Here is a 57,671-nt window from a genome sequence, read left to right on the forward strand (position 1 = left end):
CATTGCGCATCATCACCGGGGCGCATCGTGGGTACTTATTGCCCAGTGACCCGTGCTCGTACGATTGCCCACCCGATACGTCGGCGTGGGAATCCGTCGTCGCATCCCGGCGCGAAGACCGACCGGGGATACGGGAAGTGTTGCTCAATTCCGCCTCGGACATGCTCCCGCTCAACGGAACCGGCCAAGGCGAGAACGATCCCGGCATCATGCTCGCGCTCGTTCGCTTCGGCGACATGCCCTGCGTCCTTCTCGGACAGGACCGGCGCGGACAGACTGCTCACTCCCCACTCGGCCCCGGCGCTCTGCGGGAGGCTCGGCGAGGTATGCGGCTGGCCGCAGAACTCGACCTGCCGCTGGTGACGATCATCGACACAGCGGGCGCGGCACTGTCGAAGGAGGCCGAAGAAGGTGGACTGGCGGGCGAGATCGCTCGGTGCATAGCCGACATGATTTCACTCGAGGTCCCCACCATTTCCCTCCTGCTCGGGCAGGGCACGGGCGGCGGCGCCCTGGCACTGATTCCGGCCGATCGAGTGCTGGCGGCCCGCCACGGTTGGCTCTCGCCCTTACCTCCCGAAGGTGCGAGCGCGATCATGTTCCACGACGTCACGCACGCGCCAGACATGGCAGCCAGTCAAGGGATCAGGTCCTTCGATCTGCTCGCGGGCGGCATCGTCGATCGGGTCATCCCCGAATTTCCCGATGCCGCGGACGAATCCGCCGCCTTCTGCACTCGCGTCGGAGCGGTACTGCACTACGAGCTGAGCGTGCTCAGTGCTACCGATGCGACTGAACGGCTCAACACCCGCACCGAACGCATCGACCGTATCGGCCTGGTCGAAGCCAGTACCTTCGTCTGATCGATCAGTACCCAGAACACCGGAAAGGCCGGATATCCTCCGCGGAGGATGTCCGGCCTTCGTCGATCGAGCACACTCAGCCAAGCGTCACGTGAGTTGCTTGGCGGGTTCCTCCCGATCGCCGCCGGGAGTCTTCGAATCCGGCTTGTTCGGTTCCGGATTCTTCGCATTCAGTTCCGGGTTCTTCGAACCGATGAACTGGCACAGGTGGTACATCCCGATCACGACGATGGTGCCGAGCGCGATGCCGCTGAGCGAGAACGTGTCACTGAACTTCAGAGCCGTGTCGCCGATACCGATGATGAGGCCGGCCGCGATCGGCATGAGGTTGAGCGGATTGCCGAAGTCGACGCCGTTCTCCTTCCAGATCTTGGCGCCGAGCAGACCGATCATGCCGTAGAGCACCACGGTGATTCCGCCGAGAACACCGCCGGGCGTCGCCGAGATGACGGCACCGAACTTGGGGGAGAAGCCGAGCATCATGGCGACGATGCCGGCAACCGCGTAGGCGGCGGTGGAGTACACACGGGTCGCTGCCATGACACCGATGTTCTCGGCGTACGTCGTGGTGGGCGAACCGCCGACGCTGCTGGCGATAGCGGTGGCGAAACCGTCACCGGCGAGCGCACGTCCCATGTACGGGTCGAGGTCGTCCCCGGTCATCTCGGCCACGGCCTTGACGTGGCCCGCGTTCTCCGCGATCAACGCGATGACACCCGGAAGGACCAGGATGATGAACGTGAGGCTGAACGACGGAGCGTGGATGCCGACGATTCCGTTGGCCTCGTCCGAGAACGGAGGAAGCCCGAACCACGACGCCGACTGCACCGAATCCCAGTTGACGCGGAAGTGCTCGGTGATCTGACCGGTGCCTGCGTCGTAGGAGGTGATCGTCCCCGAGACCCGGTCGAGGATCCAGGAGAGGACGTAGCCGAAGATCAGGGCCAGGAAGATGGCGATGCGCGCCATGAAGCCGCGTAGCGCGATACTCATGACGATCAGGGCCACCATGACGATCAGAGCCACCCACTGGTCCTGCGGCCAGTACAGCCCCGCGACGACGGGTGCCAGGTTGAATCCGATCAACATCACCACCGCGCCGGTCACCACTGGCGGAAGAACCTTGAACACGACCCGGCCGCCGAGGAAGTGGATCGCGATACCGATGGCCGCCAGGACCAGTCCGGACACCAGGATCGCGCCGGTCACCTCTGCGGACGTTCCGCCCTGGGCGCGAATGGCGGCGATACCACCGACAAAAGCCGCCGACGTACCGAGGTAGCTGGGGATGCGTCCCTTGACCACCAGCAGGAAGAAGAGCGTACAAAAGCCCGACATCATCACGGCAAGTTGAGGATTGAGCCCCATGATGATCGGGAAGACGAACGTCGCGCCGAACATCGACACCACGTGCTGGCTGCCCAGCCCGATGGTTCTTCCCCAGCTGAGCCGCTCGCCGGGAGCGACCACTTCACCCGGTCTGATGTTCTTTCCATCTCCGTGCAACGTCCAAATCGGCATGATGGGACCTTTCGTGCAGAGGAAGGTGTCCGAACGCTGAGTGTGCTCCAGCTCACAAAACACCGTGACTGGAGTGAAACGCTATTACAGCGCGGGGGTATCGACGTGATGACAATCTGCCAGAACCCACGGACCCGGATTGGCAATATTAGTGATTGATGCCGCGCATCGCGGTTATCTTCAGTGCTAGAGACAGATCCAGCCGGAGTTCGGGTTGCGCCGTGAAGGGTCCCAGCATTTTCTCCAGCTTAACGACCCTGTAACGCAGTGTGTTGTAATGGAAGTGGAGCTTGCGCGCTGTCTCGGCGATGTTGATGTTGGTCGCGAGCAAGACTTCCAATGTCTTGCGCATGTCCTGCGCTTCGGCAGTTTCCTCCGTCAGTTCCCGCAGTGTCTCGCGGGCGAACGTCTCGAGCTCGTTTTCGTCCTCGACCAGACTGAGCAGTCTGTACACACCGAGATCGTCGAACTGAGTCACCGTCCACGGACCGGAGATCCGGCGTCCGACGGTCAGTGCGGTGCGCGCCTGACTGTAGAGCGCCGGAACGGCGTCGATCGCCGCTGTCGGCCGGGACACCCCGACACTGAACGGCCTTCTCCCGCCGCCACCTTCACCGCGAACGACCGTGACGAGGTCCCGCACCAATGCCATCGTGTCGGTGCCGACGCCCATCACGATCACCGTCTCGCCCGTCAGCGCGGTCACCGCCGCACCGGGATCACGGTGGGCGATCGCCCCGGAGAACGCCATCGCCTGGCGATCGACGACGGGCAGCCGAGCGGGCGCCGCCGAGGCCGGTTCGTCGATCGGGTCCGGCTCGATCGAGACGATCACCAGCGGGCGGTCGAAGTCCCAACCGAATGTCTTGGCATGGGAGACAACGTGATCGTGGTCCCCGGCCCGACCGAGGAGCAGGTCGTGAACGAAGTTGGCGCGATGGCGTTCCTCCACCGACGCCACGGCTTGTTCGCGGGTGATGACCAACGCACACACCGACGCGGCCCGCTCGACCAGGTACTGGTCGTAACTCGTCATCACGCGCTCACCGGTGAACAACGCGAGACGCCCGTGGTCGATGTGATTGGCGGAAATCGCGGACACCGCGATGAATTGACCGTCGAACTCGTGCAGACCCAATCCGCCCTCGACGGTGTCGGTCCGCAGACGACCGGTGGAATCGACGGCGGGACAGGCAGACAGATGCTTGCGCTCCGCGGCGTCCCCGGCGCGGCAGATCTCGCGTCCGTCCGAGGTGGTGATCAGGGCGGCGCCCTTCATCTCCCGTGCGATGACTTCGGTCAATTGCGGGAGGCCGCCGCCGCCCATCACGACGTCGACCAGCAGCCGTCGCAAGCGCTCGGCCCCGAACATGGCGTCGATCTGGGCCGACTCCGTCTGCTCACGGTCTCTCGCCGCAGGGTGATCACACGCACCGTGAAAAACCAGGAGCGGGAAGCCGGCGCTTTCGGCCGCGTCGACCAGCTCCGGCGCGAGAGTGTCCCCGTCTGCGCCGAATTGGACGGCAAGTGCCGCAACACCTCGCGTCGACAACCGTCCGACAAATGCTTTGAAGGTTTCGGTGACCCTGGCGAGGGTTTCCGGCGTGGTGATCAGCAACTGTCCGTGCCGCAGCCACGGTCCGATGTCCGGAACCGCCATGAATCCCACCCGGGCTACCGTCGGGTCTTCGCAGCCGCCGGCGACCTTTCGAACACCAGGAAGGAGCTGGGTTCGAAGAAGTTCGGAGAGAACAGCATTCACCTCGGATGCCGGTACGGCCGGGTTTGCCACTTGGCAGGCACCTCGATTTCATTCGGATCACGGAAGATGGTTCACGAAAGAAACGATCCTATCCCCACCGAACACAAGATGTCCGAATTCAGCGCAGTCGACTCAGGCCGTTCGATGCAGGGCGGTCGGATTCTCCTGAGGTGGCGGGTGGATCGGCCCCTGCAGATCCCGCAGTTCCAAACCGGAGGCATTGCGAAGGGTCTTGGTCATCTCGGCGAGGATCGACACTGCAGTCTCCTCCGGTGTCCTCGCGCCGAGATCCAACCCGATCGGTGAGTGCAGACGCCCCAACTCGGCGTCGGTGACGCCTCGCTCCTTCAACAGCGCCACCCGACGCTCATGCGTCGCACGACTTCCCATCGCGCCGACGTACGCAGCCGGCGAACGCAGCGCGATCTCGAGCAGGGGGATGTCGAACTTCTCGTCGTGCGTGAGCACGGCCAGGACGGCTTTGTTGTCGATCGGTGCGGTTTCGAGGAACTTGTGTGGCCACATGACGACCAGATCGTGGGCGTCGGGGAAACGCGCCCGTGTCGCGAAGACCGGCCGTGCGTCCACGACGGTCACTCGGTAACCCGCAAAGGCGCCCAATGTACACATCGATGCCGCGAAGTCGATGGCCCCGAACACGTACATCCGCGGTAGTGGCGCGAAGATCTCGACCAGCAGGTCGTGCTGCGAATCGATGAGAGTTCCCGCCGGCGCGACAAAAGCGACGGACTCACCGGTGTCCATCGTGCGCAGCAGGATGGACACCTCGTCCTCCGTGGCATCCAGATCTCCGCTGCGTCGGCCGTGCTCGACGACGAGGTGCCGTGCCGGTGCTCCCGGACGCACTTCGGTGACCACGACGACGGGCGTATCGGCCTCGATCCGTTCACAAACCTGACCGAACTCGACGAAATCGGCTCCGACGGCCTGGACGAACACTTCGATGGTTCCGCCGCAGGTCAGCCCTACCCCGATGGCGTCGTCGTCGGAGACGCTGAAGACCTCGACGCGACTGGTGCCGTCGGCGAGAACCTCCTGGGCGATCTCGTACAGTGCACTCTCGATACACCCGCCCGAGACGCTGCCGACCACCTCGCCGGAGCGTGAGACGGCCATCGAAGCACCGGGCATGCGCGGTGAGGATCGCCAGGTACGGACAACCGTCGCCAGTGCAAAATCCTCGCCGCGGGCGTGCCACTGCGCCAGCTGAGTGGAAATGTCGCGCATCGCCTCGCCTCCCGCTTGCATCGCCGTCCGTAGAGAGTTCACGGTATCGGCCCACCGCAATCCTGCCTGTCACACAATGCGCCTAAATCCGGGCCCTGCAGTTGTGCAATGTCGCCGTCGCATCACCTTGCGCTCTCGACCAGTGTTGTCACCGAGCCCAGCCGAAAGCAGGCCTGACCTTCATTCTTCCCCTCTCCGACGATCACTGCAGCGGCAATTCACGCAGATGGTGCGACGGATCGAGTGGGCGACATTGCACACCACAGAACCGAGGTTTCTCCCATGGACCAATTGCTCAGCGGTATCAAAGTTCTCGACCTCACCCGTGCTCTCGCGGGGCCTCTGTGCACGTCGCTGCTCTCGGACTTCGGCGCCGACGTGGTCAAGGTCGAAACCCGTGGCTCCGGCGACAGTTCGCGTCAGTGGCCGCCGTTCGACGGCGATCGAAGCCTCTACTTCGCTTCCGTGAACCGCGGCAAACGGTCGATCGCCATCGACATGCGCAGTGACCGCGGGCGGAAACTGCTTCGCAGCCTGGCCCTCGACGCAGATGTGCTGGTCGAGAACTTCCGTCCGGGAGTACTGGCCGACATGGGGCTCGATCCCGACTCGCTCGAGCAGGAGAATCCAGGGCTCGTCGTGATGAGCATCAGTGGTTTCGGCCCGGTGGGCCCGGACCAGTTCGCGCCCGGACTCGATCAGGTGGCCCAGGGCATGTCCGGGCTGATGTCGGTCACCGGTGCCGGGGAACAGACCCCGATGCGGGTCGGTATCCCCATCATCGACACGGTCTCGGGCATCTACGCGGCACTGGGAATCACGGCGGCACTGGCTTCGCGCGGACGCGACGGTCGTGGGCACCGCGTGCAGACCTCGTTGCTGGAATCCGCGATCTCGATCATGACCTTCCAGGCGCAGGACTACCTGAGCACCGGGCGGGTTTCGACGCCGAACGGCAATACGCACCCGACGATCACGCCGTACGGCGCTTTCGACACTGCCGACTTCCCGATCAACATTGCCACCGGCTCGGACAAGCACTGGATCGCACTGTGCTCGGTACTCGGCGACCCCGAGCTCGCCTTCCGTACCGAATATGCCACGGGTAAAGAACGTTTGGTGCACCGAGACCAACTGACCAAAGAACTCGAGGACCTACTGACCACGAAGGGCGCAGCGCAATGGATCTCCGAGATCCGCGGTGCCGGAATCCCCTGCGGCCCCATCCATTCGATCGATCAGGTGTTCTCCGACCCGCAGGTCGAGGCATTGCAGATGGTCGAGCAGACCCAGAGCGCCGACGGAACGTCGATTCCCGTTGTCCGCGGACCGTTCTGGGTGGACGGCAAGACCCTTCCCGTCAGGAATGCGCCACCCATGACTCTCGGCGGTGACGCCGACGACGTACTCACCGACTTCGGCCTGCGCCCGGAGGAGATCGAGGATCTTCGCGCAAATTCGGTGATCTGACCGCACACTAGTAACAGAGCAGACGCTCTGTTACTGTGCGTTCATGCCTCGGCCACGCGTCCACGACCTCGACACCCTGCTCGACGCTGCCGAAAAACTTGCCGCCACTGCCGGGCCGAGCGCTGTCACGGTCCGGGCAGTCTCCGACGCCACCGGTGTATCCAACGGGGCGATCTATCACGCATTCGGCTCTCGCAGTGGACTGGTCGGTAGCGCGTGGCTGCGTGCTGCGCGACGATTTCTCGCGCTTCAACAATCGAGAGTGGACGACGCTCTCGCGGACCCGTCGCCGACTTCGGCGGTTTCCGCCGTCGTCGCGGCCGCCGAAGTTCCGGCCGTCTTCGCGCTCGACTACCCACAATCCGCGTTGCTGCTGTTGACGATCCAGCGCGACGAACTGCTCGGCACCGACGTCCCTGCCGACATCGCCGAGCAACTCACACAACTCGACCGGTCTCTGGTCGAGTTGTTCATCCGGTTGTCGACCGCGCTCTGGGGCCGCAAGGACGGCAGAGCCGTCGAGGCAATCGAGGCCTGTGTTGTCGGCCTGCCTACCGGATTACTCATTCATCCCGCCAAACGCGCCGACGGTTGGCGAGTCCCCGACGCCGCAGCACGCGCGCGGTTGGATGCCGCCGTTCGAGCGGTTCTGCATCTCGACCCACCACTGCCCAAGCCACGCAACAGGAAAGGCCAATCATGACCGCAACTCTGCGCTTCGAAGACAAGATCGCCGTTCTCGATCTCGGCGAGGACGAGAATCGATTCTCGCCGGAGTGGCTCGATTCCGTCGACAAGCTACTCGACCAGGCTTTGAGCGAAAGCGCACATGCCCTGGTCACCACGGCGACGGGCAAGTTCTACTCCAACGGACTCGACCTCGACTGGCTGGGCGCGAACGGCGACAAGGCGAAGTGGTATGTGCAGCAGGTGCAGTCGCTGTTCGCCCGGATGCTGACGTTCCCGATGCCCACCGTCGCGGCGATCAACGGCCACGCCTTCGGAGCCGGCGCCATGCTCGGCATCGCGCACGATTACCGCGTCATGCGCGATGATCGCGGCTACTACTGCTTCCCGGAGGTGGACATCAACATCCCCTTCACCGAAGGAATGGCAGCTCTCATCCAGGCCAAACTCAGCCCGGCGTCGGCAATCGTCGCCATGACCACGGGGCGGCGATACGGCGGAAGTGACGCATTCGCAGCCGGTTTGGTGGACTTCACCGCATCCGTCGACGCTTTGACCGCCAAGGCCATCGAAATGGTTGCACCGATCGGCCCGAAGAATGCGGGCACACTGGGGGCAATCAAGTCGACGATGTTCGCTTCAGTGGTCACCGCTCTGAACACCGACGGCTAGAAGCGACGGACTGTGTTCTCGCAGAGCCGCTTCCAGATCGTCGGCAACACTCTCGGGATCGCGGCCTTCGGTGCTCAGAACCACGTCGACTCCACTGAGCGTCGGCATCGAACCGGCCAGCAGTTGTGACGCCTCCACCAACTCGTCCAACCCGGCCCAGCCGGTCGGTTCACGCTCGATGATTCTGGTACGCAATGTATCCGGATCGGCCTCGAGGCGCGCCAGCAGGTGCCCCTCGGCGCCGGTCGCGGCCAGCAGGGCATGCCCGTAGTCGTCGTCTTCGACGGTCGCCGTGAGGAACAGGAGTTCGTACCCCGCTTCCCGGTACGACGCGGACAGCATCCCGACGTGTGCGATTGCCCGTTCGGTCCCCAGCGGCGGATAGCACCGCTCGAGTTCGTCCACCTCGATCATCGCGTTGCTCACCCCGGCCTCGCCGAGTCGATCGTGAAGCGCGGTCAGCACGGAACTCTTCCCCGCGCCCGGCGGGCCTGTCAGCAGCAGTACGAACACGTCCTCCACTATTGCAGAGCCTTGTGCAGGCGCGGGGCGGCGAGAAGGCTGAAGAAGACAGATTGACGTGTACAACAGCCCTGATCGGAGCACAGCGATGACCACCACGATCACCGAAATCGCGCCGGACATCTACCGACTGTCGACCTTCGTGGACGAAGCGAACCTCACGATGAACCAGTTTCTCGTCGACGGCGAGGAACCCTTGCTCTTCCACACCGGGCAGCGAGCGTTGTTCACCTCGGCTTCCGACGCACTCTCCACGCTGATCGACATCGACCGTCTGAAATGGATCACGTTCGGTCACGTCGAGGCCGACGAATGCGGGTCCATGAACTCCTGGCTTGCGGCGGCCCCCGAAGCGCAAGTTGCACACGGTGCGATGGGGTGCTTCGTCCAGGTCAACGATCTGGCCGATCGGGCGCCACTTCCCTTGCAGGACGGCGACGTACTCGAAACCGGCAGCCGCCGAGTCCGGCACATCGACACCCCACACGTCCCACACGGTTGGGACGCGGGTCTGATGTTCGAGGAGACGACGTCGACGCTGTTCTGCGGAGATCTCTTCACCGCGTTCGGGCACCACCCCGCGACCACCGAGCACGAAATCGTCGGTCCCGCTTTGGAAGCCGAGGACTTGGGCCACGCCACCTGCCTCACCCCGGATCTCGAACCCACGATCCGTGCCCTGGCCGACCTCGAGCCGCGGATTCTGGCGACCATGCATGCACCGACGTACTACGGCGATTGCGTCACCACTCTTCACGACCTTGCCGACTCGTACGCAACACGTTTCGCAGCCGAAACCGAAAGATGGAAGTCAGACTAGAGCTTGCGCATTCGACGTGATTCGCGCCGCCACGGACAGCGCAATATGCTCGTGGAACGGCCGGGCCACCACTTGCACTCCGACCGGTAAACCGTTGCGGGAGAGTCCTACCGGAACCACGACCGACGGAAGGCCGAGCACACTGATCGCCCGGCAACTCGCGAGCGCGTCCATCCACGTGAGTTTGCGACCGCCCACCTCGAAGCTCTCCACACCGAGCGGCGGAGCGAGCACCGACGCAACCGGCAGAATCAGGACGTCGCCCATCTCGTCGAGGAAGTCGGCGATCAACATCGCACGATCCGCCCACAGCGCTTCCACCTCGGCGGAACTGCGATCACGGCCTGCCGCAAGCATGGCGGTGATGTCCGCGTCGAAAGAGTGCGCTGAACCTGCGGCGAGAGAGTGGATGTCCGCGTGGGTCTCGACCGATCGCAACGCGCCGAAAAGCGCGTTGGCCCGCGGCAGAGCCAGACCGTCGTACTCGCTCGCGTCCAGGCTGATCGCCACCGTCCGAACCGCTGACCGGATTTCTTCGTCGACGGGAATCGTTCCCTCGCCGGTGGCCCAGCGGATGTCGAGGTCGTCGACGTCGACCGAATCAGGCTCGCTCCACGAGAAATGCGGCATCGACAGGACGCGCAACGCAAGCGCCGCATCACCGAGGTTGCGGGCCAGTGGGCCGATGGTCTGGATCGTGCCGTGCATCGTCGCAGGATTGGCGAGTACCCGTCCATCCGAAAGCACGCCGGGGTATTGCCCTTCAGGGTCGATACGGCCGAGCGTCGGGCGAACCGAAGTGAGGCCGGTGCAGTGGGCGGGCCAACGCACCGAGCCACCAAAATCCGTACCGAGTCCGAGCACGCTCATTCCGGCAGCAACCGACGCGGACTCGCCGCCACTCGATCCGCCGGGGGACCGGACGACGCCGTCCGGTCGCACCGGACTGGCCGTGGTTCCGAACAGTTCGTTTCGAGTCAGGCCGCACGCGCCGAATTCCGGGGTGTTGGTCTTGCCGATCAGAATTGCACCGGCAGCCTTGAATGCCGCGACGGCCGGGGCGTCGGCGGTCGGGATGTTGTCCGCCAGAGTGCGAGAACCGGCAGTGGTGCGCACGCCGGCAGTGGCGATCAGGTCCTTGACCGTGAACGGAACCCCGGCAAGGGGGCCGAGTGTCTCACCGAGAAGGCGTCGTTCGTCCAGGGCATCCGCGGCCGTGCGAGCCTCCTCGGCGCACACGGTGACCAGTGCGTTGAGTTCGTCATTGCATTCGTCGACCCGTGCAAGGTGGTCTTCGACGACGGTCCGCGCCGACGCCTGACCCGACCGCACGGCCTCGGCGATGGATCGGGCATTACGGCCCACCCAGCTCTCACGACTCATCGCACGCCTCTCCTTGCCAGTATCCTCTGCCGAGCCTAAGGACAACGAGCAACCCGAGAAACGACCACAATGCACATACCGACGGCGCCGGCGATGTGAGGTTTTGCCACAACGTTGGCGGCCCCGGAGGGATCGGTCAGGTGCTGGTACCTACAAACCCTGCCTGATGAATGCAGCAAGCTTCTCGATCTGTTGCTCGTTTCGTTTGTAATGCCGCCACTGACCGATTCGTGTGGTGGTCACCAGATCCGCGGCCTGGAGTGCGGCCATGTACTGAGACGCCGTCGATTGCGACACCTTCGCCCTCGCTTGTATGTGCTTGAGGCACACTCCGACCTCCTCAGCAGGCTCGAGCTGAGGGGGAAAGCTCCCGGGGTCTTTCAACCACTGCAGGATTTGCACACGCATCGGGTTGGCCAGCGCCTTGAACGCCGTTTCCCACTCGGTTGTTGCGTCTTCCATGTTCGTGAGCATACCGCTAGATCGCGAAATGCCGATATGTGTGGTTCACTCCCTATATCGCAACATCGCGATATACCAATGGGAGGCTGAAATGGTGCAGCACGACAAAGTGGCACTCGTGATCGGAGCCCGAGGCGTGATCGGTGGGAACTTGATCGATCACCTCGAGTCGACCGGAGAATGGAAGATCATCGGACTCTCGCGGCGAGGCGGTACGGACACCGACCGGGTCGAACACATCGCAGTCGACCTGCTCGATCCTTACCGGACTGCAGCAGCACTGAGCGGACTGGGCGACGTCACTCACGTCTTCTACGCCGCCTATCAAGACCGCCCGACATGGGCCGAGCTGGTTCCGCCCAACTTGGCGATGCTGGTCAACACTCTCGACGCCATCGAGCCCGTTGCGGGCGGACTCGAGCACGTCAGCCTGATGCAGGGCTACAAGGTTTACGGGGCACACCTCGGACCGTTCAAAACTCCGGCCCGCGAGAGCGATCCACCGCACATGCCACCCGAGTTCAACGTCGACCAACAGCAGTTCCTCGAACGCAGGCAGCTCGGCAAGTCGTGGACATGGTCGGCGATCAGACCCTCGGTCGTCTCCGGATTCGCACTGGGTAACCCGATGAACCTCGCGATGGTCATCGCCGTCTACGCGACCATCTCGAAGAAACTGGGTGTCCCACTCCGATTCCCCGGCAAGCCCGGCGCGTACACCAGCTTGATCGAGATGACCGACGCCGGACTCCTGGCCGAAGCGACGGTCTGGGCCGCGACCAACCCCGAGTGCGCAAATCAGGCGTTCAACATCAACAACGGCGACCTGTTCCGCTGGCAGGAGATGTGGCCGAAGATCGCAGCCTTCTTCGACATGGACGTCGCACCTCCGCTCCCGATGTCCCTCGATGTCGCAATGGCGGACAAGGAGTCGGTGTGGGATGAACTCGTCGAGGAACACCAACTTGCTCGGACCCCGTATTCCGATGTCTCGTCCTGGGGGTTCGGTGACTTCGTATTCGGATGGGACTACGACTTTTTCGCTGACGGATCGAAAGCTCGGCGGTTCGGATTTCACCGCCACGTCGACACCGAAGCGATGTTCCTCGACATCTTCGCCAATCTGCAGGCTCGGAAGATAATTCCCTGACTGGAAACACGGTCGCTTCGGATACTCTTGTCGGGATCAGAAACTCGCGTCGAGCATCGTTATTCGACTGAGGTGCCGTCGGCCCTCATGGAGGTTCCTTCCGTCTCTGGCGCCGAAAAGATTTCGAACCAATCGTTTCGGGCGCCGGCTATTGCATTCGACAACGCATTCTCAGAGGCTCGTTGCCCGCTCACTGCGGGCGAACTCACGGCGACGCTCGCGTCGGGCCTTCTGCTCGACGGGATCTGCCACCGGTGCTGACATCTGCAGCTTCTGCGTGTACGGGTGCGCCGGCCGGTCTGAGACCTGCTCCGCGTCACCTACTTCGACTATCTCACCGTTGAGCATCACCGCGATTCGGTGACTGACTGCGCGAACGACAGCGAGATCGTGAGTGATGAACAGGTAGGCAATCCCCTTTTCTTCCTGAATCTCGACGAGCAAATCCAAGACCTTTGCCTGGGTCGACAAGTCCAGCGCACTGGTGGGTTCGTCGCAGATCAGCACGCTCGGAGACAGGGCGAGTGCACGTGCGATCGCGATTCGCTGCCGCTGTCCACCGGAGAACTCGCGGGCGGTACGGGCGCCCGCGTCTGCCGGAAGATGCACCTGGTCCAGCAACGACCGCACCATTTCCCGGCCTGCCTTCTGCCCGCTCGCAAGCAAAGGTTCAGCGAGGATGTCCTCGATTGTCATCGACGGGTTGAGCGACGAATAGGGGTTCTGGAACACCACCTGGATGGAATTGGCGATGGAGCGTCGTTCCTTGCGGCCCAAACGGCTGATGTCTCGGCTGCCCATGTGGATGGTCCCACCACTGACCGGAGCCAGTCCCAGGATCGCGCGGCCCAGAGTTGTCTTCCCTGAACCGGATTCACCGACCAATCCGACCGTCTCGCCCGCATGTAGGTCGAGCGAGACGTTCTTGATCACGTGAGCTTCCGGCGATCGGAAAGTTCGACCCGGGTAGCGGACATCGAGATCCCTGATCGACAACAACGGGGTAGATACGGTCGAGTCGCTCACGGCGCCACCTCGACTGACGTGGCCTCGAACGGGATCCGACTGGCGAACGGGTCAGGCATGGAGTCCAACAGCATTCGGGTGTATTCGTGCTCCGGTTCAGCGAACAATGTACGTACGTCACTGCTTTCCACTATGCGACCCTCCTTCATCACGCTCACACGATCACAAATATCTGCCACGACCCCGAAATTGTGCGTCACCAGAAGAACTCCGAAATCGCGCTCGTTCTGCAGATCACGAAGAAGGTCGAGGACGTCGGCTTGAACGGTGACATCCAGTGCCGTTGTCGGCTCGTCCGCCACGATGAGCTCAGGTTCACCGGCGAGGGCGCCGGCGATCAGCACACGTTGAGCCATACCACCGGAGATCTGGTGCGGATACAGATCGAACATCCGACGTGGATCGTTGATTCCCACGCGTGCAAGGAGATCGAGCAACCGTGCGTGCGCATCGTGTTTGCTGATGTCGGCGACAGCACGCAGGCCGTAGGTGAGTTGTTGCCCAACCGTGAAGGTGGGGTCCAGGTTGGTCATGGGCTCTTGCGGGATGTACGCGATACGCCGGCCACGCGCCTTCTTCATCGCATTCGAATCATTGAGAATGTCCTGCCCACGGAAGAACACGGATCCACCGACCACTGCGGCTTCCGGAGGAAGGATACCCAGAATCGAGTAGGCGATCTGAGACTTACCCGAGCCCGATTCACCGACCAGACCGTGTATTTCGCCGCTCCTCACCTCGAGATCGACTCCGTGAACCACAACACCGACCGTCTCACTCGACGAGGGGTACCCCAGTTCGAGTCCCTGGATCCGCAGCAGGACGTCGGACTTCGGCTTCGTGTCGGTAGGGAGCGCGGTTGACCGCTCACGGGTGCCCTCGCGCTCGGCCCGGATCTCTTTCACCTTCGACGCCGACAGAGCTGGATGGCGGGTGCCCGACGTTTCGAGTGTGTCGCGCAGTGTATTTCCGAGGATCACCAACGAGAGTGTGGTTGCACCGATGAGCAGGGCCGGCCAGACGACGGCGGTGCCGTTGTTGTAGATGTTCGCGAACGCTTCGTTGAGCATTCCACCCCAAGACGGTGTGTTGCTGTCTCCCAATCCGAGAAACTCCAGCCCCGCCTGAACCGAGATACCTGTCGCCAGAACGAATGAGCTCTGCACGATCAGTGGCCCACGGATCGAACGCAGGACATGCCGCGAAATTATCCTCCCGTCGGACAAGCCCGCGACTCTGGCGGCGTCGACGTACAACTCACTTCGGATACTCAGGACAAGGGAGCGGACCAGTCGGAAGAAATTGGGGGCAATGAGCACGCCCAGAATCGCCATGGAGACAGTGATGTTCGGCCCCACGACGGTGTAGAGCGAGATGAGAAGAATGAGTCCCGGAAATGCCAGCACGATGTTCGAAACCCAGTCGAGAACATCGTCGATCCGACCACCCCAGTAGCCTGCCACCAGGCCCGTCACGATGCCGATGCCAGCCGAGACGGCGAGAACCACGAGGCATGCCATCAAAGTGCCGGTCGTTGCGTACATCAAGCGGGAGAGAATGTCTCGACCCGAGCGGTCACCACCGAGCAGGAATTCCGTGTCGAACGGTGCCGCATTCGTCAGTTCGAGTTTGGCGAGATTGGGGTCGAACGGGGCAAGCAAGGGTGCGGCAACCCCGAAGATCACGATGGCGATGAAGACAACAAGCGAGCCCGCCGCCATCGGGTTCTTCAGAAGCCGTCGCCAAACCGACTTGTTTGTCGGCGCCGTCGATGCCGGACCGGCCGACATGATCGAGTCAGTGCTCACGAAATCCTCACCTTCGGGTTGATCCAGCCGTTGAGCAGATCGGCGCAGACATTGACGACGATGACCACCAGCACGCTGAAAACGACACAACCCATGACGGCAGGAAGATCGCCGGTGATCGCCGCAGTCTGCGTCAACTGCCCCACGCCGGGCAAAACAAAGATTCTTTCGATCAGGACCGCTCCACCAACAAGTCCGATGGTCTGGAGAGAGAGAACTGTCAGTCCCGGACTGGCAGCATTTCGCAGTGCATGGCGAAGAACGATCGCCCGCTCGGATACGCCGCGCGAGCGAAGCGTGCGGATGTAGTCCTGCGAGAGAGTGTCGATGAGGGCGCCGCGAAACTGTTGCGCCGAACCTGCCACCAGGCCGACGAGTATCGCGGTCACGGGGAGCACCAGTGATGCAGCCCATTCGCCTGCATTCTCCTCGATCGGCACGTAACCGGTCGCGGGGAAGAGCGGGATCGCAATGGCGAAAGCAAAGACAAGAGCGATCGCAACGAGGAAGTTCGGGAGCGCGAGACCGCCGATCGAAAGGAACTGCAGGCCTTTGTCGACCCACCCGCCGAACACCGCCGCACAAACGCCGACGACAACGCTCAGGACCGCAGTCAGCAAGATAGCGAGCACGACCAGCGAGATCGTCACCGGTATACGCGTCGTCAACATGCTACTGACGCTCTCGCCGGTGGCGAAGCTGGCACCGAGGTCCCCGGACAGCAAACCTTTGAGCCATTCCAGATATTGAAGTACCACCGAACGATCGAGACCGAGTTGAGCCACGCGTGCGGCAACTTGTTCATCGGTTGCGGTCTCGCCCAGAGACTGACGCACACTGGCAGCTCCGTTGGAGAACACCATCATGAAGGTCAAAGCTGTTACTGCCAAGAAGAGTACGAGAGCGAAAAACAGTTTCCGCCCAAGGAAGTTCAACATATGGTGCCTCGGAATTCGTGATTTCGGAGTGCGGTCTGCCCAGCGTGATGCTTGTACGGGTGTATCCCGTGCGTGGCCGCCACTCTGCGGCGACCACGCACGGGCCGACTCACTTGAAGGTGTACAGATAGGGTGCGGAGTTTCCGGTCATCTTCTCTGCGGAGACGCCACCCTTGAACGCCCAGAAGCTTTCCGGGAAGGCCAGGACGCTGAACCAGGCCTGATCCGTTACGAACTCGTTGATCGACTGCACGATCTCTTTCTGCTTGTCCTCGGGGGCAACCTGCAGGTCGGCGATGAGTTGCGTGAGCTTCGGATCCTGAGTCTTGAAGACGTTCCAGATCGCGTTCGGAGCCAGTGAAGCATCAACGTCGGCTACTGGAGTGCCCGAGGGCAGTCCGAAGGGGATCACCGGGTAAATCCCCTTGAGGAACTTGTCGAGATACTGTGTCGCCGAGACGCTTTCGATATTCACATCGATACCGATCAGACCCAGCTGCTGCTTGATGATCGGGGAGAGCATGTCGGTACGTCCGGGGATCTCCGGGATCGTCAGATCGAAGCCGCCTGAGTATCCCGCCTCGTTCATGAGCTTCTTGGCGGCCTCAACGTCATAGGCCGATGCTGCAAGCAGGTCCGCTTTGTACGCGTCGCTGTTCGTGTTGAAGATCTGGTTGTTGACGACGCCGTGTCCTTGGTAGATAGCCTTGACGATCGCGTCACGGTCGAAGACCTTGTTCATGGCCTGGCGCACCCGGACATCCCCGAGCGCCGGAACTTGCTTGCCGTCGCGGTCCATGATGAACATGCCGTTCCAGTTGACGGCATTTCCCAGCAGCGTCAACCCTGCCGATTCAGCTTGGTCGGCATTCGCCGCCGAAACCGGGCCGGCATCGATCTGCCCGGATCGCAGAGCATTGAGACGCGCGGTCTCGTCTTCCATCACGCGGATGACGACGCGGTCGTACGGGTAAGCATCTGCATTCCAATAGTTCGGGTTGCGTTGGTAGACAAGCGAGGTTCCGCTGGTGCTCTCCTGGCTCACGAACGTGTACGGGCCACTTCCGACGGGATTGGTGGCGAGATCAGGCGATGCCAGTGACGCCGGGCTCGCCAGGATGCCGGGCGCCCACGTCAGGAACTGTGCAAGCAACGCGTTAGGGCGTTCTGTCGACAGTTCGACAGTTCGATCGTCGAGGGCTACCACCTGGACCCCGGCCAGGCGTACCGAGTCCGGTCCAGCGCTGTCCCGCATGTGTTCGAGTGAAGCCTTGGCAGCTGCGGCATCGACTGCAGCGCCGTCGGTGAACGTCATCCCGTCCCGCAACTTCAGGGTGAGAGCGGTGCGATCCTCGTTGTATGAGAACGATTCAGCGGCGTTCGGCTCGATAGAGCCGTCGGGTGCGTATTTGAGGAGAGTGTCGTAAACCGGCTGCCACAGGACCACGCCCGTTCCGGCGCTGACTTGCTGTGCCGGATCCCAGGATCGAGGTGCCACATCCACACCCAGTGTCAGTGTTCCTCCAGTCGAGTCCTTTTCGCTGCTTCCACCACCGCAGGCTGCGACCAACATCGACGTTGCGGCAAGCACCGCAACCCCTTGAACGAGCCGCTTCAGCCTGCGCCTCGGCGCAGGCCGCCGTGGTCCGGAATCATCCGCACGGGTTCTCGACAACAATGTCCACCTCCGATTGCCCGGCGCGAACCGGAACTTTTGAAACGATCAATGTTGCCGAACAATACGTGTTCTGAGACACATTTGGCAAGATCTTGAACGAAATTCCATATCCGCCGTTCAAGCTGCATATATGGACTCCAAAAGGGCGGAAATTTCTTGACAGAAGGCACTATGGAGCGTTTCAATTATCCGGAAAAGTCACTCGCTCACACATCTCTTCGGCACGATCTGCCGCCGGCACTGCGCAGGACAGGACTTCCGTTGAACCCCATAACCGTTCCACCACGCTTTCCACTGCAGTGGCGTGGCCACTGGATCTCGCACCCGAACGGCGCACAGACAGACATCGTCGTCGGTCCAATCCAGCCGCCACTACCACCGCATCCGTTTCATCGCGTGGAATTCGCCACCACAGTCGAACTGCCGACTCCAGTCACCCATGCCCCGTGCCGGGTCAGTGCAGATTCACGATACGTACTGACAGTGGGCGGTGCAGTCGTCGGACGTGGCCCTGTCAGATCACAGGCAGACCGCCTGCACTACGACGAATACGACCTCGCTGAATTCCTGGTGCCCGGACCGAACCGCATCGAACTCCTGGTCACTTACTACGGACAGCCCAATCCCTTCTGGGCACCCGCGCGTAGCGGGGCCGGCTTCGGCAATCAAGCAGTAGCGGTCTTCGAAGCCCGGATCGGTGACTTTTGGCTGGCGACCGACGAGTCCTGGACGGCACGCGAACTCGGCGAATGGAGTGCGCCGACCGATCTCGGCGCAGACGCACGACTGCCCCTAGAAGCATTCGACGCCACCGCGCCGCCACGTGAGGCCGTACCCGCACTCGTTCAGACGGTCAAGCACATGGGCGGGCTCGCCCGCTCGCAGCCACCGACGATGCCGTACGGACGCATGCTCCCCAGACCGATCGGCGCCCTCAGCGAGAAGAACGTCCACGCGAAGTCCATGTCGTCGGTCGATCAGCTCGAAACCGACGTGCTGACGGCCGGGGCCCCGATTCGGCGGATCGGTGAGATATTCGAGCGCCACCAGCAATACCGAACACAGAACTACACCCCTCGCGATGTACTGACAGTGAAACCGCACAGTCCGGTGATCATCGAAGTCGACATGGGCGAAATAGTCGCCGGTCGGGTCAACTACCTGGTCGACTCGGAACACTCGGTGACCGTGCGGGTAGCACTTCTCGAGAAGGCATTCGGCTACGAAAGCGACTCGGGCGAAGCACACGTGGCCGGCAGTATGATGCGGTCCGAACCGGGCAAATCGAAGTTCGAGGCGATCGAGGTGAACGGATTTCGATACGCGCTACTGCTCGTGGAATCGACAGAGCCGACACGATTCTCACTCGAGCAGTTCGACGTCGACGAATTTCTGTACGCACTCGCCGGTGACCACTTCTTCACCAGCGCGGACGCACAGATCAACGAGTTGTATCGGGCCGGACGTCGCACCGTCGAGTTGAACTCTCATGACGCCTTCATCGACTGTCCGACGCGCGAGCAGCGGGCATGGGCGGGCGACGCATACGTACATGCGATCACGCATTTGACGTGTTCGGACGACTGGCGGCTGGTACGGCGAAGCCTCGAACTCGGCGACTCACCCCGATCCGACGGTCTACTACCGATGGCCGCATCCGGCGATGTCGAATTCATCGACAACATCACGATTCCGGACTGGTCGCTCTATTGGATCCACGGCTTGTCCCTGTACTACCGCTACTCCGGCGACACCGCCTTCGTTCATGCTCGAATACCGAGCGTTCAACGCATTCTTCGCTGGTTCCTCGCCTACAAGATCGAGGACCGAAACCTGATCGGTCACCTGCCCGAGTGGGTACTCACCGACTGGTCGGCAGTGTTCCTCGACGGATGCAGTTCCATCGTGAACGGCTTACTCGGCCGCGCGCTGCTCGAGTTCGCCGAATTGAGCGAGGCAATCGGCAACAACGGCGATGCACGATGGGCCCGCGACGAATACGACTCGCTGTGTATCGGTTTCGAAACGTTCTGGGATGAGGAGCGCGGCGTCTACATCGACCATGTCGACGGAAAGAACGCACCGGATGCGTGTTCACAAATGGGTCAGGCTGCCGCTGTCGTCTCGGGATTTGCGCCGGCCGAACGCTATTCCGCACTGACGAAAGCACTTTCAGACGAGGATGCGACGGTATACCGCAACTGGATCGGTGGGGCCAGCGGTTACTCCAAGGAGCGACGTCTCATGCATCTGCAGGGCAGGCAGGAAATCGACTGGGACACAAGGACACAAATCACGCGAGCAGAACCGTTCGGCCAGGCGATGGTGCACGAGGCGTTAGGAAGGATGAACGCCATGGAGCCGCTTCTCACAAGCGTGCGCCATTGGAGTGAATTGCTGTGGGAGGGAAATTCGACCTTCGCAGAGTGCTGGGGATTCGGAACACCCTGCCACGGTTGGAGTTCCTCGCCGACTTCTGCGCTGATAACCAATATCCTGGGGATTCGCCCAGCCGAACCCGGATACCGATCGGCAGTCGTCGCCCCTCGCTACGATCTACTGCCCGCGCTCTCGGGAAGCTGCCCCACCCCGTTCGGTGCAATCCGTTTGAAGTGCACCGAGTCGACGATTACCGTGCACAGCCCGGTCCCCGTCTCCTTCCGACGGCCTGGCGGTGACGTCGAAAGACTCGCGGCCGGATCCCACGAGCTGGCGCCGTAGGTTCGGCAACTACTGCGGGGTGCTGCTGGCCGATGAGGGCAAGCAGCACCCCGCTTCTTTCGGCCGACTATCCGTCGAGCGAATTCCTTTTCTGCACACGAGCATCGCGTAGAGCGCCCCGTCGCACCTTGCCTGCGTCGTCTCGCAACGGAGTCTCACTGAACTCCACCGAGCGAGGCAACTTGTAAGGCGCCAGGCGGTCTTTCAGATGTGCGAGAAGGTCGTCCGCGCCAGTTTCGTCTGCAACCTGAACGATCGCGTGGACGACGTTGCCGAGGTCCTCGTCGGGCAGTCCGATCGCAGCGCACGTCAGCACCGCCGGGTGTTCGGCGAGCGCAGCTTCGATCTCGGCCGGGTAGACGTTGGCTCCACCCACCAAGATCATGTCGCTCGTGCGATCGGTGAGATAGAGGAACTTGTCATCGTCGAAATATCCCAGGTCGCCCAGGGATTCCCAATCGCCGTGAGTACGAGATTTCGCACCTACGTATCGATAGGTTTCAGGCGTGCCGGGCGCCCGACGCATCCACACCTCGCCGACCGTTCCACTCGGCAACTCGCGAAACTCTTCGTCCCGAATGGTCATTTCGCCAGACAGTACCGGCCCGACCGAACCCGGGTGAGTCAACCAGTTGACGCCGTCGATCATGCAGTTCGCCTGGGCTTCTGTGCCCGAATACAACTCGACGACCTTCTCCGGGCCTATCCAGTCGAGCCACCCACGTTTGACCACAGGCGGACAGGGTGCCCCGACATGCAACACGGTTTCGAGCGTCGAAACATCGGCCGCGCTGCGGATCTCGTCGGGAAGCCGCAGCATACGGCCCATCATCGTCGGGACGACGTAGAGCCAGGTGACGCCGAATCGGTCGATCGCGTGAAGGGTACGTTCAGCGTCGAATCGATCCATCAGCACCACGTGCTGCCCTTGCAACAAAGCCATCAGCGAGAACATGTTGGGCGCATTGTGGAACATCGGCGCCGTGTTGAGCATGACCCCGCCTACCCTGAGTCGCAGAGCATCGGCACGACCGAGCACCGCTTCAGCGCTCGCTTCCTGCCCCGACACGATCAATTTCGGGCTTCCCGTACTTCCGCCTGAGGTCGGAGCTTTCCACGCCGGGGAGATCATGTCCGGCAACGGCTCAGCTGATTCGCCCGACACGTCTGCGCTTGCGCTCATCCAAGCCCGTCCATCACCTGGCTCGAGCCCTACCACCAGCGACGGATTCGCGACTTCCAGTAGCCGGCTCAGCTCGTCGGCCGGCAGCCGGGCCGAGAGTGGTTGCGGAACAGCTCCGAGTTTCCATGCTGCGATGGATGATTCGATGTGACGCACACCGTTGGGCAGCGCAATGGATACCATCGAACCGGCAGTGACCCCCAGCGCTGCGAAGCGGCGTGCCAATTGATTCGTGCGGCGCTCCAGTTCACTGCGAGTGACGCTCTCGTGATCATCCGTCACAGCCAGTCGGTCCGGTGCCTCGAGTGCCAATGTCTGCAGTCGAGCAGGAAGTGATGTCGGTTCGTCGGTGCTCATGCCTCGCGCTTTCGAAGGTTGCATTATTTCGCAAGTGTGGTCAGTTCCGAGCTAGGTGAATCGCGATGTTTAATCGTTTCATTCGTTTCTTCGTGACAGTAGGCAGCGGCACCGGTCGAAGTCAAGGTTTGGCAGCCCCGATCGCCGGCGAGTCCTGACTCGCGCGAACGTGCGCAGGCCGTGTCGCAGAGTCGAAGCAGGTCCCAGCCCCACAATTACTTCCGATGCGCAGCAGGTGCACGTAGGATTTCCCGATACACGACCACACAGCGGTTCGGCGTTGCTGAATCATGCAGCCGCAAGGGCCTTGTAGGCTGGCTCAGTCCAGCGGACTGAACGCAATCGTTTCAATAGGAGTCTTGGTGACAGTGCACGACGGTCGGTCGTCTTCGAACCAGGTCATCGGCATGCGCGATGTCGCTGCGGCGGCAGGCGTCTCCATGGGCACGGTCTCCAATGTCCTCAACCGTCCGGAAATGGTCAGCGCCAAAACTAGGTCCCGGGTGCAGGCAGCCATGTCCGAGCTCGGCTTCGTCCGTAACGAATCTGCACGTCAGCTACGCGCGGGACACAGCAATACGCTTGCGTACGTCATGCTCGACGGCGCCAACCCCTTCTTCACCGACGTCGCCAAAGGCATCGAGGAAGCTGCCGAGGCCCATGACTTGTCGGTATTCCTCTGCAACAGCAACAACCGAGCCGAACGAGAACTGACTTACCTGAACAGGTTGGAACAACAACGAGTTCAAGGGGTACTCATCACGCCGATGGACCCGGAGGCCGCGATTCTCGACGAGTTACCCAAGCGCGGAACGCGTGTTGTCATCGTCGATCGACGTCGGGCGCGCCCGACTCACTGCTCGGTGACGGTCGACGACGTCGAGGGCGGCGGCCTGGCCGTCGAGCATTTGCTCGAAATGGGCCATACCAGCATCGCATTCGTCGGCGGACCGCCTTCGATCGGACAGATCCGCGATCGGCGGGAGGGCGCACTCAATGCCGTTGCGGAAGCCGGGCTCTCACCCGATCACCTGATCGAAATCGACACCGCCGGGCTGACAGTCTCAGAGGGAATCGGGGCAGGCGAGCGCATTCTCGGCCTCAGCGCGAAGAACCGCCCGACTGCGGTGTTCTGCGCCAACGACCTGTTGGCGCTCGGATTGCTTCAGCAATGTGTCGCCCTCGGAGTTCGAGTGCCGGACGATCTGGCCATCGTCGGCTACGACGACATCGAGTTCGCGGCAGCCGCAGCGGTGCCACTCACCTCGGTACGCCAGCCACGCAAACTCTTGGGCGAGACCGCGGCCAATCTCCTCTTTCGTGAGGTCGAGGACCCCGAACATACCCATGAGCAGGTACTTTTCTCTCCCGAACTAGTCGTCCGTCGCTCGTCACGATCCACGAACTGACACGGGCTTACTACAGCGCACTTTTGAGCGACTACTCCCTACTCAGACGCACCGGGGTTGACAGTTGTGGAGCCCATCACATAATTTGAATCGATTCAAACATTCTCGATTCAGTGGAGCGGCATGCCTACATTCAGTGAAATCTCGGAAGCGCTCGCGGACCAGTCCATCGAATTGCCTTCGTGGGCGTTCGGTAACTCCGGAACTCGATTCAAAGTGTTCGGTTCCACCGGCGCGCCTCGGGATCCCTACGAAAAACTCGCCGACGCGGCCAAGGTTCACGAACTGACCGGACTGGCACCGTCGGTCGCTCTGCACATTCCGTGGGATCTCGTCGACGACTTCGACAAGTTGGGTACCCACGCTGCCAACCTCGGAGTGCGACTGGGAACCGTCAATACCAACACATTTCAGGATGACGACTACAAGTTCGGCAGCCTCACACATGTCGACGAACGAGTACGTGCGAAGGCAATCGCACACATGCATCAGTGCATCGACATCATGGATGTCATCGGCAGTCGCGACCTGAAGATCTGGCTACCGGACGGCACCAACTATCCCGGCCAAGGCGACCTGCGTGATCGACAGGACCGACTTGCCGATTCGCTACGCCAGGTCTACGACCGTTTGTCCGAGCATCAGCGACTTGTGCTCGAATACAAGTTCTTCGAACCCGCCTTCTACGCCACCGACGTCCCGGACTGGGGCACCTCGTACGCTCACAGCGTCGCCCTCGGCGAGCGCGCTTTCGTCTGCCTCGACACCGGACACCATGCACCTGGTACCAACATCGAATTCATCGTTGCTCAGTTACTGCGCCTCGGCCGTCTCGGCTCCTTCGATTTCAATTCGCGGTTCTATGCGGACGACGACCTGATCGTCGGCGCTGCAGATCCATTTCAGTTGTTCCGCATCATGTTCGAGGTCATTCGTGGTGGTGGATACGGGCCCGACAGCGAAGTCGCATTCATGCTCGATCAGTGCCACAACGTCGAGGAAAAGATCCCCGGACAGATACGCTCGGTCCTCAACGTCCAGGAGATGACCACCCGGGCCTTACTCGTCGACCGTGCCGCCCTCACCGAGACGGAGAAACTCGGTGACGTGCTCGGCGCACACGAGATCTTCATGGATGCCTTCTACACCGACGTCCGTTCGGACCTGGCAGATTGGCGCGTATCTCGCGGTCTTCCCGCCGAACCCATGGAGGCATACCGCGAAAGCGGATATGCAGACCACATCAACTCCACCCGGACGGGTGGAATCCAAGCCGGTTGGGGAGCCTGAATCTCGCTATGACTGAATCGACGAACACCACTGTCGCGCAACTGCTTGCCCGTTCGAACAGGCTCGGATCGGATCCGAGGAACACGAACTACGCAGGTGGAAACACCTCGGCCAAGGGCCACGTCACGGATCCCGTCACCGGCGATACTGTCGAACTCCTGTGGGTGAAAGGGTCCGGTGGAGATCTCGGTACACTGACCGAAAACGGTTTGGCAACACTCCGGTTGGACCGGATGCGGTCTCTTGTCGACGTCTATCGCGGCGTCGACCACGAAGACGAGATGGTCGCCGCCTTCGACTACTGCTTGCACGGGAAGGGCGGCGCCGCTCCGTCGATCGACACCGCGATGCACGGTCTCGTCGGTGCCGCCCACGTCGATCATCTACATCCGGATTCCGGAATCGCCATTGCCACCGCCGCCGACGGGGAACAACTGACCAAGAACGTCTTCGGAGAGAAAGTCGTGTGGATTCCGTGGCGCCGACCGGGCTTTCAATTGGGCCTCGACATCGCCGAGGTTCACAAGACGCATCCTGAGGCGGTAGGCACCATCCTCGGCGGTCACGGAATCACCGCGTGGGGTGCATCCAGCGATGAAGCCGAAGCCAATTCTCGGTGGATCATCGAGACCGCTCAGCGGTATCTGGACGAGAACGGATCAGCCACACCGTTCGGCGAAACGGTCGACGGTTTCGCACCGCTGCCCGTCGACGAAAGGCGCGCGCGGGCCGCAGCGCTCGCCCCGCATCTGAGAAGGATCGCATCCCGCGACCGGCCCATGGTCGGGCACTTCAGCGATGCCGACGTCGTACTCGAATTCCTTGCCTCCGAAAAGCTTGCACCACTTGCAGAATTGGGAACCTCATGCCCTGATCACTTCCTGCGGACCAAGGTCAAGCCGCTCGTTCTCGAGCTCCCGACTTCGGCGACGATCGACCAGTACATCGCCCGTCTGACCGAGCTCCACGAGGCATATCGCAAGGATTATCTGGCCTACTACAACCGCCATGCGACCGCGGATACTCCTCCCGTCCGCGGAGCCGACCCGGCGATCATTCTCGTTCCCGGCGTCGGAATGTTCTCCTACGGCAAGGACAAACAAACTGCACGCGTCGCCGGTGAGTTCTACACCAACGCCGTCAACGTCATGCGGGGTGCCGAGTCCGTGTCCACCTACGCGCCTATCGACGAGAGCGAGAAGTTCCGGATCGAGTACTGGGCGTTGGAAGAGGCGAAGCTTCAACGGATGCCGGCACAACATTCGCATGCCTCCCGCATCGCGTTGGTGACAGGTGCTGCGAGTGGAATCGGACGAGCGATTGCGACTCGTCTGGCAGCCCAGGGCGCATGCGTGGTGATCGCCGATCTCGACGGCGAGAAGGCCAGAGCTGCTGCGGAGGCTATCGGCAACACGGACGTCGCGATCGGCGTGCAGGCCGACGTCACCGACAGCGCCCAAGTCCACGCTGCCGTGGACGCTGCACTCCTGGCCTTCGGTGGCCTGGATCTACTGGTGAACAATGCCGGACTGTCGATTTCGAAACCACTTCTCGACACCACCGAGCAGGATTGGGATCTGCAGCACGACGTGATGGCCAAAGGCAGCTTCCTCGTGGCGCAGGCCGGGGCGAAGGCGATGATCGATCAGGGCCTCGGCGGCGACATCGTCTATATCTCGTCGAAGAACTCGGTGTTCGCCGGGCCGAACAACATCGCATACAGCGCGGTCAAAGCCGATCAGGCCCACCAGGTTCGCTTGCTCGCTGCCGAACTCGGCGAGCACGGCATCAAAGTCAACGGCATCAATCCCGACGGAGTTGTGCGTGGATCCGGAATATTCGCCGGCGGCTGGGGCGCCAAGCGAGCTGCTGTCTACGGAGTCGACGAGGAGAAGCTGGGTGAGTTCTACGCGCAGCGAACCCTTCTCAAGCGTGAAGTCCTTCCGGAACACGTCGCCAACGCCGCCGCGATGATCACATCAGACGAGTTCAGTCACACCACCGGATTGCACATCCCGGTCGATGCCGGCGTCGCTGCCGCGTTTCTCCGGTAGACCGGTGCCGGCCAGAATCTTCGCAGCGATCGACATAGGGGCTTCGAGTGGTCGAGTGATCGCCGGCGTGATCGACGCAGGCACTACTACACTGCACGTCGTTCATCGTTTCGCCAACGGCGCGAGCGCGGTCGACGGGCACCTACGCTGGAGCCTCACTGATCTCTACGGTGAGGTGCTCGCCGGTCTGCGCGCTCTCGCTGCATCCTTTCCGAGTGTCGAGTCGATCGGAATCGACACCTGGGCCGTCGACTACGGCCTACTCGACGCGAACGGAAACTTGCTGTCCGAACCGATTTCTTACCGCGACAACCGAACTGACGCCGTGATCGATGAGGTGCACGCACGCGTCGATCCGCAGGCGATGTACACCGTCAACGGGTTGCAGTTCCTACCGTTCAACACCGTCTACCAACTTGCCGCCGAACAGCGATCGCCCGACTGGGGGCGAACAGCACACATCGTGCTCATACCCGACTTGTTGGCGTACTGGCTCACCGGACAACTTCGTACCGAATCGACGAACGCATCGACAACCGGTTTACTCGACGTGCACACCGGCCGGTGGGCAACGGAGTTGTTCGAGAATCTCGGTATTTCAGAGACGCTTTTCCCGACACTCGACCAACCAGGTTCGCAACGAGGCACGATTCGGCCCGAAGTTGTTCGGTTCACCGGACTTTCACCGTCCACTGTCGTGACGACCGTCGGCTCGCACGACACTGCATCCGCAGTGGTCGCGGTTCCCGCCTCCGGCACGCGATTCGCGTACATTTCGAGCGGCACCTGGTCGTTGGCTGGTCTCGAACTCGCACGCCCGGTTGTCACCGAAGACGCACGCCGCGCTAATTTCACGAACGAACGAGGCGTGGACGGGCGAACGCGATTCCTACGCAACGTCGGCGGGCTGTGGCTGCTTCAGGAGTCCCTACGATCGTGGGCTCGAGAGGGTAGGCAGTTGGAGCTGCACCAACTGCTCGAGGAAGCGAGAGGAGTGGGTCCGTCAACGAAACGAATCGACGTCGACGACGTGAAGTTCATCGCGCCGGGCGACATGCCTGTACGGATCAGCGACGCCGCGGGGCTGTCGACGTCGGCAACGCCGGCCGAGGTGACCCGCTGCATTCTCGACTCATTAGCAAGCGCGTACCGACACACTGTGCACACAGCCGGAGAACTCGCCGGAGCGAAAGTCGAGACGATTGCAATCGTCGGCGGGGGCTCGCAGAATTCGCTGCTCTGCCAGCTCACCGCCGACGAATCAGGTCTCCCTGTCACTGCTGGGCCCGTCGAGGCAACGGCGCTGGGAAACATCTTGGTCCAAGCTCGTTCTCGCGGAGCAGCACCGTCGTCGCTGGAGGAGATTCGTCAGACGATCGCATACACCCACCGAATCCGACACTACGCGCCGCAATAGGTGATATCGCTGCACTGCCAGGGATATCGCGATCCTCCTTCTTCTTCGTCCAATGGTCACTGTCGGACCCCGGGACTAACGTCGTAGGCGGGGTTTGAAAAGCAGGGGTTTCGGCGAGTCGTCGGTAGGGCCCCATGCGCCCCCGGACCAGAGGAGCGACGATGTCGGACAATACTTTCGATCTGGAAATCCTGAGTGCCTGGACTACTTTCGAGACTCATCTCGCTCGCTACATCTCCGTGATGGAGGACGACGACACCCTCGTGGTGGAGTCGCATTACGACAGCATGGACGAACTGGCCGACGCGCCCGCGTGCATCCAGTTCTTCGCATGGAACCAGACCTCCGTGCGCTGTGAAGTTCCTTCCAACAGGTTTCTGCATCCACTGCGGATGCTCGAACCGGAAGACCATTCAGCGCTGCTCGACATGGGGTTCAACGCTCCCGATCTGTGCGAGCACGAACCCGAGGGCAATGGGTCCATGTCCTTCTACATCGACGTCGACCGCGCTCGTCCCGAGGAGCTGGTGACAAAGGTGTTGCGCGTCTTCCGTGAAATGTGGAGCATTGCGCACCCGTCGTTCCTGCGTGCCAGCACCAGTGGGCGCGAGTCGACGCCGGCGTTCGCCACGACGCCGTCTCACGCTCCCTCGGGTTCGGGCGACATGCTGCGGATCCTGGTCGACGGGGCCGTCGAGCGCCTTCTCGGTCATCCGCCCAAGCGTGACGACGACGGCGACATCCCGCTGGTCCGCGGTGAGCAGGTCACCTATGTTCGTGTCCTCGAGGACGACGAGTACGTAGAGGTGTTCTCGCGGGTCGTGCATTCGGTGGAGAACCTCGAGAACGCTGCTGTAATTCTTGCTCAGCTCAATCGGCAATGGCCGACCATCAAGCTCATTCTCGTCGAGCAGAGTGTGCTGGGCGTGGTCCGCGTGGACGGCGCACCCTTCGTCGCCGAGCACCTGCTGCGGGCTCTGCGCTCGTTCGCCGAACTGGCCGAAGCATCCGACGAACTCGCCGAAGAACTGGGCGGGCAACCCATCCGCGCAACCGGAGACACCGCCTTCAACGACGGCATGGCCTCCGAGCACGAAGATCCCGGTGCCGAATACGAGTCACACGAGTGCCACGAATTTCCGCCGGCTCTCATGGCGCTCCTCGAACTCGACGCAGACGGAACGGGCGAGCTCAGCGCCGAAGAGGTTGCCGTGATCTGTGAACACGACCGCGACACCATTCTCGACTACCTGCGGATCAGCCAGGAGCAGGAGACTGCCTGGCACGAGGCGTTGACCGAGTCCATCCGCCGCAAGGACGACGACACCGACCTGTGTGCGGGCGAGAAGCGCGCGTGGACGCACGCGATCCGCAACCTCAGGCGCGGACTGCGCGTCGTCGTACTGCCCGCCAAGGATGCAGCGCCCACCCAACTCGGTCTCTTCGACGATCAGGCCTGAGAACCGGAAATCGGGCGCTGCTTGTCAGCCCGGTAGTGGGATGACGATGCCCGGCAGGATCTCGATCTGACGCGGCAACTGGGGGAGCGGCGGCACTTCGATCGGCGGTAGGCCGGGCACCTCGATGGGCGCCGGGGGAGCGACCGCGCCCGTCGTGGGCGTGCCCGTCCCGTCCCCCGAGGTCACGCCGGAGTTCGCGGGAACGCCGGCCTGCCCGCCGATGGGGTCCGGCCACGGGAAGCTCTCCCAGTCGGATCCCTTCAGCGCGCCGTCCATCGTGCTCTTCCAGATGTCCGCAGGCACTCCGGAGCCGTAGATCAAACCACCGTAGGAGTTGGTGATGGCCTGAGCGTCGGAAGTTCCGATCCACACCGCGGTGGACAGCGACGGCGTGTAACCGACCATCCACGCATCCTTGTTCTGGCCCGTGTCACCCAACTGCGCGGTACCGGTCTTGGCTGCAGACGGGCGTCCACCGGCAAGCGCGTGACCGTTCGAGTACGACGCGATCGGGAGCATTGCCTGCGTGACGTTGTCGGCAACGGCAGCATCGAGACGACGCTCACCGGGAGAGACCGGGCGATCGAGCAGGACTTCACCTTCGGCCGTCACGACCTTCTGGATGAAGTGCGGCTGCTGGTACACACCGGAATTGGCGAGCGTCGCGTAAGCGGACGCCATGTCGATAACGCGAGACTGATACTGGCCGAGCACGATTCCGTTCTCCGGCGGACCACCCTCCTGTGTGAGCGTCGGGTAGTCGAGTCCGGGAATGTGCTCGGGGATGCCGGCCAGGTGGGCGGCGTCGGCGATCTTCTGGGGACCGTTCTCCATCGAGAGCATCAACCGGTAGAAGCTGGTGTTCAGCGAACGCTTGAGTGCCTCGGCGATGGTGCATCGACCACAGGATTCGCCGCCGACGTTTCCGATGGTCACGCCGTTGATCGTGAGCGGTGAACTGTCGAACCGTGCGGACAGCGGAATGTCTTCCATCAATGCTGCGACCAGACCGAAGACCTTGAACGCGGAACCGGTCTGCAGCGGCGCCTGGGCGTAGTCGAAGCCGGCTCCGTCGTCGCCGCCGTAATAGGCGTCGACGCCACCGGTCTTGGGGTCGATGGACACTACTGCGGTCCGCAGGTCTTCCGGCTCGCCCTCGAGATTCCGCCTGACGGCGTTCAGCGCAGCTTCCTGCGCAACCGGGTCGATGGTCGTCGTGATCTGCAGACCAGCGGTGTTCAGCGTCTGATCGCTGATACCGGCCTCGGCCAGTTCCTTGAGTACCTGGGTCTTGATGTGGCCTTCGGGTCCTGGCGCCTGGTTCAGATCGGTCGGCCGATTGGCGGGGGCGACGACCGGGAACTGCATCGCGTCGCGATCCGTCTTGGTCAGGCTGCCCAGTTCCACCATGCCGTTGAGAACGTAGTCCCAGCGCGCTTGCAGCGCGGACAGATTGGTCTCGGGGTCCAGGAACGACGGGCTCTGGATGACGGACGCGAGAACTGCGCCTTCCTCGACACTCAGCTCACTGACCGGCTTGTCGAAGTACGCGTTCGACGCGGCGGCGATGCCGTACGCACCGCGACCGAAGTAGATGGTGTTGAGATACGCGGCAAGAATGTCGTCCTTGGACCATTCGCGCGCCATCTTGGCGGAGATGACGAGCTCACGCAGCTTCCTGTCGATACTGCGCTTGTCACCGACCAAGACGTTCTTCACGTATTGCTGAGTGATCGTCGAACCACCGCCGGCGCTTTCCTTGCCCATCACGTTGTCGCGGGCAGCGCGAGCAAATCCGGAGATCGAGAATCCGGGGTTGGTGTAGAAGTTACGATCCTCCGCCGAGAGCACCGAATCGCGGACGTGAATCGGGATGGCCGACAACGCGACCTCGGTGCGGTTTCCCTCCGCCGGCACTACCTTGCCGAGCACGGTCGTGCCGTCGGCCATGTAGATGGTGGACACCTGATTGGTCTGCATGTCAGAGGGGCGCGGGACGTCGGTCCGGCTGTACGCGACAGCAAAAACCGACGCGGGCACGATGACCATCAGGAGCACGAGCACGTAGATGGTCCGCCGGACGAACCGCCACTTCGAGCGCTGCTTTTTCGCGGGCTTGGCCGACTTGTTCGACCGGGGCGAATTAGCCGACTTGCCCGATCGAGCCGACGACTGATCGCCACCCGTCGCACTCGATCTGTTCGATGGACTCACTCAACACTCCCGGTCGTGGATCCGGACTTACCGGCACCATTCCACCAGGGTGATATCTCGATCAGATAACTCCCGGCAACTGCGATACCGAAATGTCACCCTACCGGGCTGGCTACTCGCGACGTTCTGCTCGGACCGCGTTCCGATATCCGCGGAACGCGAGCCCGAGAGCGACGACGCAACCGAGCAGCACCAAAGACGGCATCACGCCGGGGTCTCCCTTGACGATCGCGACCACAGCGCCGATCAACGCCATGAGGGCGAAGACCGAGATGAAGCCGGCAATCAGCTCCATACGCTGGGCGCGCGAAGCCCGCCTCATCGAAACCGTGCGCAAGCGCGCATCACGACTTGACGCCGCCTGCGGTCAGACCGGCGATGATGCGTCGCTGGAAGATGAGAACCATGATGACCAGCGGGACCATCACGAGGGTTCCGCCGGCCATGATCGAGGTGTACGGCGTGACGAATGGGTCCGTTCCGGAGAACTTGGCCATCGCCACGGTGACGGGTGCGGTCTTGTCACTCGAGAGTTGGAGCGAGAGCAGGTACTCGTTGACCGTTGCGATGAAGGCGAGGATCGCGGTGGTGAACAGTGCCGGCGCGGCGAGCGGAAGCATGATCAGACGGAAGGCCTGGCCACGGGTGGCGCCGTCGATACGCGCCGCCTCCTCGAGCTCCCACGGAAGCTCGGAGAAGAACGACGTCAGCGTATAGACCGTCAGCGGCAGCACGAACGAGATATTCGGGATGATCAGCGCTTTGTAGCTGCCGATCCAGCCGATGTCGGTGAACAACTGGAACAGCGGGGTCACGAGGGCGACGACCGGAAACATGGACGCGCCGAGGATGATTCCGGTGACGAAGTATTTGCCACGGAAATCGAAACGCGAGAGCGCGTACGCCGTGAACACGCCGATGACCAAGGCGATCAGCATGGTCGCGCCCGCGATGATGAGGCTGTTCATCAGTGCACGGGTGAAGTTCACCTTCGCGTCGGGATCGAGCGCCGCGGTGAAGTTGGACAGCGTGAGATTGGTGGGCCACAGCGACGTCGAGAACGTGTCCGCCGGGTCGCGCAGCGCCGTCACGATCATCCAATAGCAGGGAGCGAGTCCCCACACGATGATCAGTACGACGCCAATGTAGGTGCCGATCTTGCCGCGTAGTGCCTTGTTCATACCGGCTCCCCCTTCCGCTGCTTTTCCTGCGTGCTGACCGCATTTGCTCCGAGGAATCGGACCAGGATGAAGGCCACAGCGAAGATGATGAGGAACGTGATGGTGGACAGTGCCGACGCCGAATTGGCGCCGACGCGCATCTGATCGACCACCAGAACCGAGATGGTGGAGGTGGCCGGGTTGGATCCCATCATGATCGCGGGCAGGTCGTACATCCGCAGAGCGTCCATCGTGCGGAAGAGCACCGCCACCATGAGTGCGGGCTTGACCAGCGGAAGCGTGATCATGCGGAACCGCTGCCACGCCGTCGCACCGTCGACCTTGGCGGCCTCGTAGACGTCGGCGGGAATCATCTGAAGACCCGCAAGGATCAGCAACGCCATGAACGGCGCGGTCTTCCAGACGTCGGCGACGACGATCGCGAATCGCGCCGGCCAGGGGTCCGCCGTCCACAGGATGTTGGTGCCGAGGATCTTGTTGGCAATGCCGTCGTTGGCGAAGATGAAGAACCAGAGCTTCGCGGTGACGGCGGTGGGGATGGCCCAGGGAATCAGCACGGAAGCGCGGAGCAAACCGCGTCCGCGGAACGTCTTGGCCATGATCAACGCCATCGACAGACCGATCACCGTCTCGAGCAGGACGGTGACGACGGTGAAGCCGAACGTATTTCCGATCGACTGCCAGAACTGCGATCCGAGTGTGCCGGGCGGGCACGGAATCGAGCCGTTGGCGGTGTTGCAGGACTGGGTGATCCAGTTCTTGTAGTTGTCGAACCACGTGAACTGACCGGTGACGAACATGCCGGTCTCGGGATCGAGCTTCTTGCCGTCGCTGTGCATCGACATCCAGATCGCTCGTCCGAGCGGATACAGAATGATGACGGCGAGAACGATCAGCGACGGTGCGACGAACGCCCACACCGGAACTCGTCGACGCTTCTTCGGCTTGTCGGCCGACGCAGGCGGGGGCGAGGTCGGCGGGGGTGGAGTAGCTGCAAGGTCAGGCAGAACCTTGGTCAGGGATGTCCCTGCTGCCTCGGATGCCGACGGCTCTTCTAGCGGTTCCGGTGCACGGTGTCTCCCACCAACGCCCGAACGGTCGGGACCGGTTGAACCGGCCCCGACCGTGGGGTTGGTAGGCACAGCCGCGGAAGGATCCTGCGGTTCTGCCATTGCTTATTGCTCCTGGTAGATCAGTTACCGGCGGTTTCGATGCCGGCCTTGGTGTCCGCCAAGGCCTGCTCGACGGTCTTCTCGCCGCGAATAGCAGCGTAGGTGTTGTCGGAGATCGACTTCGACACCTGCGTGTAGTACGGCGTGACGGGGCGCGGCTGAGCGGTGGCGAGTGCTTCCTTCAGGGTCGCGAAGTACGGGAACTGAGCGAGCACTGCCGGATCGTCGTAGACAGCCGAGAGGACGGGTGCGCCGCCGACCTCGGTGAAGTACGTCTGCGACTTCTTGGTCTGCATGAACTCGAGGAAGTCACGAGCCGTGGCGGGTGCGTCCGAGTACGCGCTGATGCCGACGTTGTAGCCGCCGACGGTCGAAGCGCCCGGTCCGTCGACACCCGGAAGAACGGTGTAGCCGTACTTGCCGGCAACCGAGGTCTTCTCACCGTCGACCGAGAAGCCGGACCACGTGCGCATGAAGAGTGCCTTGCCGTCGCCGAACGCGGTCTGCGACTCGCCCTCGGAGTAGGTCAGCGCTTCCTGCGGGATCGTGTTGTCGGCGAAGTTGTCGACGATCGACTGAACGCCTGCCTTTGTCTTGTCGTCGATGGCCGGGGTGAGTCCGTCCGGGCCGACCCACGGGCCGTCGAAGGCGTTGGTGATCTCGGTGGTGTTGACCGTCAGGCCCTCGTAGTTCTTGAACTGACCGATGTAGCAGGAGATGCCGGCTTCGACAGCCTTCGGACAGTTTTCCTTGAGCTCGGCCCACGTGGTGGGGGCCTTCTCGACGAGGTCCTTGCGGTAGTACAGGAACGCTGCGTTGGTGTTCTTCGGCGCTGCGTAGAGCTTGCCGTTGTAGGTACCCGAAGCGACGGTCGACGGCAGGAGGCCGGACTCGTCGATCGCGAGGTCACCCTCGAGCGGCAGCAGCCAACCGTTTGCAGCGAACTGGGCGGTGTTGACGACGTCGACGCCGATGAGGTCGTACTCGTCGCTCTTGGCCTGCATGCGCTGGGTGATGTCGTCGACCTGCGCGTTGGCTTCCTTCGCCAGCGGCTTGAGCGTGACCTTCTCGTCCGGATGCTCGGCATTCCAGTCGGAGATGATGTTTTCGAGCGCCTCGTTCAGGGCATCCTGCCCCTCGACGATCGTGATAGGTCCGCGGCCTTCGCTCGAGGACGATCCCCCGGATGCGGCCGTGGTGCTGGTTCCGCTGTCCTTGTCCGAATCGGACGAACAGCCTGCCAGTACCAGCATGGACGCTGCCGTGGCTGCAATTGCAGCGCGGCGCATCGCCTTCGAGTTCAGAACCATGGATTCGCTCCCCGTATGTGTATGACAAATAGACGGTCACCGAGAGCCTGCTCACGGCATGCGCCATGAGTGCCGGCTCCCGGCATCGGCCCCTACTGTGGCACGAGACACCCGTACTTGTGGGTATTACGCCGAACCTGAATCGGTCATGTGTCGTTTGACAGGTCGACCTAACCCAGGCGACGCCCGTCGGTGGTGGCAAAAATGTGCACCTTCTCGGGGTCGACGCGCAGGTTGACGCGCTCGCCCTTCTGCGGCGGATTGCGCCAGTCACCACGCGAGACGATCTGCTGCAACCGTCCGCCGATCGTGGTCCGGCCGTAGACGTAGGCGTCCGAGCCCAGTTCCTCGACGACGTCGACCTCCAGCGGCAGGCCTTCGGCGGCGATCTCGAGGTGCTCGGGGCGAATACCCAGAACAACCTCGGTTTCGACGACGCCGTTCATCGTCTCGCGCGGAACCGGAACGATCCCGTCACCGAATGCGACGCCGCCGTCGACGACGGGGAGGGTGAAGAGGTTCATCGCGGGTGAACCCATGAAGCCGGCGACGAAGACGTTCTTCGGCTTGTTGTACAGCTCGCGCGGCGAGGCGCACTGCTGCAGGATTCCCTTTTCGAGGACGGCGACGCGGTCACCCATCGTCATGGCCTCGACCTGGTCGTGGGTCACGTAAACCATCGTCGTCGCGAGGCGTCGTTGCAGCTGAGCGATCTGCGTACGTGTCTGCACACGGAGTTTCGCGTCGAGGTTCGAGAGCGGCTCGTCCATCAGGAAGACCTGCGGCTGGCGAACGATGGCGCGGCCCATCGCCACTCGCTGACGCTGGCCACCGGACAGCGCCTTGGGCTTGCGATCGAGGTACGGCTCGAGATCGAGCATCTTCGCGACCTCTTCGACGCGGGCGCGGATCTCCGTCTTGTTGGTTCCGGCGAGCTTGAGCGCAAAACCCATGTTCTCGGCCACCGACATGTGCGGGTACAGCGCGTAGTTCTGGAAGACCATCGCGATGTCGCGCTCTTTCGGCTCCTGACCGGTGACGTCGCGGTCGCCGATGAGGATGCGTCCGCTGTGGACGTCTTCGAGCCCGGCGAGCATGCGCAGGGTGGTCGACTTTCCGCAGCCGGAGGGTCCGACGAGGACGAGGAACTCGCCGTCCTCGATCTCGAGGTCGAGCTTGTCCACTGCCGGAGTGTTCGATCCGGGGAACAGGCAGGTGGTGCTCTCGAAAGTCACTGAAGCCATGACGGGGTTGATCCCTTCTACCGGCAGGAACGTGCCGGACGATCCAAGTCGAGGGTGAGCGTGTGCGCTAGCAGCATAAACGTCCGTGTCGGCGCGCGAGCGTAGTCTTTCACGGTGAGTTCGGAGAAGATGCTGACCCGCATCGGTGCGCTGCTTCGCCAAGCGGAGTCCACCGACAATCCACACGAAGGTGAAGCCTTCATGGCTGCCGCTCAGCGGTTGGCCACCAGTTCCGCGATCGACCTGGCGGTCGCGCGTGCGCACACCGAGTCTTCGGAAAAGCGTGCGACGCCCACTCAACGGCTCATCACCATCGGCGAACCGGGCAAGCGCGGACTGCGAACGTACGCCCAGTTGTTCATCGCCATCGCCGCTGCCAACGACGTGCAATGCGACATCGCGCAGACGTCGGCCGTCATCTACGCCTACGGCTTCGCCGGCGACATCGACGTGTGCGAGGCCCTGTATTCGAGCCTGCTCTTCCAGATGGTGCGCGACTCCGACGCGTACGTGCGTTCCGGGGCGTACCGCGGCGAAACGTCCGTGCGGACCGTCGTCGAAACTCGTGGACGACGACGCGTCAGCACGCAGGTCCGCAAGCCGGTGGCCGGAGTGACGGCACGCCTGAACTTCCAGATGGCGTACGCGTCCCGCATCGGCGCTCGGTTGGCCGAGACGAAGCAGGAGACGGAGAAGACCGCGATCGCAGAATCTGCCACGTCGTCTTCCGAAACCGCACTCGTGCTGCGTAACAAGGAAATCGAGCTGAAGGACTACTACTCGTCCAACTCCAAAGCGCGTGGGACGTGGCGGGGCGGCGGCCGCGCAAGCGCCGGGCATTCCTCACATGCTCGACGAGCGGGTGATCGGGCTGCGCGCTCCGCACGTCTGGGGAACCTTCCGGAGATCGGCGGGGTGCGCGGGCAGCTGGACTCGTGAGGGATACGCAGCGGAGCGCCGTCTACGGGGCAGAGATGTTGGTGCGCACCATGTTCGATCGCGCCGACGAGCGTGGACTTCGGAGCGTCGAGGTCATGGGTTCCACCATCACCTTGCCGGTCGAGCGCAAATTCGGTTCCGTGGAGTCGGTCCAGGCGTACTGCGATCAGCTACTCGGGCTGAATTGGGTACGGGAGACCTGGACTCGCGCAACCATTCCGGTGTCCGTACGCTCCCGCGGCGGCAATGCCGCCGCTCACTACTCGAACGACGTCATCGCCGTCCCGGACGACCGTGACGGCCGGTGGGCGCTACGCGAATTCGTTGTCTTGCACGAACTTGCGCACCACCTCGGCGACCCCGCCTCCGACGAGGCTTCCCACGGGCCCGAGTTCGTCGACCGCTACACGAACCTGGTCGGCGAGATCATCGGACCCGAGGCGGCCTTCGTTCTTCAAGCGATGTTCCTTGCCGGTGGTGTCCGGACACGTTGAGGGTTGTCAGCCCTCGGCGAACCCGGTGGCGTCAGAACCGGTCGGCTGGAATACTCGGCCTATGGATGCGCCGCGCAGATTAGTCCTGGTCAAGGATGGATCCGAACATCCCGATCCAGCTGTTGCCGTGCGCAAACCCCCGCTGATTCGTGAAGCCTACGGACGAGTGCTGCGGGAGGTTCGACGCGATCAGGACCGAACTCTCGACGACGTCGCCGCCAAGGTCGGAATGTCGAAGCAGTACCTCTCCGAGATCGAACGGGGCAAGAAGGAACCGTCGTCGGAAATTCTGCGCGCAATTTGCGAAGCGCTCGGGATGCCGCTCGAGCATCTGCTGTTCCGAGCGGGCAACCGGATCGTTGCGCTCAACTCCCTCACCTTCGGGCACTCTCCCGCACCGATCTCGGGCCCCGTCCTGATGGCGGCCTGATCAGTTCCCTTCGATGAGGGTGTCGGCCAGCCCGTAGGAAATAGCGTCGTCGGCGGTGAAGATCCTGTCGCGATCGGTGTCCTTACGCAATCGCTCGACGCTCTGACCGGTGTGCTTACTCAAAATCGCCTCGGTCTGCTCCCGGATTCGCAGGATCTCGGCTGCTTGAAGCGCGAGGTCCGAGATGGTGCCACTACCTTGCGTCGACGGCTGGTGCAGCAGCACCCGCGAATGGGCGAGAACATGCCGATGGCCGGGAGTACCAGCGGCCAGAAGCACTGCAGCAGCCGACGCCGCTTGACCCATGCAGTACGTGGAAATGGTGGGTTTCAAGAACTGCATCGTGTCGTAGATCGCGAGCATCGCCGTAGTGGAACCACCGGGAGAGTTTATGTACAAACCAATTTCGCGATCCGGGTTGTCGGCCTGCAGATGCAGCATCTGAGCCATCACGACGTTGGCGACGCCGTCGTCGATCTCCGTGCCCAGAAAGACGATGCGCTCGTTGAGCAGCCTGCTGAAGATGTCGAAAGATCGCTCACCCGTTGGTGTTCGCTCGATGACGCTGGGAATCGTGTACTGGGACATGACGTCACAATCCGATCTTGGGGAAGGTGGCTTGCGGTGCTATCTCGGCGAAGGACGTCACGACGCGGTCGACGATTCCGTACTCACGCGCCTGCTCGGCGGTGAACCAGCGATCCCGATCGCTGTCGGTCTCGATCTCTTCGACGGTCCGGCCCGTTTCGGCGGCGAGGATTTCCTGCGATTGACGCTTCATCAGCTCGAGACTTTCGGCCTGGATCGCAATGTCCACCGCAGTGCCACCGATACCTGCCGAAGGTTGGTGCATCATGATGCGGCTGTGCGCCAGGCTGATTCGCTTGCCGTGGGTCCCGGAGCAGAGGAGCACCTGGCCCATGCTGGCCGCGAAGCCCATCGCGACCGTCACGACGTCATTGGGGATGAGCTTCATGGTGTCGTAGATGGCCAGACCGGCAAACACCGATCCGCCAGGTGAATTGATGTAAAGCACGACGTCGCGCTTGGGGTCGGTGGTGGCGAGGAGCACCAGTTCCGAACACACACGTTCGGCCATGGCGTCGTTGACCTCGCCGGTGAGCAGAATGGTTCGCTGTCGGAAGAGCCTGTCTGTCAACAGGTCACGGTAGCCGGTATCGGTGGGCGCTTCAGTAGTCATGAATCCATTCCTACCGGCGCGGCAGTGCCGCGGCCCCGCCTGTCTGCTGTGGGCAGACCACCCCTGTTTTTACCCGCCGCCTTTGCCCGCCCCCCCTTTTTGCCCGCCCCCTTTGACTGCCCCCCTGTTTGAGCGAACGGCACGTTCAGTCGATCTAAGGCGCCGAAAGTACCGTTCGCTCGAAAAGGGGTGGGTACAAGATCGGGCAAACCCGTCACCGACGGCGGCGGTAGCGGTACCGCGCACACCCGGCCATGATGGGAGAAGACAACCATTCCTCTCGTCAGGAGCGTGGCATGACTCGTCCGGTACGCATCGGTGTTCAACTCCAACCCCAGCACGCACCCGATTACGGGTTGATACGCGACGCCGTCTTGCGGTCCGAGGACGCCGGGGTGGACATCGTCTTCAACTGGGACCACTTCTACCCGTTGACCGGCGATCCCGACGGCGCACACTTCGAATGCTGGACCATGCTCGGCGCCTGGGCCGAGCAGACCGAACGCGTCGAGATCGGCGCCCTGGTCACCGGTGGTGGCTACCGCAATCCGGATCTGCTGGCCGACATGGCGCGAACCGTCGACCACATCAGCGGTGGGCGCCTGATCCTCGGTATCGGTGCCGGCTGGTTCGAGAAGGACTACGACCAGTTCGGATACGACTTCGGCACTCCCGGTTCACGGCTGAAACTGCTGGGCGAATACCTCCCCCGCATCACGGGCCGCCTGGCGAAGGGCAACCCGCCGCCGACGCGCAACATCCCGGTCCTCATCGGCGGTGGCGGCGAGAAGAAGACCCTGCGCTTGGTCGCCGAGTACGCCGACGTCTGGCACAGCTTCGGCGACCGTGAGACACACCTGCGCAAGTCAGACATCCTCTCCGACCATTGCGCCGACGTGGGCCGGAACCCGCTGGAAGTAGAGCACTCGGTTCCGTGGCCTGGGCTCGAAAATGCAGCCGACCTGGTCGCCGACGGTGTCTCACTCTTCACCGTCGGCGTCAGCGGACCGGACTACGACCTCACGACGCTTGCCGAGGCCATCGGTTGGCGCGACGACAACACGCCGCCTGCGTTGAGCGGGCTGGCCTGAGCGGTACCAAGGACTTCGTCGTTGTCGGCGCCGAGAACGGGCGGCGCCGACGTCAGACGTGGCCTCTGGCCGGAGAAGTTGACCGGAAAGGCCACTTGCTTCAACGGTCCGAGCGTCGGATGGTCGACGGTTCCGACCATGCCGAGCGCGGCGGTGTGGGGATCGGAGTAGATCTCGTCGAGATGCCGGATCGGTGAGACCGGTACGGCGCGTTCGGCGAGAAGAGCGCACCAGTGTTCGACGGTCTCCGATGCGAAGGCGCTGGTGAGTTCTCGTTCCAGACTCTCGCGGTTCTCCACCCTGTCGCGGTTGTGGGCAAAACGCGGATCGGTGACCAGTTCACTCCTTCCGATGGCCTCGCACAGCGACGCCCACATCGCGTCGTTGCCGACAGCGACGACGAAGTACCCGTCGCTGGCAGGAAATGCTTGATACGGAGCAAGATTCGGATGACCGGAGCCCAACGCAGTTGGGCGCTCACCGGTGGCGAAGTAACTGGTCGCCCAGTTCACGTGCATCGCGAGTTGGCACTCGTACAGCGACGTGGTCACGTACTGTCCGCGCCCGGTCCGGCCTCGCTCGACCAATGCAGCCAGGACACCGACCAGTCCGAAAAGCGCTGCGCCCAAGTCTCCCAACGCAAACCCGGATTTCATCGGAGCACCACCCGGTTCACCGGTGAGCGACATGAGCCCACCCGCGGCCTGCGCGATCATGTCGTACCCCGGTTCGTCGCGCAGCGGTCCTTCTTCACCGAAGGCAGAGATGTGCAGGGTGATCAGATGCGGGTATCGCTCGGACAGTGCCTGGTAGTCGAAGATCTTCTGTAATCCGCTGCCCGGCTTGAAGTTCTCCACGACCACATCGGTCTCTTCGAGCATGCGGTGGATGATCTCCTGTCCTTCGGTGGACTTGAGGTCGATCGTGACCGACTTCTTGCCGCGGTTGATCGCGAGGTAGTAGGCGGCATCTACGCCGACGAAGGGAGGCCCCCACGAACGCGTGGGGTCGCCGCCTTCAGGGTGTTCGATCTTGGTGACGTCGGCTCCGAGATCGGCAAGCGACATGGTTGCGTACGGCCCGGCAAGGATCTTCGACAGATCGAGCACGCGGACACCAGCCAAGGGTGTGGGGCCTGTTGGAGAATTCACTGGTGAACCCCTGCTACGGAGAGGAACTCGGCTACGACGTCACGTGCATCATCCAGCTCGACGTCACCGCCGTCGGTGATCACGTCGAGATTGCCGAGTGCAGCCGACGGCACCTTCCCCACAAGACCGGCCAGGTAGGAATTCGCCACCAGCAGTGACCGGTACCCATTACCGTGTCGGATGCCGTGGTCCGCAAGGTCGAAGAGCAGGGTCGCCATGACGGTACGAGCCAACTCGTCGGAGTACCTTGCACTCGCAGCCTGCGCGGCATCGTCAGATCCGGAGATCAGACGATCTCCTTCATCGACCAGTTCCTCCCAGCGCCGCAACAGAACTCCGGACCCGGCTTCGCAATCCGGTCCGACGGTGGACAGGATGTCCGTCATCGCTCCCGCGACGGTGCGGTGCGAGTTGAACTTACGTAGGCACCGAAGTACGTCCAGCGCAATGACATTGCTCGACCCTTCCCAGATCGATCCGAGGTGAGCGTCCCGGACGAGTCGCGCGGTGGCCCATTCCTCGATGTAGCCGTTTCCTCCGCGCACCTCCATGGCCTCGCCGGTGACCACCCGCGCGCGTTTGCAGACAAAGTGTTTGGCGATCGGTGTCAGTACTCTGATCAGTGCGCGCGCCTGTTCGTCGCCGCCGTCTGCTGCCTGAAGACACTGTGCGCTGTACGCGACCAGGGCCAGCGAAGCCTCGGCATCGAGTGCAAGGGGAAGAAGTGTCGCCCGCATCAGCGGCTGGTCGAAGAGCCTCTTACCGAACACGACTCGGCTCTTCGAATGTTCGACGGCTTCACGAACTGCTCGGCGCATGAGAGCGCTCGAACGCATCGCATTGGAGAGGCGAGACGTGTTGACCATTTCAGCCATCTGGCGGAACCCTCGATCGAGTTCACCGACCTGGAGTGCGTGCGCCCGGTTCAGCGTCACCTCGCCGCTCGGCATGGAACGCGTACCCAGCTTGTCCTTGAGACGATCGATCGTGAGGTTGTTGCGCTCGCCGGATCCCAAGGTCTTGGGCACCATGAACATTCCGACTCCACGCGTCGAACCATCCTGTCCGCCCGGGAATCTTGCGAGGGTGATGATCACATCGGCATCCGGGTTGGAGGCGAACCACTTCTTGCCCGTCAGAACCCATCCGTCACCGTCGCGCTCGGCGCGTGTTTCGGTGCAGGCGATGTCGGTGCCTGCCTGAATCTCGGTCATGAACATCGCACCCGTCTTCGCCTGCTCGGGGTCCGTCGACGTCAACGCGTCGATCCAGGGCGCGAACACGGCCGGATCACCGAACATACGCAGGGTCCGCGCAGCAGCATCTGTCATCGACACCGGACAGGCCAGCCCGAACTCTGCCTGCACGAAGATGTACGACGCGAGGTACTTCGCGAGTGGCGGATGCACGGAGTCCCATCCGTGCAACCCTTTTCGGTGCGACATGGCGGACAGGCCGTACTCGTTGTACGCCGCCCGGCACAGTTCCAGGTAGGCCGGGTGATAGGAAATCCGGTCGACGCGGTCACCGGCCTTGTCGAATTGCTGCAGCACCGGCGGGTTCTTGTCCGCGATGTCGGCAAGCTCGGACAAACGGCCGGCGGCATCTCGGCCCAGTCGGTCGAGCAATCCGTTCAACGTCTCTCGGTCCGCCCCGGCGGTCCATCTGTCCACTACCGCTGTCAGAGCGGGGTCGGTGTGTGCAAAGTTCATCAGTGGTCAACGCCTTTCAGGGTGGAAGCATCAGTCATGTTCGAGGAGCTCGTCGACTCCAGCACTTGCCCGTGCAGCGCACTCCTGCGCAACAAAGCAGTCATACAGACAAGGGAGAGAACGACATACACGAGCCCTAGAGCTACGACCGGCCAGATCGAGTTGGTTCGCGTCAGCAGATACTGGCTGACCATCGGGGCCGTTCCGGCAAATACGGCGGTCGACAATTGGTACGACAGAGAGATGCCGGTATACCGAACATTGGTGGGGAAAACCTGCGCCAGAATGCCGGCCAACGCGGCGTAATACATTGCGTGAGGCGCCGTCGCGAGGACCATCCCCAGAATCGCCAAGGGCACGGAGCCCGTCTGAACCAGCACGAACATCAGTGGTAGGAGCACGATCTCCGGAAGCAGCATCCAACGGACCGCTTTCGACGGATCGATCCGCGTGGCCAGCACAGCACCGAAAGGCTGTACGAGCGCCTGGGCTACCAGTGCCACGGTGATCACGAGGAGGAAGTCACTACGCTCGAAGCCGAGATCCGTTGTCGCCCAGGAGAGCGCAAAGGTTGTCTTGACGTACGTGATGGCAACACCGGCAACCACAGCGCCGACGCCGAGAGCAAGTTCGACGGGATGCGACCGCAACACTTCGACCAGCGGCATCCGTGTACGCTCCTGTGCCGCAACAGCCTTCTTCATCTCGGGTGTCTCGGAGATGTGCAACCGGATGTAGAGAGCGACGATCACCAAAGCTGCGGATCCGAGGAACGGCAGACGCCAACCCCACGACTCGAACACGGAATCCGACATCAACGTCAGGCCGAGGAAGGCCAGCGTCGCGAGCAGGTTGCCGACCGGTGAACCCTGCTGCGCAAACGCACCGTAGAGCACCTTTTTCTTCGGGGGAGCGAACTCGGTGGCGATCAATACGGCGCCACCCCATTCGCCGCCCATGGCAATGCCCTGGAGAACACGCAGTGCCACAAGCAGTATCGGTGCCCAGATCCCGATCTGGGAGTACGTAGGGAGGAGGCCGACACCGACGGTTCCCAACCCCATGAGCGCGAGGGTGATGATCACGGCGTTCTTGCGACCGAACTTGTCTCCGAAATGACCGAACACCACTCCGCCGACCGGACGCGCCACGAATCCCACGGCAAAAGTCGCGAAGGCTGCGAGTGTTCCCACCGCCGGCGACGCATCCGGGAAGAACAGCGGGCCGAGCACCAAGGCGGATGCGGTTCCGTAGATGTAGAAGTCGAACCATTCGATGGTCGTTCCGACAAACGCCGTGATTCCGGCCTTGCGTGCCTGTTTGGTGTTGTATTCAGGTGGATTGGTGTCTTGACCTGGATGTTGATCCACGGTTCTCCCTGATTCTCGCGTCGGGCATCACCAAGGGATGCAATGTGAGGCGTGAATCACTATCGTCCGAAATCCATGTAGAGTCCAAGACTTAGTTCGACTTATTTATGTGGGAGAACCACATAATGAAACCCGGGAGGAGCGACGTGGAACTGCGTCAACTGCGCGCGTTTCTCGCAGTCGCCGACGAACTTCATTTCGGCCGGGCCGCCGAGCGACTCCACATTGGGCAGTCCCCGCTCAGTCAGACCATTCGAGCGCTCGAGCGTGAACTGGGCACCGACCTGTTCGTCCGGACCACCAGATCAGTGCAACTGACCGCAGCAGGCGAAGCCTTGGTCACGCCCGCACGGATCATCGAAGCGCAGATCGCCGTGGTACGAGAAATCGCATCGGCCGCGTCGACTGGCGAGACGGGCCGTGTCACAGTGGGTTTCGGCGGAACAGGCGGCTACACCGTCCTGTCGGCCCTCACACGGTCCTTGGCCGACTCCCATCCGGGAATCGAACTGGAACTACGGCCGCAGATGTACTCGGGTGAGGTGCTCGACGCTCTCCGACGCGGAGCACTGGACATGGGCATAGTCGGCCTGCCCATTCCGCGCGGATTCGAGACTCACACTGTGCGGGAGGAAACCTTGATGGTCGCGGTTCCGGCCAGGCATCACCTCGGTGCGCATGACTCGGTGTCACCGGAAGACCTGGCAACCGAGCGATTCGTGATGTATCCCGCCGAGCACGGCTCGGTGGTGCGCGATGCGACGTTGTCCGTGTGCGCCACAGCAGGTTTCACGCCCACCGTCGCGCACGAAGCCCCCGATCCGTACAGCCTGTTGGCCATGGTCGGAGCGGGGGTCGGGATTGCCGTCGTCGTGGAGTCGACGGCGCATCTGTCCATGGACGGGGTCGTGTACCTGCCGATCGCCGGAGCCACGCCCACGCTGAAAATCGCGATGGCATGGCGACCGAACAATCCGACGCCGGCAGTACACACCGTCACCAGGGTACTGAGGGAGCAGCCTTAGGCTCTCGCGAGAATTCCGGCGAAATCTGTTCCCACAGGCAGAGTTCCGTACTCGTGACCACGGTCGGCACCGAGGCGAGCGGCAATGAACGCATCGGACGAGGCGGCCGGGGAGTGGCGCACCATGAGCGAAGCCTGCAGCGCCAACGCCATAGCCTCGACGACGGTCCGAGCGCGGAGCTGAGCGTCGGCGGGTGCCATCGTTGCGAGCTCACCGAGTTGGCGTCGTACCCGATCGAGGTGCTGATCGAGGACCGGGTTGTTGCCGCGGGCGAGGTTGATCTCGTGGTCGAAGGCGGCAACGGAGTCGGGTTCACGGGTCATCGCGCGCAGGACGTCGAGCGCGATGACGTTGCCCGACCCCTCCCACACGGCCATGACGGGCTGCTCACGGTAGCGACGGGCAAGCGGGAAGTCCTCGGTGTAACCGTTGCCGCCCAGGCACTCGAGGGCTTCGTAGGAGTGGTGCGGGCCGCGCTTGCAGATCCAGTACTTCGCACCAGCTGTCGCGAGTCGGCGGAACGCCTTTTCCTGCTCATTCGCGTCCTCGTCCTGCGCACGGGCCAATCGCAGTGCGGTGATGGTCGCGGCCTCGGATTCGAGAGCCAGGTCGGCGAGCACCGACGTCATTGCGGGCTGATCTGCCAGGACGGCACCGAAAGCGCTGCGGTGCCGTGCGTGCCACACCGCTTCGGCGACCGACTGACGCATACCTGCCGTGCTGCCGAGGATGCAGTCGAGTCGCGTCTGGGACACCATTTCGATGATGGTCCGCACGCCACGTCCCGGTTCGCCGATCATGGTGCCGACGGTGCCGTCGAGCTCGATCTCGGACGACGCGTTGGACTTGTTGCCCAGCTTGTTCTTCAGACGCTGGATGCGGAAGACGTTGCGTGTGCCGTCGGGCAGGATGCGGGGGAGAAGGAAGCAGGAAAGTCCCTCGCCGGCAGCACCTTCGGCCTGAGCGAGAACCAGGAAGGCGTCGGACATCGGCGCGGAGCAGAACCACTTGTGTCCGGTGAGGAGGTAGTCCGCACCCGGGCCGCCACGTCCGGCCGGCTTGGCGATGGTCGTGTTGGCTCGCACGTCGGAGCCACCCTGCTTTTCCGTCATCGACATTCCGAAGATCGCGGATGCCTTTCCGGGAGCATCCAACTCGGGGGTGTAACTCCGAGAAAGGGCACGCGGGGTCCAGATGGCGGCTACATCGGGTTGCAGCTCGAGCGAGGGGATCACAGCGTGCGTCATGGAGATCGGGCACGCGTGGCCCGGTTCGACCTGGGAGAACAGCATGAATGCCGCGGCCCGAGCCACGTTGGCACCCGGCTTGGGGTCAGCCCAGGCAGAGGTGTGAGCACCGTGCGCAACGGCGGCAGAGATGATCCGGTGATACGACGGATGGTATTCGACCTCGTCGATGCGGTTTCCCCAGCGATCGAAGGTCTTCAATTCGGGGATCACCGTGTTGGCCAGCTCGGCGTCGTGCTGGAACCCGGCACTGCCGACCAGTTCACCGATATCGGTGAGTTCACTGGTGGCCCAATCGGCGTCGTGACGCGCGACGCCTTCGGCCAGGACCGTATCGAGCAGGAACTCGTTGACGTCCGTGCGCGGTACCGACTGGTTGAGCACTGCATGGGTGCGATGCGGAGCCGGGTGGGTGACGGTCTTCTCGGAAATATCAGTCATGACAGGCCTTTCAGCTCGCTGCGCGGATGAGGTGCTTCTGGATCTTGCCGGTCGGTGTACGCGGAAGAATCGTCGCGAACACCACTTCACGCGGAATCTTGTAGCGCGCCAACTTGTCCGAGAGGTAGTCCTTGATGTCGTCGGCGCTGATGACATCCGGTTCACGCCAGACGACGTGCGCGACGACGGTCTCGCCCCATTCTTCGTTGGGTTTTCCGACAACGGCGACGTCGACGACGTCCGGGTGGCCGGAGATCACGTCCTCGACCTCCTTGGAGTAGACGTTCTCGCCGCCCGTGATGATCATGTCCTTCGCGCGGTCGACGATGAAGAGGTAACCGTCCGCATCCTTGCGCGCCAGATCGCCGGTGCGATACCAACCGCCGTCGGCAAAAGCAGCCTTCGTGGCAGCGGGGTCGTCGAGGTACCCCTGCATGACGGTGTCGGCGCGCAGCCAGATCTCACCGATCTGATCGGGCTCCGCGTCGGTGCCGTCATCGGCAACCAGGCGCAGGTCGACGCCGGCCAGCGCGACGCGGCCGATCGAGCCCGCCTTGCTCAACTGCTCTTCGGGGTACAGCACGGTGCCCACTGGCCCGGTCTCGGTCATGCCGTAGACCTGCCGGAATTCGGTGGTGCCGTACGACTCCACCAGTCGCCGAGCGACATCCGCGCCGATCGGTCCCCCGCCGTACAACCACGCACGAACGCTTCCGAGGTTGTAGTCGGCAAAGTTCGGCACGAGGTTGAGTGCAGTGGTGTAGATGACCGGCGGGCCGAAGCAGAGGGTAATGCGTTGTTCCTGAACTGTTTCCAGGAATTTGACGGGATGGTACTCGCGCAGCAGCACGACGGTTCCGCCCATGTAGAGCGTGGACATGAACCAGTTGTTGAGCGGGGAAGCGTGCCAGATCGGGACGGCCATGAGCAGTCGCTCGTCCCGAGTCGTCGACACGGCGAGGGCCGCGGTGACGGCAACACCGACGACGTTGCGGTGGCTGTGGACGCAGCCCTTGGGCGAGCCGGTAGTCCCCGAGGTGTAGAGGATTTCGGCCGGATCGTTCTCGTCGATGTCGATACCGTCAACGCCGTCCTGGCGGGTGATGGCGTCGTCGAAGAAGTCGAAACCGTCTGCGACAGAGTCCGTGCTGATCAGCTTGGCCGTTGTCTCCAGTCGACCGACAACCGGCGCCAACTCACCGTCGAAGTCGCACACCGACACCTTCGCGTGTCCCAGCACGTAGGCAACTTCCGGAGTCTGCATCTTGTGGTTGATGGGGACCACGACGGCGCCCAAGCGCCAGGCACCGAGCATCGCGTACACGAATCCCGGAGTGTTGTAACACATCAGCGCGACGCGGTCGCCCGGCTGCACGCCCAGCGACTGCAAATAGCCTGCGGCGCGTCGACTTCCGTCCTGAACCTGGGAGTACGTGTGATCGTGACCGTCGAATATCAGGAAGGGTTTGTCCGGGGTCTTGGTGACGTTGCTGTCGAATACGCGAACGATATTCATCGAAGTCCTTGTCGGAGAATCACGCTCGAAGAGAGTTCATTCCATCGAGCTGTTGAGTACGGCGTCGGGTATCTGGAGGGTGGCGAAGATGACGGCAACCGCCTCCTCGAGGGAGTAGCCGAAGCTCTCGCCGGTGGCAGTCTTCTGGATGACGAGGCCGAAGATCGCAGACCAGAAGGCCTTGGACTCGACGTCGATGCCCGCGCGCAGCTGCCAGCCGGTGCGGATCAAGGTACGGAGGAGGGCGGTTTCGCCCGAGGAGTGCAGAGTGCGAAGCGTTTCGGAGATCAGGTCGCGGAGTTCACCACGACGACCCGTCATCATCATCGCTTCCACGAAGAGTTCGACGCTGGGAGCGCCCGAGCCCAGGAGGGATCCGACCAGCTTCTCGGTGTAATCGCCGACCGTGTCGGCGTCGGCGGCATCGACCTCGGCACGCTTGCCTGCGCGCAGAACGGCCGCGCACGCCACCTCGACGAAGAGCTTTTCTTTGGAGCCGTAGTAGTAGGTCACCTGGTTGGGATGGGCGCCGGCGGCCGTGCAGATCTGCGCGATGGAGACGCTGTCGCCGTGCTCGAGGAACAGCTCGGTTGCGGCGTTGAACAGCGCCATGCGCGTCTGCTTGCCCGACTCACGCGTCGCGCGCGCTGCGGGAACTGCCTCGGTGGCCATCACGAACTCCTACTTGTTTGTACGACAAACAATAACTCGGCGTTGTTTGTATGGCAAACAATTTCTTCCCGACGCGATGACATGTCGACTTCTATCGACATGTCTGATGTGCGGGATTACTCTCTGAACATCGAGCACCCGAGAACTTCGGCTTTTCTGCGAGGAGGCGCCCTGCAATGCTCGCGCGATCCGGCTTCTCCCTGCCCACACGCACGACTCTCACGGGCGACTGGGCAGATTTGTTGCGCGAGCATTTTGTCGCGCTCGACGTATCCGATATCGGAGACGGCGATCGATTCAGCGGGGCCGTCCACTCGGCCCAACTCGCACACGTTCGGGTATCCGCAGTTCAATCGATGGAACAACGAATAGTCCGTAGCAACAGCCTCATCAAAAGCGACGGCGCGGACTATCTTCAGATCGGGATGATCCGCCGCGGTAGCGCGGTAGTGCGCCAAGACGACCGCGAATGCGTCCTGCGACGTGGCGACTACGTCCTGTACGACACCACGCGCCCCTTCGATTGGCAGATCGAGGGACACGCACACGACGGCATCTGGGGACTCGAGGTGTTCACCTGGCCACGGTCGTACCTGTCGCTCAGCGACGCGGAGGTCACGAGCCTGACCGCCATCGCCTTCGACGGACACGCGGGCCTGAGTGGCCTGCTTGGTCGCTTTCTTCACGATCTTGCCTCCGTCCGCATGACGTCCGACGCAAGCGGAGACGAAGAGGAAGTCGTCAACGAGATCGGCAACCTGGTCAAGTCCGTTCTTCACACAACTGCGCGACCGATCACCTCGCGGCGAACCAGCCTCTACGAATCCGCCCTGTCGGTCATAGACGCCCGCATCGCAGACCCGGCCCTGTCTCCGGTGGACATCGCGGGATCGGTCAAAGTCTCCATTCGGCAGTTGCACCGAGCCTTCGCCGAACACGGCACGACGGTGTCACGGTCGATTCGCAGCCGTCGACTCGACGGTTGCCGTCGTGAGATCGTGCAACGACACGGAGTAGAGCGGTCGCTGACCCAGATTTCTCACCGCTGGGGATTCACCGACCTGGCCGCCTTCAGTCGAGCCTTCAAGGCGGAATTCGGGATCAGCCCGCGGCGGTACCGGTCGCAAGCAGCGGCCCCCACAAGTACTACCCGCTGATCTGTAACATCTTCGGACACTTACCCATTGAACATGGTGTTCAAAATTTTCTGTCGCCGAAGCGTATCCACAATTCTTGGCACGGTAGGCCAAGCATCGGGCGCTGACGGCCAAGTTTGCTCGGCTGAGCGGGCGTAGATTTTCGGCACGGCGTTGCCAAGTGCCAGGCACCCGATTCGACCACCTACATCACAGGGAGCACTCATGGAATCTGCAATCGGCGAACACCTTCAATGCCCGCGCACTCTGACCAGGCGGGTCCCGGATACCTATACGCCACCGTTTCCCATGTGGGTCGGGCGCGCAGACGACACATTGCACCAGGTCGTGATGGGCTATCTCGGCGTGCAGTTCCGCGGCGAGGATCAGCGCCCGGCAGCACTGCGGGCGATGCGGGATATCGTCGCCGGCTTCGACTTGCCGGACGGACCGGCACACCACGATCTCACCCATCACATCGACAACCAGGGCTACGAGAACCTGATCGTGGTCGGTTACTGGAAAGATGTTTCTTCCCAACATCGTTGGAGCACATCACCTCCAGTGTCCTCCTGGTGGGAGTCCGAAGACCGCCTGTCGGACGGATTGGGGTTCTTCCGCGAGATCGTGGCACCGAGAGCCGAACAATTCGAAACGCTCTACGCGTTCCAAGACGACCTCCCCGGAGTGGGAGCTGTCATGGACGGTGTCAGCGGCGAAATCAACGAGCACGGCTACTGGGGTTCGATGCGCGAGCGGTTTCCGATCTCCCAAACCGACTGGATGCAGGCCTCGGGCGAACTACGGGTCGTCGCCGGTGACCCCGCCGTAGGTGGACGCGTAGTAGTGCGGGGACACGACAACATCGCACTGATCAGGTCCGGGCAGGACTGGGCCGACGCGGAAGCAGACGAGCGCAGCCTCTACCTGGACGAAATCCTGCCCACTCTTCAATCGGGCATGGACTTCCTCCGCGACAACGGCCCGGCCGTCGGGTGCTACAGCAACCGATTCGTACGCAATATCGACATCGACGGAAACTTCCTCGACTTGAGCTACAACATCGGCCACTGGGCCTCCCTCGACCAACTCGAACGGTGGTCGGAATCCCACCCGACCCATCTACGGATCTTCACGACGTTCTTCCGGGTGGCCGAGGGCCTGTCGAAATTGCGTCTCTACCATGAGGTCTCGGTATTCGATGCCGCCGATCAGCTCTACGAGTACATCAATTGCCATCCCGGGACCGGAATGCTGCGCGACGCGGTGATCACCGCCGAGCACTGACCGAAGTCGCCGGCAATCTTCGGCCACATTCTTTCCCTCGGAGGCAACTCGAGATATGTTGACGGGTGTCGACATATCTCAGTAGAGACCATCGAGGAAGCGCGGACAGCAGACAGTGACTACTCAACGAAACGAAGAGTTGGCGTTTGCTGTGCTGGCCGACCAAGTGCGTCGACAGATTCTCGACACGCTGGCTACCCACGGCGAGTGCAACGCGGGCTTCATCAGCGATCAAATTTCGACGGTCGGTCGCACCACGGTATCCACACATCTCAAGGCGCTGCGGTTGTCCGGCGTGATCGTCGAACGGCGTCAAGGACGTCATCGCCTGTTCTCGATAGATCCATCGGGGCCCGCCAACGATGCACTCCAGTTCCTGCGCGACGTCCTCGGGCGAGCGCTGGAAGCAGGTTCGAACGCCTCCGAGTTGCCGGCCACTGCGACTGAGGATTCAGACGTCGCATCGGTGCGTCGCCGAGCGTGAGGCCTTGTTGAGCCCCAGCACCTATTTCAGGCAGGAAGTAGAACGTGCCAGGTCTCTCCGTAACGGCACAGATCGTGACGACCGACCCACCAGGGTCAGCCTTCGAGCGCCTCGAAACGGGGCAACTGCTCGAACTCGAATGTGAGCAACTGACGGTCGGGGCCGCTGCCGCCATCTCCCTTCCCGTCGGCGACGGCGCACGCGCAGATCCAGTCGGAATGCCGATCACGCTGTTGGGATACGTCGCCGGCGTGAAGCGGGGCCGATCGGTCGTGATCGTGCACCACCAACCGTGGCGCGGCCGCCTGACGATCCGGTTCTTTCCCGACGGCGCCGGGACCCGGATCGTTCTCGAGTCCAGCCTCGATCAGGACGGCATTTCCTGGCTTGCCAACAAGCGCGGATTCGCTCCACCCGAACCTCCGCGTTCCGACCGACATCGGATCGGGCTGCTGGTCAGCAAATCCGGCCCGGCAGCTGTATTCGCCCAGGCGACAGAAACACTCGCAGCACTGGCCGTGGAAGAAATCAATGCCGACGGCGGCGTCGGCGGCGTTCTCGTCGACTTGGTGATCGGCGATGACGCTTCCGACTCGGCGGCCGGAGCGGCGACCGCACTGCGATTGGTGAAAAGCGGATGTCGCGCCGTTTTCGCGTGCGTGACATCGTCGACCTTCAATGCCGCTGCATCTGCATTGCAGAACACCGGTGTGCTGTTGGTGCACACAGTTCTCAACGAGGGAGGTCGATCGCGTCCGGGAGTCCTTCGATTGGGTGAGCGCCCACTCGACCAGACGCGAGCGGGTATACCCGCAATGATGTCCGAGACCGGTTCTCGCACTTGGTTCCTGGTCGGCCAGCAGTATTCGTGGTCGTTCGGTGCGCATTGGGCGGCCCGGCGTGTGATCGCCGAATCCACAGGTTCGGTGGCCGGCGAAGTCTACGTACCGTTGGGGACAACCGACTTCTCACGCATCATCGAGTCGATAGCCGACTCCGGGGCCGAACTGATTCTTTCCACCCTGGTGGGCCATGACGAGGTCTTCTTCGAACGACAATGCGCCCAGCACGGACTGCGGGCCACCACGCGGACGTTTGCATTGGTCCTCGACGAGGCCACTCAGCAGCTCATCGGCAATTCCGATGCCGACGGAGTCTGGGCGGCATTCGGCTACTTTCAATCCGCAGCCGGCGATCACGACCTCGAAAAGCGATACAGCGCGAGCTCGAACGAACTCCTGCCTCCGCTCAGTTCCCTGTCGGAGACAACGTACGAAGCGATCGTCGCTTACGCACGCGCCGTCGAACGAACGTCCGCAGGCGATCCGGAAACAGTACTTCGGCAGCTTGTCACGACGTCGAAAAGCTCTACGAACAACGGCGTTCCACTGCATCGACCGATTCTGCTCGCTGAATCACGCCGTGGGCGCCTGTACCCCCGTTCTCTCTGAGCGCGCGTAACCCGAACTTAACGAGTCAATATGTCGATACCTATTGACGCAATTATGGATCCGGCCCTAGTCTGAAAGACAAGTGAAGCCGATCACATCAGGAGCACACTTCTCATGGCGACAATCCGACCTGACGACAATGCAATAGACACCGCCGCAAAGCATTACGGCATCACTCTCGACCAATCAGCCCGGCTCGAGTGGCCGGCACTGATCGACGGAGCACTGGGCTCCTACGACGTCGTCGACCAGTTGTACGCCGACGAGGCAACCCCGCCGACCACGTCACGTGAGCACACGGTGCCAACAGCGAGCGAAAATCCTTTGAGCGCTTGGTATGTGACCACAAGCATCCCGCCGACGTCGGACGGCGTCCTGACCGGCCGACGCGTGGCGATCAAGGACAACGTGACCGTGGCCGGAGTTCCGATGATGAACGGGTCTCGGACAGTAGAGGGGTTCACTCCGTCTCGCGACGCGACTGTGGTCACTCGACTACTGGCGGCCGGTGCAACCGTCGCGGGCAAAGCTGTGTGTGAGGACCTGTGTTTCTCCGGTTCGAGCTTCACACCGGCAAGCGGACCGGTCCGCAATCCATGGGACCCACAGCGTGAAGCAGGTGGATCATCCGGTGGCAGTGCGGCTCTCGTCGCAAACGGTGACGTCGATTTTGCCATCGGCGGGGATCAGGGTGGATCGATCCGGATCCCGGCGGCATTCTGCGGCGTCGTCGGACACAAGCCGACGTTCGGGCTCGTCCCGTATACCGGTGCATTTCCCATCGAGCGAACAATCGACCATCTCGGCCCGATCACACGCACGGTCCACGATGCCGCACTGATGCTCTCGGTCATCGCCGGTCGCGACGGTAACGACCCACGCCAAGCCGACAGCGTCGAAGCAGGTGACTATCTGTCCACCCTCGACTCCGATGTGGATGGTCTGCGAATCGGGATCGTTCGAGAAGGTTTCGGGCACGCGGTCTCACAGCCCGAGGTCGACGACGCAGTCCGCGCAGCGGCACACAGTCTGTCCGAAATCGGTTGCACGGTAGAGGAAGTAAACATCCCGTGGCACCTACATGCTTTCCACATCTGGAACGTGATCGCCACGGACGGTGGTGCCTACCAGATGTTGGACGGCAACGGATACGGCATGAACGCCGAAGGTTTGTACGATCCGGAACTGATGGCACACTTTGCTTCTCGACGCCTTCAGCACGCCGACGCTCTGTCCGAAACCGTCAAACTGGTGGCTCTGACCGGCCACCACGGCATCACCACCCTCGGCGGCGCGAGCTACGGCAAAGCCCGGAACCTCGTACCGCTCGCCCGCGCCGCCTACGACACTGCCTTGAGACAATTCGACGTCCTGGTGATGCCCACACTGCCCTACGTCGCATCCGAACTACCGGCGAAGGACGTGGATCGTGCAACCTTCATCACGAAGGCTCTCGGGATGATCGCCAACACAGCACCGTTCGACGTGACCGGACATCCGTCCCTGTCCGTTCCCGCCGGCCTGGTGAACGGGCTTCCGGTCGGAATGATGATCACCGGCAAGACCTTCGACGATGCGACGGTCCTCCGGGTCGGGCGCGCATTCGAAAAGCTTCGCGGCGCGTTTCCGACGCCTGCCGACCACATCTCCGACTCTGCACCACAACTCAGCCTCACCTAGTTCTGTATCCGCACTTGCACAACAAATTCCACCGATTCACACATGATCAGCCCGCATAGAAAAGGTGAACCAGATGTCAGTAACGATCGACCACACAACGGAGAACTCCGCACCGGCCCAGGCGCCGGTCTCCGATCGCGCGTGGGCACTGTTCCGCGCACTCGACGGTAAGGGATTGGTACCCGACGGTTACGTCGAGGGATGGAAGAAGACCTTCGAGGAGGACTTCAGTCCAAGGCGCGGAGCGGAATTGGTCGCGCGGGCTTGGACCGACCCCGATTTCCGGCAACTGCTTCTCACCGACGGTACCGCCGCGGTTGCCCAGTACGGATATCTGGGCCCCCAGGGCGAGTACATCGTGGCAGTCGAAGACACCCCAACCCTCAAGAACGTGATCGTGTGCTCGTTGTGTTCATGCACCGCGTGGCCCATTCTCGGCCTGCCCCCTACCTGGTACAAGAGTTTCGAATACCGTGCGCGAGTGGTGCGTGAGCCACGGAAGGTTCTCTCCGAGATGGGAACCGAGATCGCGTCGGACGTCGAGATCCGCGTCTACGACACCACCGCCGAAACTCGCTACATGGTTCTCCCGCAACGTCCCGCAGGCACCGAAGGCTGGAGCCAGGAACAACTGCAGGAAATCGTCACCAAGGACTGCCTGATCGGCGTCGCAGTCCCGCAGGTCCCCACCGTCTGATCACCCCGACAAGAAAGAAGCACACCATGGATGGAGTACACGATCTTGCCGGAGTTCAAGGCTTCGGCAAAGTCCCGCATACCGTCAACGCCGACATCGGCCCCACCTTCCACGCCGAGTGGGAACACCTGCCGTACAGCCTGATGTTCGCCGGTGTCGCCGAACTCGGGGCATTCAGCGTCGACGAAGTTCGATACGTCGTCGAGCGGATGGAACCACGCCACTACATGATGACCCCGTACTACGAGAGGTACGTCATCGGCGTCGCGACACTGATGGTCGAAAAGGGAATCCTGACGCAGGAAGAACTCGAAAGCCTTGCAGGGGGACCGTTCCCACTGTCGCGGCCCAGCGAATCCGAAGGGCGGCCGGCACCCGTCGAGACGACCACCTTCGAAATCGGTCAGCGAGTACGCGTGCGCGACGAGTACGTTCCTGGGCATATTCGAATGCCTGCGTACTGCCGCGGACGAGTGGGAACCATCTCTCATCGGACTAGCGAGAAGTGGCCGTTTCCCGACGCAATCGGCCACGGGCGCAACGACGCCGGCGAAGAACCGACGTACCACGTGAAGTTCGCCGCCGAGGAATTGTTCGGTAGCGACACCGACGGCGGCAGCGTCGT

The 57,671-nt window shown here is 62.4% G+C and carries 49 protein-coding genes (2 of these 49 only partly in view); 24 read left to right on the top strand and 25 right to left on the bottom strand.

Going from position 1 to position 57,671, the window contains the following annotated elements; all coding sequences use genetic code 11:
- On the top strand, nt 1-863 hold the 3' portion of the coding sequence (locus ACVZUB_RS29270) for a carboxyl transferase domain-containing protein (protein ID WP_482628026.1). The gene continues 649 nt to the left of window position 1, outside the view; the window shows 863 of its 1,512 coding nt (coding positions 650-1,512); the start codon falls outside the window, past its left edge; its stop codon occupies nt 861-863.
- A gap of 87 nt (nt 864-950) precedes the next feature.
- On the opposite strand, the gene ACVZUB_RS29275 is transcribed toward ACVZUB_RS29270, so the two are convergent.
- The 3 genes from ACVZUB_RS29275 to ACVZUB_RS29285 all read right to left on the bottom strand — a co-directional run bounded on the left by ACVZUB_RS29275 (nt 951) and on the right by ACVZUB_RS29285 (nt 5,394).
- The gene (locus ACVZUB_RS29275) at nt 951-2,384 is read right to left on the bottom strand and encodes a uracil-xanthine permease family protein (RefSeq protein WP_064075502.1); all 1,434 of its coding nucleotides are present in this window, start codon (nt 2,382-2,384) and stop codon (nt 951-953) included.
- A 148-nt stretch (nt 2,385-2,532) separates the two neighbouring features.
- Nucleotides 2,533-4,176 carry a PucR family transcriptional regulator gene (locus tag ACVZUB_RS29280; protein WP_007735212.1) on the bottom strand — a complete coding sequence of 548 codons (1,644 nt, stop codon included), beginning with the start codon at nt 4,174-4,176 and terminating at the stop codon, nt 2,533-2,535.
- A gap of 102 nt (nt 4,177-4,278) precedes the next feature.
- Nucleotides 4,279-5,394: an XdhC family protein gene (locus ACVZUB_RS29285; protein WP_482628027.1), complete on the bottom strand. Its 1,116-nt coding sequence runs from the start codon at nt 5,392-5,394 to the stop codon at nt 4,279-4,281.
- Nucleotides 5,395-5,676: 282 nt separating this feature from the next.
- Here ACVZUB_RS29285 and ACVZUB_RS29290 point away from each other — a divergent pair, with 282 nt between their 5' ends.
- From ACVZUB_RS29290 to ACVZUB_RS29300, 3 genes are read left to right on the top strand one after another with little or no spacing between them, the layout of a single operon-like run.
- Entirely contained in the window at nt 5,677-6,864 is a 1,188-nt protein-coding gene (locus ACVZUB_RS29290) for a CaiB/BaiF CoA transferase family protein (protein ID WP_042450600.1), read from the top strand.
- 43 nt (nt 6,865-6,907) lie between these two features.
- Nucleotides 6,908-7,567, top strand: coding sequence for a TetR/AcrR family transcriptional regulator (locus ACVZUB_RS29295; protein WP_003946066.1), 660 nt, complete (start codon nt 6,908-6,910; stop codon nt 7,565-7,567).
- The gene (locus ACVZUB_RS29300) at nt 7,564-8,223 is read left to right on the top strand and encodes an enoyl-CoA hydratase-related protein (RefSeq protein ID WP_007735215.1); all 660 of its coding nucleotides are present in this window, start codon (nt 7,564-7,566) and stop codon (nt 8,221-8,223) included. Before ACVZUB_RS29295 ends, ACVZUB_RS29300 begins: the two co-directional genes overlap by 4 nt.
- On the opposite strand, the gene ACVZUB_RS29305 is transcribed toward ACVZUB_RS29300, so the two are convergent.
- Nucleotides 8,191-8,736 carry an ATP-binding protein gene (locus tag ACVZUB_RS29305; RefSeq protein WP_372025654.1) on the bottom strand — a complete coding sequence of 182 codons (546 nt, stop codon included), beginning with the start codon at nt 8,734-8,736 and terminating at the stop codon, nt 8,191-8,193. The genes ACVZUB_RS29300 and ACVZUB_RS29305 overlap by 33 nt on opposite strands.
- Before the next feature lie 97 nt (nt 8,737-8,833).
- On the opposite strand from ACVZUB_RS29305, the gene ACVZUB_RS29310 reads away from it, so the two are divergent.
- A complete protein-coding gene (locus tag ACVZUB_RS29310) occupies nt 8,834-9,565 on the top strand; it encodes an MBL fold metallo-hydrolase (RefSeq protein WP_003946042.1) in 732 nt (243 codons plus the stop codon).
- Here the strand turns inward: ACVZUB_RS29310 and ACVZUB_RS29315 are convergent.
- Both ACVZUB_RS29315 and ACVZUB_RS29320 read right to left on the bottom strand, forming a co-directional pair.
- Nucleotides 9,557-10,948, bottom strand: coding sequence for an amidase (locus tag ACVZUB_RS29315; RefSeq protein ID WP_099696926.1), 1,392 nt, complete (start codon nt 10,946-10,948; stop codon nt 9,557-9,559). The genes ACVZUB_RS29310 and ACVZUB_RS29315 overlap by 9 nt on opposite strands.
- A gap of 150 nt (nt 10,949-11,098) precedes the next feature.
- Complete coding sequence (locus ACVZUB_RS29320) at nt 11,099-11,410, bottom strand: ArsR/SmtB family transcription factor (protein ID WP_007735219.1); 312 nt, start codon at nt 11,408-11,410, stop codon at nt 11,099-11,101.
- 91 nt (nt 11,411-11,501) lie between these two features.
- Here ACVZUB_RS29320 and ACVZUB_RS29325 point away from each other — a divergent pair, with 91 nt between their 5' ends.
- Nucleotides 11,502-12,560 (top strand): SDR family oxidoreductase, encoded by a 1,059-nt coding sequence (locus ACVZUB_RS29325; RefSeq protein ID WP_099696925.1) that lies wholly within the window; start codon nt 11,502-11,504, stop codon nt 12,558-12,560.
- A 171-nt stretch (nt 12,561-12,731) separates the two neighbouring features.
- Here the strand turns inward: ACVZUB_RS29325 and ACVZUB_RS29330 are convergent, their stop codons facing one another.
- The 4 genes from ACVZUB_RS29330 to ACVZUB_RS29345 all read right to left on the bottom strand — a co-directional run bounded on the left by ACVZUB_RS29330 (nt 12,732) and on the right by ACVZUB_RS29345 (nt 17,923).
- Nucleotides 12,732-13,586 carry an ATP-binding cassette domain-containing protein gene (locus ACVZUB_RS29330; RefSeq protein ID WP_113682847.1) on the bottom strand — a complete coding sequence of 285 codons (855 nt, stop codon included), beginning with the start codon at nt 13,584-13,586 and terminating at the stop codon, nt 12,732-12,734.
- Complete coding sequence (locus ACVZUB_RS29335) at nt 13,583-15,394, bottom strand: dipeptide/oligopeptide/nickel ABC transporter permease/ATP-binding protein (RefSeq protein ID WP_482628028.1); 1,812 nt, start codon at nt 15,392-15,394, stop codon at nt 13,583-13,585. The genes ACVZUB_RS29330 and ACVZUB_RS29335 overlap by 4 nt, the downstream gene beginning before the upstream one ends.
- On the bottom strand, nt 15,391-16,332 hold the full coding sequence (locus ACVZUB_RS29340; protein WP_133729502.1) for an ABC transporter permease: 942 nt from the start codon (nt 16,330-16,332) through the stop codon (nt 15,391-15,393). The genes ACVZUB_RS29335 and ACVZUB_RS29340 overlap by 4 nt, the downstream gene beginning before the upstream one ends.
- Before the next feature lie 109 nt (nt 16,333-16,441).
- Complete coding sequence (locus tag ACVZUB_RS29345) at nt 16,442-17,923, bottom strand: ABC transporter substrate-binding protein (protein WP_312638170.1); 1,482 nt, start codon at nt 17,921-17,923, stop codon at nt 16,442-16,444.
- A gap of 483 nt (nt 17,924-18,406) precedes the next feature.
- On the opposite strand from ACVZUB_RS29345, the gene ACVZUB_RS29350 reads away from it, so the two are divergent.
- Entirely contained in the window at nt 18,407-20,731 is a 2,325-nt protein-coding gene (locus ACVZUB_RS29350) for an alpha-L-rhamnosidase-related protein (RefSeq protein WP_162793414.1), read from the top strand.
- Nucleotides 20,732-20,798: 67 nt separating this feature from the next.
- Here the strand turns inward: ACVZUB_RS29350 and ACVZUB_RS29355 are convergent, their stop codons facing one another.
- Nucleotides 20,799-22,271: an AMP-binding protein gene (locus tag ACVZUB_RS29355; protein ID WP_151531569.1), complete on the bottom strand. Its 1,473-nt coding sequence runs from the start codon at nt 22,269-22,271 to the stop codon at nt 20,799-20,801.
- Between the two features lie 407 nt (nt 22,272-22,678).
- Between ACVZUB_RS29355 and ACVZUB_RS29360 the strand changes: the two genes are divergently transcribed.
- The 5 genes from ACVZUB_RS29360 (at nt 22,679) to ACVZUB_RS29380 (ending at nt 29,901) form a co-directional block, all read left to right on the top strand.
- The gene (locus ACVZUB_RS29360; protein ID WP_151531571.1) at nt 22,679-23,680 is read left to right on the top strand and encodes a LacI family DNA-binding transcriptional regulator; all 1,002 of its coding nucleotides are present in this window, start codon (nt 22,679-22,681) and stop codon (nt 23,678-23,680) included.
- 123 nt (nt 23,681-23,803) lie between these two features.
- Nucleotides 23,804-24,970 (top strand): L-rhamnose isomerase, encoded by a 1,167-nt coding sequence (rhaI, locus tag ACVZUB_RS29365; RefSeq protein WP_312638169.1) that lies wholly within the window; start codon nt 23,804-23,806, stop codon nt 24,968-24,970.
- An 8-nt stretch (nt 24,971-24,978) separates the two neighbouring features.
- Nucleotides 24,979-27,024 (top strand): bifunctional aldolase/short-chain dehydrogenase, encoded by a 2,046-nt coding sequence (locus ACVZUB_RS29370; protein WP_341513893.1) that lies wholly within the window; start codon nt 24,979-24,981, stop codon nt 27,022-27,024.
- Nucleotides 27,025-27,028: 4 nt separating this feature from the next.
- Entirely contained in the window at nt 27,029-28,441 is a 1,413-nt protein-coding gene (locus tag ACVZUB_RS29375; RefSeq protein ID WP_312638167.1) for a rhamnulokinase, read from the top strand.
- A 161-nt stretch (nt 28,442-28,602) separates the two neighbouring features.
- Nucleotides 28,603-29,901, top strand: a complete 1,299-nt coding sequence (locus ACVZUB_RS29380; RefSeq protein WP_003946055.1) for a T3SS (YopN, CesT) and YbjN peptide-binding chaperone 1 — start codon at nt 28,603-28,605, stop codon at nt 29,899-29,901.
- Between the two features lie 24 nt (nt 29,902-29,925).
- Here the strand turns inward: ACVZUB_RS29380 and ACVZUB_RS29385 are convergent, their stop codons facing one another.
- The 6 genes from ACVZUB_RS29385 to ACVZUB_RS29410 form a co-directional block, all read right to left on the bottom strand.
- Nucleotides 29,926-32,115, bottom strand: coding sequence for a transglycosylase domain-containing protein (locus ACVZUB_RS29385; RefSeq protein WP_158171299.1), 2,190 nt, complete (start codon nt 32,113-32,115; stop codon nt 29,926-29,928).
- Nucleotides 32,116-32,227: 112 nt separating this feature from the next.
- The gene (locus ACVZUB_RS29390) at nt 32,228-32,437 is read right to left on the bottom strand and encodes a hypothetical protein (protein WP_019746112.1); all 210 of its coding nucleotides are present in this window, start codon (nt 32,435-32,437) and stop codon (nt 32,228-32,230) included.
- 22 nt (nt 32,438-32,459) lie between these two features.
- Complete coding sequence (locus ACVZUB_RS29395) at nt 32,460-33,296, bottom strand: carbohydrate ABC transporter permease (protein ID WP_482628029.1); 837 nt, start codon at nt 33,294-33,296, stop codon at nt 32,460-32,462.
- Entirely contained in the window at nt 33,293-34,468 is a 1,176-nt protein-coding gene (locus ACVZUB_RS29400) for a carbohydrate ABC transporter permease (protein ID WP_007735224.1), read from the bottom strand. The genes ACVZUB_RS29395 and ACVZUB_RS29400 overlap by 4 nt, the downstream gene beginning before the upstream one ends.
- Before the next feature lie 20 nt (nt 34,469-34,488).
- Nucleotides 34,489-35,778: an ABC transporter substrate-binding protein gene (locus ACVZUB_RS29405; RefSeq protein WP_007735225.1), complete on the bottom strand. Its 1,290-nt coding sequence runs from the start codon at nt 35,776-35,778 to the stop codon at nt 34,489-34,491.
- Nucleotides 35,779-35,948: 170 nt separating this feature from the next.
- Nucleotides 35,949-37,022: an ABC transporter ATP-binding protein gene (locus ACVZUB_RS29410; protein WP_482628030.1), complete on the bottom strand. Its 1,074-nt coding sequence runs from the start codon at nt 37,020-37,022 to the stop codon at nt 35,949-35,951.
- Nucleotides 37,023-37,136: 114 nt separating this feature from the next.
- On the opposite strand from ACVZUB_RS29410, the gene ACVZUB_RS29415 reads away from it, so the two are divergent.
- From ACVZUB_RS29415 to ACVZUB_RS29425, 3 genes are all read left to right on the top strand, one after another.
- Nucleotides 37,137-37,961: a DUF2786 domain-containing protein gene (locus ACVZUB_RS29415; RefSeq protein ID WP_217018131.1), complete on the top strand. Its 825-nt coding sequence runs from the start codon at nt 37,137-37,139 to the stop codon at nt 37,959-37,961.
- On the top strand, nt 37,958-38,455 hold the full coding sequence (locus ACVZUB_RS29420; protein WP_482628031.1) for a TIGR04338 family metallohydrolase: 498 nt from the start codon (nt 37,958-37,960) through the stop codon (nt 38,453-38,455). Before ACVZUB_RS29415 ends, ACVZUB_RS29420 begins: the two co-directional genes overlap by 4 nt.
- 61 nt (nt 38,456-38,516) lie before the next feature.
- Complete coding sequence (locus ACVZUB_RS29425; RefSeq protein WP_217018135.1) at nt 38,517-38,885, top strand: helix-turn-helix domain-containing protein; 369 nt, start codon at nt 38,517-38,519, stop codon at nt 38,883-38,885.
- On the opposite strand, the gene ACVZUB_RS29430 is transcribed toward ACVZUB_RS29425, so the two are convergent.
- Together ACVZUB_RS29430 and ACVZUB_RS29435 are read right to left on the bottom strand one after the other, a co-directional pair.
- Nucleotides 38,886-39,473 (bottom strand): ATP-dependent Clp protease proteolytic subunit, encoded by a 588-nt coding sequence (locus ACVZUB_RS29430; protein ID WP_003945993.1) that lies wholly within the window; start codon nt 39,471-39,473, stop codon nt 38,886-38,888.
- 4 nt (nt 39,474-39,477) lie between these two features.
- A complete protein-coding gene (locus ACVZUB_RS29435; RefSeq protein ID WP_007735229.1) occupies nt 39,478-40,086 on the bottom strand; it encodes a ClpP family protease in 609 nt (202 codons plus the stop codon).
- Between the two features lie 296 nt (nt 40,087-40,382).
- Between ACVZUB_RS29435 and ACVZUB_RS29440 the strand changes: the two genes are divergently transcribed.
- Nucleotides 40,383-41,177 carry an LLM class F420-dependent oxidoreductase gene (locus ACVZUB_RS29440; RefSeq protein WP_030537640.1) on the top strand — a complete coding sequence of 265 codons (795 nt, stop codon included), beginning with the start codon at nt 40,383-40,385 and terminating at the stop codon, nt 41,175-41,177.
- On the opposite strand, the gene ACVZUB_RS29445 is transcribed toward ACVZUB_RS29440, so the two are convergent.
- Genes ACVZUB_RS29445 through ACVZUB_RS29455 form a run of 3 tightly spaced genes read right to left on the bottom strand, consistent with a single transcriptional unit; the run spans nt 41,099 to nt 45,410 of the window.
- Complete coding sequence (locus ACVZUB_RS29445) at nt 41,099-42,328, bottom strand: CaiB/BaiF CoA transferase family protein (protein ID WP_081558695.1); 1,230 nt, start codon at nt 42,326-42,328, stop codon at nt 41,099-41,101. The two genes, ACVZUB_RS29440 and ACVZUB_RS29445, sit on opposite strands and share 79 nt — an antisense overlap.
- On the bottom strand, nt 42,325-44,040 hold the full coding sequence (locus tag ACVZUB_RS29450; RefSeq protein WP_482628032.1) for an acyl-CoA dehydrogenase family protein: 1,716 nt from the start codon (nt 44,038-44,040) through the stop codon (nt 42,325-42,327). The genes ACVZUB_RS29445 and ACVZUB_RS29450 overlap by 4 nt, the downstream gene beginning before the upstream one ends.
- Nucleotides 44,040-45,410, bottom strand: a complete 1,371-nt coding sequence (locus tag ACVZUB_RS29455) for an MFS transporter (protein ID WP_482628033.1) — start codon at nt 45,408-45,410, stop codon at nt 44,040-44,042. Before ACVZUB_RS29455 ends, ACVZUB_RS29450 begins: the two co-directional genes overlap by 1 nt.
- Nucleotides 45,411-45,556: 146 nt before the next feature.
- Between ACVZUB_RS29455 and ACVZUB_RS29460 the strand changes: the two genes are divergently transcribed.
- A complete protein-coding gene (locus ACVZUB_RS29460; RefSeq protein ID WP_003946037.1) occupies nt 45,557-46,435 on the top strand; it encodes a LysR family transcriptional regulator in 879 nt (292 codons plus the stop codon).
- On the opposite strand, the gene ACVZUB_RS29465 is transcribed toward ACVZUB_RS29460, so the two are convergent.
- The 3 genes from ACVZUB_RS29465 to ACVZUB_RS29475 are packed head-to-tail and all read right to left on the bottom strand — an operon-like array spanning nt 46,432 to nt 50,311.
- Nucleotides 46,432-48,123: an acyl-CoA dehydrogenase family protein gene (locus ACVZUB_RS29465; protein WP_482628034.1), complete on the bottom strand. Its 1,692-nt coding sequence runs from the start codon at nt 48,121-48,123 to the stop codon at nt 46,432-46,434. The genes ACVZUB_RS29460 and ACVZUB_RS29465 overlap by 4 nt on opposite strands.
- 10 nt (nt 48,124-48,133) lie before the next feature.
- On the bottom strand, nt 48,134-49,639 hold the full coding sequence (locus tag ACVZUB_RS29470) for a class I adenylate-forming enzyme family protein (protein WP_482628035.1): 1,506 nt from the start codon (nt 49,637-49,639) through the stop codon (nt 48,134-48,136).
- Between the two features lie 36 nt (nt 49,640-49,675).
- Nucleotides 49,676-50,311 carry a TetR/AcrR family transcriptional regulator C-terminal domain-containing protein gene (locus tag ACVZUB_RS29475; RefSeq protein ID WP_030537647.1) on the bottom strand — a complete coding sequence of 212 codons (636 nt, stop codon included), beginning with the start codon at nt 50,309-50,311 and terminating at the stop codon, nt 49,676-49,678.
- 176 nt (nt 50,312-50,487) lie between these two features.
- Here ACVZUB_RS29475 and ACVZUB_RS29480 point away from each other — a divergent pair, with 176 nt between their 5' ends.
- The 7 genes from ACVZUB_RS29480 to nthB form a co-directional block, all read left to right on the top strand.
- Nucleotides 50,488-51,468, top strand: a complete 981-nt coding sequence (locus ACVZUB_RS29480) for a helix-turn-helix domain-containing protein (RefSeq protein WP_047270147.1) — start codon at nt 50,488-50,490, stop codon at nt 51,466-51,468.
- 204 nt (nt 51,469-51,672) lie between these two features.
- Nucleotides 51,673-52,734 (top strand): aliphatic aldoxime dehydratase, encoded by a 1,062-nt coding sequence (oxdA, locus tag ACVZUB_RS29485; protein ID WP_007735242.1) that lies wholly within the window; start codon nt 51,673-51,675, stop codon nt 52,732-52,734.
- A gap of 115 nt (nt 52,735-52,849) precedes the next feature.
- The gene (locus ACVZUB_RS29490) at nt 52,850-53,218 is read left to right on the top strand and encodes an ArsR/SmtB family transcription factor (protein ID WP_007735244.1); all 369 of its coding nucleotides are present in this window, start codon (nt 52,850-52,852) and stop codon (nt 53,216-53,218) included.
- A gap of 44 nt (nt 53,219-53,262) precedes the next feature.
- Complete coding sequence (locus ACVZUB_RS29495) at nt 53,263-54,669, top strand: substrate-binding protein (RefSeq protein ID WP_042450634.1); 1,407 nt, start codon at nt 53,263-53,265, stop codon at nt 54,667-54,669.
- 114 nt (nt 54,670-54,783) lie between these two features.
- Nucleotides 54,784-56,349, top strand: coding sequence for an amidase (locus tag ACVZUB_RS29500; RefSeq protein ID WP_081558897.1), 1,566 nt, complete (start codon nt 54,784-54,786; stop codon nt 56,347-56,349).
- 73 nt (nt 56,350-56,422) lie between these two features.
- A complete protein-coding gene (nthA, locus tag ACVZUB_RS29505) occupies nt 56,423-57,046 on the top strand; it encodes a nitrile hydratase subunit alpha (protein ID WP_482628036.1) in 624 nt (207 codons plus the stop codon).
- Nucleotides 57,047-57,072: 26 nt separating this feature from the next.
- Nucleotides 57,073-57,671: the 5' portion of a nitrile hydratase subunit beta gene (nthB, locus tag ACVZUB_RS29510; protein ID WP_042450645.1), read on the top strand. It continues 40 nt past the right edge of the window; only the first 599 of its 639 coding nucleotides appear in the window; it begins with the start codon at nt 57,073-57,075; its stop codon lies off the right edge, out of view.

The sequence above is a fragment of the Rhodococcus sp. OS5 genome (genome assembly GCF_056837585.1).

Coding starts and splice junctions, on each gene's coding strand:
- ACVZUB_RS29275 (WP_064075502.1), bottom strand. CDS start 2,384: ATGCCGATTTGGACGTTGCACGGAGATGGAAAGAACATCAGACCGGGT.
- ACVZUB_RS29285 (WP_482628027.1), bottom strand. CDS start 5,394: ATGCGCGACATTTCCACTCAGCTGGCGCAGTGGCACGCCCGCGGCGAG.
- ACVZUB_RS29290 (WP_042450600.1), top strand. CDS start 5,677: ATGGACCAATTGCTCAGCGGTATCAAAGTTCTCGACCTCACCCGTGCT.
- ACVZUB_RS29295 (WP_003946066.1), top strand. CDS start 6,908: ATGCCTCGGCCACGCGTCCACGACCTCGACACCCTGCTCGACGCTGCC.
- ACVZUB_RS29300 (WP_007735215.1), top strand. CDS start 7,564: ATGACCGCAACTCTGCGCTTCGAAGACAAGATCGCCGTTCTCGATCTC.
- ACVZUB_RS29310 (WP_003946042.1), top strand. CDS start 8,834: ATGACCACCACGATCACCGAAATCGCGCCGGACATCTACCGACTGTCG.
- ACVZUB_RS29315 (WP_099696926.1), bottom strand. CDS start 10,948: ATGAGTCGTGAGAGCTGGGTGGGCCGTAATGCCCGATCCATCGCCGAG.
- ACVZUB_RS29320 (WP_007735219.1), bottom strand. CDS start 11,410: ATGGAAGACGCAACAACCGAGTGGGAAACGGCGTTCAAGGCGCTGGCC.
- ACVZUB_RS29325 (WP_099696925.1), top strand. CDS start 11,502: ATGGTGCAGCACGACAAAGTGGCACTCGTGATCGGAGCCCGAGGCGTG.
- ACVZUB_RS29340 (WP_133729502.1), bottom strand. CDS start 16,332: ATGTTGAACTTCCTTGGGCGGAAACTGTTTTTCGCTCTCGTACTCTTC.
- ACVZUB_RS29355 (WP_151531569.1), bottom strand. CDS start 22,271: ATGAGCACCGACGAACCGACATCACTTCCTGCTCGACTGCAGACATTG.
- ACVZUB_RS29360 (WP_151531571.1), top strand. CDS start 22,679: ATGCGCGATGTCGCTGCGGCGGCAGGCGTCTCCATGGGCACGGTCTCC.
- rhaI (WP_312638169.1), top strand. CDS start 23,804: ATGCCTACATTCAGTGAAATCTCGGAAGCGCTCGCGGACCAGTCCATC.
- ACVZUB_RS29370 (WP_341513893.1), top strand. CDS start 24,979: ATGACTGAATCGACGAACACCACTGTCGCGCAACTGCTTGCCCGTTCG.
- ACVZUB_RS29380 (WP_003946055.1), top strand. CDS start 28,603: ATGTCGGACAATACTTTCGATCTGGAAATCCTGAGTGCCTGGACTACT.
- ACVZUB_RS29390 (WP_019746112.1), bottom strand. CDS start 32,437: ATGAGGCGGGCTTCGCGCGCCCAGCGTATGGAGCTGATTGCCGGCTTC.
- ACVZUB_RS29395 (WP_482628029.1), bottom strand. CDS start 33,296: ATGAACAAGGCACTACGCGGCAAGATCGGCACCTACATTGGCGTCGTA.
- ACVZUB_RS29400 (WP_007735224.1), bottom strand. CDS start 34,468: ATGGCAGAACCGCAGGATCCTTCCGCGGCTGTGCCTACCAACCCCACG.
- ACVZUB_RS29405 (WP_007735225.1), bottom strand. CDS start 35,778: ATGGTTCTGAACTCGAAGGCGATGCGCCGCGCTGCAATTGCAGCCACG.
- ACVZUB_RS29410 (WP_482628030.1), bottom strand. CDS start 37,022: ATGGCTTCAGTGACTTTCGAGAGCACCACCTGCCTGTTCCCCGGATCG.
- ACVZUB_RS29425 (WP_217018135.1), top strand. CDS start 38,517: ATGGATGCGCCGCGCAGATTAGTCCTGGTCAAGGATGGATCCGAACAT.
- ACVZUB_RS29430 (WP_003945993.1), bottom strand. CDS start 39,473: ATGTCCCAGTACACGATTCCCAGCGTCATCGAGCGAACACCAACGGGT.
- ACVZUB_RS29435 (WP_007735229.1), bottom strand. CDS start 40,086: ATGACTACTGAAGCGCCCACCGATACCGGCTACCGTGACCTGTTGACA.
- ACVZUB_RS29440 (WP_030537640.1), top strand. CDS start 40,383: ATGACTCGTCCGGTACGCATCGGTGTTCAACTCCAACCCCAGCACGCA.
- ACVZUB_RS29450 (WP_482628032.1), bottom strand. CDS start 44,040: ATGAACTTTGCACACACCGACCCCGCTCTGACAGCGGTAGTGGACAGA.
- ACVZUB_RS29465 (WP_482628034.1), bottom strand. CDS start 48,123: ATGACTGATATTTCCGAGAAGACCGTCACCCACCCGGCTCCGCATCGC.
- ACVZUB_RS29470 (WP_482628035.1), bottom strand. CDS start 49,639: ATGAATATCGTTCGCGTATTCGACAGCAACGTCACCAAGACCCCGGAC.
- ACVZUB_RS29475 (WP_030537647.1), bottom strand. CDS start 50,311: ATGGCCACCGAGGCAGTTCCCGCAGCGCGCGCGACGCGTGAGTCGGGC.
- ACVZUB_RS29480 (WP_047270147.1), top strand. CDS start 50,488: ATGCTCGCGCGATCCGGCTTCTCCCTGCCCACACGCACGACTCTCACG.
- oxdA (WP_007735242.1), top strand. CDS start 51,673: ATGGAATCTGCAATCGGCGAACACCTTCAATGCCCGCGCACTCTGACC.
- ACVZUB_RS29500 (WP_081558897.1), top strand. CDS start 54,784: ATGGCGACAATCCGACCTGACGACAATGCAATAGACACCGCCGCAAAG.
- nthA (WP_482628036.1), top strand. CDS start 56,423: ATGTCAGTAACGATCGACCACACAACGGAGAACTCCGCACCGGCCCAG.